Origin of the sequence: Streptomyces sp. NPDC007971, from assembly GCF_042958635.1 — a bacterium.
Taxonomy (GTDB): domain Bacteria; phylum Actinomycetota; class Actinomycetes; order Streptomycetales; family Streptomycetaceae; genus Streptomyces.
Genome location: NZ_JBIBJK010000003.1, coordinates 240,088 through 295,732, shown reverse-complemented (window position 1 = coordinate 295,732; position 55,645 = coordinate 240,088). Strand labels below are relative to the sequence as shown.

General features: G+C 71.8%; 51 protein-coding genes and 5 pseudogenes. 20 read left to right on the top strand and 36 right to left on the bottom strand.

From position 1 onward, the window contains the following. The first annotated feature begins 38 nt into the window (after positions 1-38). The 3 genes from ACFZCP_RS08125 (at position 39) to ACFZCP_RS08115 (ending at position 3,153) form a co-directional block, all read left to right on the top strand. On the top strand, positions 39-1,007 hold the full coding sequence (locus tag ACFZCP_RS08125; RefSeq protein ID WP_391425154.1) for an acetylxylan esterase: 969 nt from the start codon (positions 39-41) through the stop codon (positions 1,005-1,007). Positions 1,008-1,112: 105 nt separating this feature from the next. Then, positions 1,113-2,279 (top strand): serine hydrolase, encoded by a 1,167-nt coding sequence (locus ACFZCP_RS08120; protein ID WP_391425153.1) that lies wholly within the window; start codon positions 1,113-1,115, stop codon positions 2,277-2,279. A 130-nt stretch (positions 2,280-2,409) separates the two neighbouring features. Next, entirely contained in the window at positions 2,410-3,153 is a 744-nt protein-coding gene (locus ACFZCP_RS08115) for a GntR family transcriptional regulator (RefSeq protein WP_391425151.1), read from the top strand. On the opposite strand, the gene ACFZCP_RS08110 is transcribed toward ACFZCP_RS08115, so the two are convergent. Together ACFZCP_RS08110 and ACFZCP_RS08105 are read right to left on the bottom strand one after the other, a co-directional pair. Then, positions 3,131-4,003, bottom strand: a complete 873-nt coding sequence (locus ACFZCP_RS08110; protein ID WP_391425149.1) for a methyltransferase domain-containing protein — start codon at positions 4,001-4,003, stop codon at positions 3,131-3,133. The two genes, ACFZCP_RS08115 and ACFZCP_RS08110, sit on opposite strands and share 23 nt — an antisense overlap. Positions 4,004-4,007: 4 nt before the next feature. Further along, complete coding sequence (locus ACFZCP_RS08105; RefSeq protein WP_391425147.1) at positions 4,008-4,571, bottom strand: helix-turn-helix transcriptional regulator; 564 nt, start codon at positions 4,569-4,571, stop codon at positions 4,008-4,010. A 72-nt stretch (positions 4,572-4,643) separates the two neighbouring features. On the opposite strand from ACFZCP_RS08105, the gene ACFZCP_RS08100 reads away from it, so the two are divergent. Next, positions 4,644-5,060 carry a nuclear transport factor 2 family protein gene (locus ACFZCP_RS08100; protein ID WP_391425145.1) on the top strand — a complete coding sequence of 139 codons (417 nt, stop codon included), beginning with the start codon at positions 4,644-4,646 and terminating at the stop codon, positions 5,058-5,060. Here the strand turns inward: ACFZCP_RS08100 and ACFZCP_RS08095 are convergent. Both ACFZCP_RS08095 and ACFZCP_RS08090 read right to left on the bottom strand, forming a co-directional pair. Next, positions 5,050-5,958 (bottom strand): hypothetical protein, encoded by a 909-nt coding sequence (locus ACFZCP_RS08095; protein ID WP_391425144.1) that lies wholly within the window; start codon positions 5,956-5,958, stop codon positions 5,050-5,052. The two genes, ACFZCP_RS08100 and ACFZCP_RS08095, sit on opposite strands and share 11 nt — an antisense overlap. Before the next feature lie 72 nt (positions 5,959-6,030). Continuing rightward, positions 6,031-7,299: a cytochrome P450 gene (locus ACFZCP_RS08090; protein ID WP_391425142.1), complete on the bottom strand. Its 1,269-nt coding sequence runs from the start codon at positions 7,297-7,299 to the stop codon at positions 6,031-6,033. A 575-nt stretch (positions 7,300-7,874) separates the two neighbouring features. On the opposite strand from ACFZCP_RS08090, the gene rho reads away from it, so the two are divergent. Both rho and ACFZCP_RS08080 read left to right on the top strand, forming a co-directional pair. Further along, positions 7,875-9,023, top strand: coding sequence for a transcription termination factor Rho (rho, locus tag ACFZCP_RS08085; protein WP_391425140.1), 1,149 nt, complete (start codon positions 7,875-7,877; stop codon positions 9,021-9,023). A gap of 101 nt (positions 9,024-9,124) precedes the next feature. Beyond that, positions 9,125-9,955: pseudogene (locus ACFZCP_RS08080) on the top strand (D-alanyl-D-alanine carboxypeptidase family protein); the annotation flags it as partial. A gap of 83 nt (positions 9,956-10,038) precedes the next feature. Here the strand turns inward: ACFZCP_RS08080 and ACFZCP_RS08075 are convergent. The 3 genes from ACFZCP_RS08075 to ACFZCP_RS08065 form a co-directional block, all read right to left on the bottom strand. Beyond that, a complete protein-coding gene (locus ACFZCP_RS08075; protein WP_391425138.1) occupies positions 10,039-11,406 on the bottom strand; it encodes a glycosyltransferase 87 family protein in 1,368 nt (455 codons plus the stop codon). Beyond that, a complete protein-coding gene (gene mptB / locus ACFZCP_RS08070; protein ID WP_362683501.1) occupies positions 11,403-12,797 on the bottom strand; it encodes a polyprenol phosphomannose-dependent alpha 1,6 mannosyltransferase MptB in 1,395 nt (464 codons plus the stop codon). The genes ACFZCP_RS08075 and mptB overlap by 4 nt, the downstream gene beginning before the upstream one ends. A 211-nt stretch (positions 12,798-13,008) precedes the next feature. Then, positions 13,009-13,935 (bottom strand): glutaminase, encoded by a 927-nt coding sequence (locus tag ACFZCP_RS08065; RefSeq protein ID WP_362683504.1) that lies wholly within the window; start codon positions 13,933-13,935, stop codon positions 13,009-13,011. Between the two features lie 342 nt (positions 13,936-14,277). Between ACFZCP_RS08065 and ACFZCP_RS08060 the strand changes: the two genes are divergently transcribed. Further along, a complete protein-coding gene (locus tag ACFZCP_RS08060) occupies positions 14,278-15,939 on the top strand; it encodes a right-handed parallel beta-helix repeat-containing protein (RefSeq protein ID WP_391425136.1) in 1,662 nt (553 codons plus the stop codon). On the opposite strand, the gene ACFZCP_RS08055 is transcribed toward ACFZCP_RS08060, so the two are convergent. The 14 genes from ACFZCP_RS08055 to ACFZCP_RS07990 all read right to left on the bottom strand — a co-directional run bounded on the left by ACFZCP_RS08055 (position 15,873) and on the right by ACFZCP_RS07990 (position 30,920). Further along, complete coding sequence (locus ACFZCP_RS08055) at positions 15,873-17,300, bottom strand: nucleotide sugar dehydrogenase (RefSeq protein ID WP_391425134.1); 1,428 nt, start codon at positions 17,298-17,300, stop codon at positions 15,873-15,875. The two genes, ACFZCP_RS08060 and ACFZCP_RS08055, sit on opposite strands and share 67 nt — an antisense overlap. Then, on the bottom strand, positions 17,291-18,361 hold the full coding sequence (gene galE, locus ACFZCP_RS08050) for a UDP-glucose 4-epimerase GalE (RefSeq protein WP_391425132.1): 1,071 nt from the start codon (positions 18,359-18,361) through the stop codon (positions 17,291-17,293). Before galE ends, ACFZCP_RS08055 begins: the two co-directional genes overlap by 10 nt. Positions 18,362-18,394: 33 nt before the next feature. Next, entirely contained in the window at positions 18,395-20,239 is a 1,845-nt protein-coding gene (locus ACFZCP_RS08045) for a glycosyltransferase (protein WP_391425505.1), read from the bottom strand. 65 nt (positions 20,240-20,304) lie between these two features. Continuing rightward, positions 20,305-21,333: an NAD-dependent epimerase/dehydratase family protein gene (locus tag ACFZCP_RS08040; protein ID WP_391425130.1), complete on the bottom strand. Its 1,029-nt coding sequence runs from the start codon at positions 21,331-21,333 to the stop codon at positions 20,305-20,307. 324 nt (positions 21,334-21,657) lie between these two features. Next, positions 21,658-23,070: an aspartate ammonia-lyase gene (gene aspA / locus ACFZCP_RS08035; protein WP_391425129.1), complete on the bottom strand. Its 1,413-nt coding sequence runs from the start codon at positions 23,068-23,070 to the stop codon at positions 21,658-21,660. A gap of 117 nt (positions 23,071-23,187) precedes the next feature. Beyond that, on the bottom strand, positions 23,188-24,204 hold the full coding sequence (locus ACFZCP_RS08030; RefSeq protein ID WP_362684317.1) for an asparaginase: 1,017 nt from the start codon (positions 24,202-24,204) through the stop codon (positions 23,188-23,190). A gap of 32 nt (positions 24,205-24,236) precedes the next feature. Further along, complete coding sequence (locus tag ACFZCP_RS08025) at positions 24,237-25,679, bottom strand: amino acid permease (RefSeq protein WP_391425127.1); 1,443 nt, start codon at positions 25,677-25,679, stop codon at positions 24,237-24,239. After that, the gene (locus tag ACFZCP_RS08020; RefSeq protein WP_362684320.1) at positions 25,676-26,353 is read right to left on the bottom strand and encodes a FadR/GntR family transcriptional regulator; all 678 of its coding nucleotides are present in this window, start codon (positions 26,351-26,353) and stop codon (positions 25,676-25,678) included. The genes ACFZCP_RS08025 and ACFZCP_RS08020 overlap by 4 nt, the downstream gene beginning before the upstream one ends. A gap of 171 nt (positions 26,354-26,524) precedes the next feature. Next, positions 26,525-27,361 (bottom strand): undecaprenyl-diphosphate phosphatase, encoded by an 837-nt coding sequence (locus ACFZCP_RS08015; protein WP_362683525.1) that lies wholly within the window; start codon positions 27,359-27,361, stop codon positions 26,525-26,527. Between the two features lie 75 nt (positions 27,362-27,436). Then, a complete protein-coding gene (gene crcB / locus ACFZCP_RS08010; RefSeq protein WP_391425124.1) occupies positions 27,437-27,811 on the bottom strand; it encodes a fluoride efflux transporter CrcB in 375 nt (124 codons plus the stop codon). Continuing rightward, on the bottom strand, positions 27,808-28,188 hold the full coding sequence (locus tag ACFZCP_RS08005) for a DUF190 domain-containing protein (RefSeq protein ID WP_391425122.1): 381 nt from the start codon (positions 28,186-28,188) through the stop codon (positions 27,808-27,810). The genes crcB (ACFZCP_RS08010) and ACFZCP_RS08005 overlap by 4 nt, the downstream gene beginning before the upstream one ends. Next, on the bottom strand, positions 28,185-28,646 hold the full coding sequence (gene crcB, locus ACFZCP_RS08000; protein WP_391425120.1) for a fluoride efflux transporter CrcB: 462 nt from the start codon (positions 28,644-28,646) through the stop codon (positions 28,185-28,187). Before crcB (ACFZCP_RS08000) ends, ACFZCP_RS08005 begins: the two co-directional genes overlap by 4 nt. Positions 28,647-28,882: 236 nt before the next feature. Continuing rightward, positions 28,883-29,173, bottom strand: a complete 291-nt coding sequence (locus ACFZCP_RS07995) for an ArsR family transcriptional regulator (RefSeq protein ID WP_391425118.1) — start codon at positions 29,171-29,173, stop codon at positions 28,883-28,885. A 181-nt stretch (positions 29,174-29,354) separates the two neighbouring features. Further along, positions 29,355-30,920 carry a glycosyl hydrolase 53 family protein gene (locus ACFZCP_RS07990; RefSeq protein ID WP_391425116.1) on the bottom strand — a complete coding sequence of 522 codons (1,566 nt, stop codon included), beginning with the start codon at positions 30,918-30,920 and terminating at the stop codon, positions 29,355-29,357. A 610-nt stretch (positions 30,921-31,530) separates the two neighbouring features. Here ACFZCP_RS07990 and ACFZCP_RS07985 point away from each other — a divergent pair. Further along, the gene (locus ACFZCP_RS07985; RefSeq protein WP_362683544.1) at positions 31,531-31,881 is read left to right on the top strand and encodes a VOC family protein; all 351 of its coding nucleotides are present in this window, start codon (positions 31,531-31,533) and stop codon (positions 31,879-31,881) included. 73 nt (positions 31,882-31,954) lie between these two features. After that, positions 31,955-32,353 carry a MarR family transcriptional regulator gene (locus ACFZCP_RS07980; RefSeq protein WP_391425114.1) on the top strand — a complete coding sequence of 133 codons (399 nt, stop codon included), beginning with the start codon at positions 31,955-31,957 and terminating at the stop codon, positions 32,351-32,353. On the opposite strand, the gene pqqB is transcribed toward ACFZCP_RS07980, so the two are convergent. From pqqB to ACFZCP_RS07955, 5 genes are all read right to left on the bottom strand, one after another. After that, entirely contained in the window at positions 32,350-33,246 is an 897-nt protein-coding gene (pqqB, locus tag ACFZCP_RS07975; RefSeq protein ID WP_391425112.1) for a pyrroloquinoline quinone biosynthesis protein PqqB, read from the bottom strand. The two genes, ACFZCP_RS07980 and pqqB, sit on opposite strands and share 4 nt — an antisense overlap. A 59-nt stretch (positions 33,247-33,305) precedes the next feature. Next, positions 33,306-34,418 (bottom strand): hypothetical protein, encoded by a 1,113-nt coding sequence (locus ACFZCP_RS07970; protein WP_391425110.1) that lies wholly within the window; start codon positions 34,416-34,418, stop codon positions 33,306-33,308. Between the two features lie 107 nt (positions 34,419-34,525). After that, positions 34,526-34,921, bottom strand: a complete 396-nt coding sequence (locus tag ACFZCP_RS07965; RefSeq protein WP_362683556.1) for an SseB family protein — start codon at positions 34,919-34,921, stop codon at positions 34,526-34,528. 355 nt (positions 34,922-35,276) lie between these two features. After that, positions 35,277-35,702, bottom strand: coding sequence for a tautomerase family protein (locus ACFZCP_RS07960; RefSeq protein WP_391425108.1), 426 nt, complete (start codon positions 35,700-35,702; stop codon positions 35,277-35,279). A gap of 42 nt (positions 35,703-35,744) precedes the next feature. After that, positions 35,745-36,446, bottom strand: coding sequence for an SDR family oxidoreductase (locus tag ACFZCP_RS07955; RefSeq protein ID WP_391425107.1), 702 nt, complete (start codon positions 36,444-36,446; stop codon positions 35,745-35,747). Between the two features lie 86 nt (positions 36,447-36,532). Here ACFZCP_RS07955 and ACFZCP_RS07950 point away from each other — a divergent pair, with 86 nt between their 5' ends. Then, entirely contained in the window at positions 36,533-37,105 is a 573-nt protein-coding gene (locus ACFZCP_RS07950) for a winged helix-turn-helix transcriptional regulator (RefSeq protein ID WP_391425105.1), read from the top strand. A gap of 216 nt (positions 37,106-37,321) precedes the next feature. On the opposite strand, the gene ACFZCP_RS07945 is transcribed toward ACFZCP_RS07950, so the two are convergent. After that, the gene (locus ACFZCP_RS07945) at positions 37,322-38,290 is read right to left on the bottom strand and encodes a threo-3-hydroxy-L-aspartate ammonia-lyase (protein WP_391425103.1); all 969 of its coding nucleotides are present in this window, start codon (positions 38,288-38,290) and stop codon (positions 37,322-37,324) included. 340 nt (positions 38,291-38,630) lie between these two features. Here ACFZCP_RS07945 and ACFZCP_RS07940 point away from each other — a divergent pair, with 340 nt between their 5' ends. Further along, on the top strand, positions 38,631-39,263 hold the full coding sequence (locus tag ACFZCP_RS07940; protein ID WP_391425102.1) for a PAS domain-containing protein: 633 nt from the start codon (positions 38,631-38,633) through the stop codon (positions 39,261-39,263). Positions 39,264-39,335: 72 nt separating this feature from the next. On the opposite strand, the gene ACFZCP_RS07935 is transcribed toward ACFZCP_RS07940, so the two are convergent. Both ACFZCP_RS07935 and ACFZCP_RS07930 read right to left on the bottom strand, forming a co-directional pair. Continuing rightward, positions 39,336-39,953, bottom strand: coding sequence for an AAA family ATPase (locus ACFZCP_RS07935; protein ID WP_391425502.1), 618 nt, complete (start codon positions 39,951-39,953; stop codon positions 39,336-39,338). Positions 39,954-40,196: 243 nt separating this feature from the next. Further along, positions 40,197-41,076 (bottom strand): annotated as a pseudogene (locus ACFZCP_RS07930) (MFS transporter); the annotation flags it as partial. A gap of 54 nt (positions 41,077-41,130) precedes the next feature. Between ACFZCP_RS07930 and ACFZCP_RS07925 the strand changes: the two are divergent. Together ACFZCP_RS07925 and ACFZCP_RS07920 are read left to right on the top strand one after the other, a co-directional pair. After that, a pseudogene (locus tag ACFZCP_RS07925) lies at positions 41,131-41,535 on the top strand (AraC family transcriptional regulator); the annotation flags it as partial. 92 nt (positions 41,536-41,627) lie between these two features. Continuing rightward, entirely contained in the window at positions 41,628-42,392 is a 765-nt protein-coding gene (locus tag ACFZCP_RS07920; protein WP_391425100.1) for an NPP1 family protein, read from the top strand. A 116-nt stretch (positions 42,393-42,508) separates the two neighbouring features. On the opposite strand, the gene ACFZCP_RS07915 is transcribed toward ACFZCP_RS07920, so the two are convergent. Beyond that, positions 42,509-43,324, bottom strand: a complete 816-nt coding sequence (locus ACFZCP_RS07915; RefSeq protein WP_362683583.1) for a nucleotidyltransferase domain-containing protein — start codon at positions 43,322-43,324, stop codon at positions 42,509-42,511. Between the two features lie 414 nt (positions 43,325-43,738). Here ACFZCP_RS07915 and ACFZCP_RS07910 point away from each other — a divergent pair, with 414 nt between their 5' ends. From ACFZCP_RS07910 to ACFZCP_RS07895, 4 genes are all read left to right on the top strand, one after another. Beyond that, complete coding sequence (locus ACFZCP_RS07910) at positions 43,739-44,239, top strand: helix-turn-helix domain-containing protein (protein ID WP_362683586.1); 501 nt, start codon at positions 43,739-43,741, stop codon at positions 44,237-44,239. 95 nt (positions 44,240-44,334) lie between these two features. After that, the gene (locus ACFZCP_RS07905) at positions 44,335-44,841 is read left to right on the top strand and encodes an SRPBCC family protein (RefSeq protein ID WP_391425096.1); all 507 of its coding nucleotides are present in this window, start codon (positions 44,335-44,337) and stop codon (positions 44,839-44,841) included. Next, entirely contained in the window at positions 44,841-45,899 is a 1,059-nt protein-coding gene (locus ACFZCP_RS07900) for an LLM class flavin-dependent oxidoreductase (RefSeq protein WP_391425499.1), read from the top strand. Before ACFZCP_RS07905 ends, ACFZCP_RS07900 begins: the two co-directional genes overlap by 1 nt. A 338-nt stretch (positions 45,900-46,237) precedes the next feature. Next, positions 46,238-47,128, top strand: a complete 891-nt coding sequence (locus ACFZCP_RS07895; protein WP_391425095.1) for a glycoside hydrolase family 19 protein — start codon at positions 46,238-46,240, stop codon at positions 47,126-47,128. Here the strand turns inward: ACFZCP_RS07895 and ACFZCP_RS07890 are convergent. Together ACFZCP_RS07890 and ACFZCP_RS07885 are read right to left on the bottom strand one after the other, a co-directional pair. Continuing rightward, positions 47,119-47,361, bottom strand: a complete 243-nt coding sequence (locus ACFZCP_RS07890) for a hypothetical protein (RefSeq protein WP_391425093.1) — start codon at positions 47,359-47,361, stop codon at positions 47,119-47,121. The two genes, ACFZCP_RS07895 and ACFZCP_RS07890, sit on opposite strands and share 10 nt — an antisense overlap. A 32-nt stretch (positions 47,362-47,393) precedes the next feature. Next, the gene (locus ACFZCP_RS07885) at positions 47,394-48,377 is read right to left on the bottom strand and encodes an aldo/keto reductase (protein ID WP_391425090.1); all 984 of its coding nucleotides are present in this window, start codon (positions 48,375-48,377) and stop codon (positions 47,394-47,396) included. A 100-nt stretch (positions 48,378-48,477) separates the two neighbouring features. Between ACFZCP_RS07885 and ACFZCP_RS07880 the strand changes: the two genes are divergently transcribed. Continuing rightward, positions 48,478-49,065, top strand: coding sequence for a TetR family transcriptional regulator (locus ACFZCP_RS07880; protein WP_391425088.1), 588 nt, complete (start codon positions 48,478-48,480; stop codon positions 49,063-49,065). A 259-nt stretch (positions 49,066-49,324) separates the two neighbouring features. Here the strand turns inward: ACFZCP_RS07880 and ACFZCP_RS07875 are convergent, their stop codons facing one another. The 4 genes and pseudogenes from ACFZCP_RS07875 to ACFZCP_RS07860 form a co-directional block, all read right to left on the bottom strand. Continuing rightward, on the bottom strand, positions 49,325-49,516 hold the full coding sequence (locus ACFZCP_RS07875) for a hypothetical protein (protein ID WP_391425497.1): 192 nt from the start codon (positions 49,514-49,516) through the stop codon (positions 49,325-49,327). A gap of 91 nt (positions 49,517-49,607) precedes the next feature. Then, positions 49,608-50,030 (bottom strand): annotated as a pseudogene (locus ACFZCP_RS07870) (cytochrome P450); the annotation flags it as partial. A 129-nt stretch (positions 50,031-50,159) separates the two neighbouring features. After that, positions 50,160-51,878: a GAF domain-containing protein gene (locus tag ACFZCP_RS07865; protein WP_391425495.1), complete on the bottom strand. Its 1,719-nt coding sequence runs from the start codon at positions 51,876-51,878 to the stop codon at positions 50,160-50,162. Positions 51,879-52,121: 243 nt separating this feature from the next. After that, complete coding sequence (locus ACFZCP_RS07860; RefSeq protein WP_391425086.1) at positions 52,122-53,192, bottom strand: alcohol dehydrogenase catalytic domain-containing protein; 1,071 nt, start codon at positions 53,190-53,192, stop codon at positions 52,122-52,124. A gap of 269 nt (positions 53,193-53,461) precedes the next feature. Here ACFZCP_RS07860 and ACFZCP_RS07855 point away from each other — a divergent pair, with 269 nt between their 5' ends. Further along, on the top strand, positions 53,462-53,803 hold the full coding sequence (locus tag ACFZCP_RS07855) for an STAS domain-containing protein (RefSeq protein WP_362683622.1): 342 nt from the start codon (positions 53,462-53,464) through the stop codon (positions 53,801-53,803). Positions 53,804-53,848: 45 nt separating this feature from the next. Further along, a pseudogene (locus ACFZCP_RS07850) lies at positions 53,849-54,678 on the top strand (IS5 family transposase). Positions 54,679-55,645 lie beyond the last annotated feature (967 nt).

Here is a 55,645-nt window from a genome sequence, read left to right as displayed (position 1 = left end):
GTGAGATCACCCAGCCCCCTCGCTCAAGGCGGTTGCCGATGGCCCTGTTCGACCTCCCGCTCGACGAACTCCGCGAGTACCGCAGCACGTCCACCGCGCCGGACGACTTCGACGTCTTCTGGGCCAGGACCCTGCGGGAGGCGCGCGAGCACGATCTGGACGCCCGCTTCGAGCCGGTGGACACGGGGCTGTCCACGGTGCGGGTGTACGACGTGACGTTCGCCGGGTTCGGTGGTCACCCGGTCAGGGGCTGGCTGCGCCTGCCGGCCGACGCCACGGAGCCGCTCCCGCTGGTCGTGGAGTTCATCGGCTACGGCGGCGGACGCGGCCTTGCGCACGAGAAGCTGCTGTGGGCGTCGACGGGCCGGGCACACTTCGTGATGGACACCCGGGGGCAGGGCAGCACCTGGGGCGGCGGGGGCGGAACCGCGGACCCCGTGGGCGCCGCGCCCGCCTATCCGGGGTTCATGACGCGGGGCATCGACGCGCCCGAAAACTACTACTACCGCCGCGTGTTCACGGACGCGGTGCGCGCCGTGGAGGCGGCCCGTGCGCACCCGCTCACGGACGCGGCGCGGACCGTGGTGATCGGCGAGAGCCAGGGCGGCGGCATCACCGTCGCCGTCGGCGGGCTGGTCCCCGATCTGGTCGCGATCGCCCCGGACGTGCCGTTCCTCTGCGACTACCCGCGCGCGACCACCGTGACGGACCGTCATCCATACCGTGAGATAGGCCTGTTCCTCAAGACGCATCGCGGCCGCGCCGCCGATGTGCTCCACACCCTCTCCTACTTCGACGGCGTGCACTTCGCGGCCCGCGGCCGGGCCCCGGCACTCTTCTCCGCGGCCCTGGAGGACCAGACCTGCCCCCCGTCGACCGTCTTCGCGGCGTTCAACGCCTGGGCGCACGAGGACAAGAACATCGAGGTGTACGACTTCAACGACCACGAGGGCGGCGGGCCGTTCCAGGAGGCACACAAGCTGCGCTGGCTGCGGTCCTACGCCTGAGGCTCCCCCGCCCGCCCCTTCCCGTCAGTCCGACCAGTCGGTACGTTCGGTGCATCCGGGTCGCGGCGTCGCGGCCCGGGCTTTCCGGTCACGACGGAGGTCAGATTGTCCGCGCACGAGGCACAGGTTCACGGCCACTGCGACGCACGGTTCACCGCGGTGCGGGAGGCGTTCGAGGAGAACTTCCGGGAGCGGGACGAACTGGGCGCCGCGGTGGCGGTGACCGTCGACGGGGTGACGGTGGTGGATCTGTGGGGCGGATGGGCGGACGCGGCCGGTATCCGGCCGTGGGAGCGGGACACCCTGGTCAACGTGTGGTCGACCACCAAGGGCCCGGTGGCGCTGTGCGCGCACCTCCTCGCCGACCGCGGACTGCTCGACCTCGACCACCCGGTGGCCGCCTACTGGCCGGAATTCGCTGCAGCGGGCAAGGAGGACGTACTCGTCCGGCATCTGCTGTCGCACCGCGCGGGACTGTCCGGCCTGCGGGAGCCGCACACCCTCGCACAGCTCTACGACTGGGACCTGACGACCGCCCGCCTGGCGGCGACCGAGCCGTGGTGGGAGCCGGGTACGCGCTCCGGATACCACGCGCTGACCTACGGCTTCCTGGTCGGCGAGGTCGTACGGCGCGTCTCGGGACTGCGGCCGGGAGCGTTTCTGCAGCGGGAGGTGACCGGGCCGCTCGGGATCGACTTCACCATCGGCCTGCCGGAGAAGGAATCCGGCCGCGCGGCCGAGTTGGTGCATGCACGAGCCGAGGACTCCGCCGAACAGACCTCGTTTTCCCGCCAGTTGTCGCCCGCCGCGCTCGCCGCTCTGGCGAATCCGCCGGTGGGCGCGGGCGCGGCGAACTCGCCCGAATGGCGTGCGGCGGAGATCCCGGCGGCCAACGGGCACGGAACCGCGCGGGCGGTGGCCGCGCTGTACGGGATCTTCGCCGGGCGCGGCTCCTTCGGCGGCCGGCGGATCCTGTCGCCGCGGGCGGCGGAACGGGTGCGCGAGGGGCAGGGCGCCGACCGGGATCTGGTGCTGGGTGCGGGTTTCGGGAGCGAGACGGAGTGCGGGCTCGGCCTGTGGCTCAGCGGCCCGGGCGGCTCCTACGGCCCCAATCCGCGGGCTTTCGGACACGACGGGTTCGGCGGTTCCTGCGGGCTCGCCGACCCCGAGGCGGGGATCTCGCTCGGCTACGCCATGAACCGGATGGGGTCGCGCATCGCGCATGATCCACGGAAGGCGGCGCTGGTGGACGCCGTCTACGGCGCCCTGTGACAGCCCGGTCGTGCGGATGGGTTTCGGCCGAACCGGCAGGCCGCTCTTCCCTCGTGGTTTAGACCAATGCTAGATGTGGTCGCGCAATGAGCCCGCACGGCTACGTCTTGTCACCAACAGGAGGCGCGGCATGGCCCGCACCACCCCGCACGACCCCCCGCAGACCGACGGCCGGCCCCGGTACTGGCAGGTCGCCTCGCTGCTCCTCGACGAACTGCGCGACGGTACCGTTCCGCCCGGTGAACGGCTGCCGGGCGAGCGGCATCTGGCCCGCCACTTCGGGGTCAGCCGGGAGACCGTCCGGCAGGCACTGGGAGTGCTGCGCCGCAGCGGTCTGGTTGCCACCGACCGGCGGGGCAGCCACGCCACGCTGGGCGGCCGCCCGGTCGAGGACCCGGTCTCCCTCACCTTCCCGGTCGGCGCCCGGCCGGCCGACCCGTGCGCGGTGGACCGGGCGACGGTGACCTGGGAGGCACCGTCGCCGGAGCACGCCGAGGCGTTGGGCCTGGCCCCGTACCGGCCGACCCTGGTGCACCGCTACCGGTCGGCCGCACCCGACGGGCGGGCGCTGCGTACGGCGGTGACGTCGTTCTCGGCCGTGGCGCTGGCCGAGGTCGCGGAACTGGCCCGCTACCGCGACCGGGCCGACGGGGCCACACCCGCGCAGCTGCGCCGGGCCTACGACTGGATGCGCAAGGCCGGTCTGACCCTGCACCACCGGGACGCCATCACCCAGGTCGGCGACGCCGCCTCGGTCCGGGTGACCCGGCGGGTCCACGACCAGTACGCCCGCCCGCTGGAGATCACCGATCTCCTGGTGAACGCGGAACGGGACGCGCTGGTCTACGAGTTCACGCTGCCTGCGGCGGGATAGCGCCCTCCGGCCTGCGTGCCACGACCAGCCGGGCGCGGGGACTCGCGTCGCCGCGCCACCCGAACTCGGGCAGGGCCTGCAGGTCGACGACGAACCCGGCACGCGTCAGCTCCTCCACCACCGCTCCGAGCCGGAAGGCCCGGTAGTACATGACGAACGGAGGCCGCCACACGGCATTGCGCACCCGCATCGCCGCGTCGAAGCCGAGCAGCATCCAGAACCCGGGGCTCGTCGGAGGGGGCGGGGCGAGAACCGGGAAAGCGAACCGGCCGCCCGGCCGCAGCACCGAGTGGACCTGGCCGAACAGTCCGGGCAGTTCCCGCGGCAGGAAGTGACCGAACGCGCCGAAGCTGACCACCAGGTCGAAGGCGGCGGTGAACGGCAGGGCCCGGGCGTCGCCCCGCACCCACGCGACGCTCGGCCCCCCTGCCGCCGCTTGCCGCCCTCCCCGGCCTTCAGCCGCCGCCGCTTGCCGCCGGCCCGGACCGTCAGCCGTCATCGCTTCCCGGCCGCCCTGACCGTCAGCCGTCATCGGATGCCGCCCGCCCGGACCCGTCGCCCCGCGGCGGGCGACATCGAGCATGCCTGCGCTGAAGTCGACGCCGGTCACGCTGCGGTGGCACAGCCCGGCCAGGACGTCCGTCCCGGCACCGGTGCCGCAGCACAGGTCGAGTCCGTCCTCGAACGGGCCCAGTGGGCCGAGTGCCTTCGCCACGGACTCCAGCACCGCGTCCGGCGTCCGGAAGGGCGTGTGGTCGAACTTGGGGGCCAGCAGGTCGTATCCGCGCTCGACGGAGGACAGTGCCTGCACGGCGAGTTCGCGCAGCGTGGGGCCTTCGGGGCTGAACATCCCGTCAGCCTAGAGGGATCCGCTGCTTCAGGATCCCGAGAACGCGCTCGCACCAGCGCAGGTTCTCCTCCTCGAAGGCGATCCCGGCCATGAGGGTGAGATACGGGCCGATCCGGTCGGCCGTGCGCAGGTACTCCTCCTCGCTCCGGCCGCCGAGGAGGCGTTCGCGCACCCGCTCGTAGCGGCCGAGTTTGCCGCGCGCCCAGCCCCTGCGCTCCTCGATCAGCGCCCGGGTGACCTCCGGGTCGCCGCCGTCCATGGCCTGGATCTTGATGAGGAGTTCGTCGCGGACGGCGGTGGGCCGTCCCGGCGGCTGGGCGGCAAAGGCGGCCAGCCGGGTCCGGCCGGCCTCGGTGAGCGTGAACATCCGCTTGGTGGGCCGGCGCTCCTGCGGCACCGTCCGGGCCTCGACCAGCCCGTCCTGCGCGAGGCGCTCCAGCTCGCGGTAGAGCTGCTGGGGCGTGGCGGGCCAGAAGTTCGCGAGCGAGACGTCGAACAGCTTCGACAGCTCATAGCCCGAGGCCTCGCCCTCCAGCAGGGCGGCCAGGACGGCGTACTTGAGCGACATGTGGACACGCTAACAGCAGGTGACTACTCTCATCCGCACCTATTCAATTAATTGACTATGCGAGGTGATCGGATGCAAGCGTTCCGTAAGGCGGTGGAGGCGGGCGACATGGACGCCGTCGAGGCGTTGCTGGCCGAGGACGTCGTGTTCACCAGCCCGGTCGTCTTCAAGCCCTACCCGGGCAAGGCCATCACCGCGGCGATCCTGCGCGCGGTCTCCCAGGTCTTCGAGGACTTCCGCTACGAGCGCGAGCTGACCGGCTCCGACGGCCGCGACCACGCGCTGCTCTTCCGCGCGCGCGTGGGCGACCGGGAGCTGACCGGCTGCGACTTCCTGCGCGTGAACGAGGAGGGCCTGATCGACGAGTTCACGGTGATGGTGCGGCCGCTCTCGGGCGCCCAGGCCCTGGCCGAGGCGATGGGCGCCCGGTTCGACCGCATCGTCGAGGACGCACGGGCCCGGTCGGCGCAGCCGGATGTCAGCCCCTGAGCCGCTCCAGCGTGGACTTGGTGTCGGTCTTCAGCCAGTCGGAGACGTCGCTGAGCCCGGGCGGGTTCTTGTCCTGGTCGTAGGAGGTGAGGTAGGCGCTGTAGCTCATCGTGTACGTCACCCAGCCGTCGCGCACGGCGAGAGTGGCGTACCGGGAACCGCTCGATGAGCCGGTGGAGCTGCTGGTGGTGTCCAGGCTGACCAGGTAGGCCTCGTCACCGATGCCCCTGACCGGCTTGACGTCGTAGCCGGTGTGGCTGTCGCCGTAGTTCTTCCAGGTGGCGGTGAACTCCGGCCCCGGGTCACTCTTCCGGTGCAGGTCCACCTGCATGGTCAGGTAGGCGTCGGAGTACGTCGACCCCGTCTTCTTCAGACTCGCACTGCAGTAACTCTCGTCCAGTGCCTTGTCCTTGAGGGAGTTGTGCGTCGGCGACGAGTCGCTCGCGGGGTACTCGTCCTTGAACGACGAGTAGTCCGCGTCCGAGCACATGTTGGAGGGCGCCGCGTAGCCGCGCAGGTCCGCGCTGTCACCCTTGCCACCGATCAGGAACACCCCCGCCGCCCACGCCCCGGAGGCGAGGACCGCGCCGACGACGGCCCACAGCACCGCCCGCCCGGCAGCGCCGCCACCACCGGAGGACGGGACCGGCACGGGGCCGTACGGCATCGGCATCGGCTGCGGCTGCGCATAGGGGTTGGCCGGGTGAGCCTGGCCGGGTTGCCCCGGCTGTCCGGGCAGGGGCTGGGCGGGCAGGCTCACCTGGGTGGGCTGCGCGTAGAAGTTCCCCGGCGGGGGCGACTGCGGGTTCGGGTAGGGGTAGGCCGTCGGCTGCGGCGGGACCGCGGGCTGCTGCGGGGGCTGGTCGGCCGGCTGCTGAGGCTGTGGTGGCGTGGACATGTCGTGACGATAGTGCACGGTTGGCGGTCAAGTCCCCTGACGTCCAGGATCGTTATGGTATGGGGACGGTTGCTACGACATCATGACGCCCGCTCGGTCACCCAGGCGCACGGGAAGCGCCCGGACGCTGTTGCCGACGAAACTGGCGTGGCGGGACAGCTCGTCCTCGCGCACCGCGAGGCCCAGTCGCGGGAAGCGGGTGAACAGCCGCTCCAGCGCGACCGTGGCCTCCAGCCGGGCCAGCGGGGCGCCCAGGCAGTAGTGGGCACCGTGCCCCAGGGAGAGGTGGCGCACGGCGTCGGTCCGGGCGGACCGGGTGACGTCGAAACGGTCGGCGTCGGGCCCGTGCGCCGCCGCATCGCGGCCCGCGGCGGAGTACCCGGCGAGGACGGCGGTGCCCGCGGGTATGAGCGTGCCGTCCAGGGTCAGGTCCCGGACGGGATAGCGGAACGGGAAGTAGCTGACCGGGGCGTCCCAGCGCAGGGTCTCCTCGACCACGTCGGCCCAGCTCGCCTTCCCCGCCCGCACCAGCTCCAGCTGGTCGCGATGGCCGCACAGGGCGCGTACGGCGTTGGTGATGAGGTTCAGCGTGGTCTCGTGGCCGGCGATGATCATCAGGACGAGGGTGCCGATCAGCTCCTGCGGGCCGAGCCGGTCGCCGTCCTCGTCGCGGGCGGCGATCAGGGCGCTGGTGAGGTCGTCGCCGGGACGCTCGGCCCTGGCCTCGGCGACTGCGGTGAGAACGGCGACCAGCTCCCGGTTGGCGGCGACCGCCGCCTCCGGTTCGATGTCGGTGGCCACGACCTGGTTGGACAGACGGTGCAGCCGGTCACGGAACTCCGCGTCGACGCCCAGCAGTTCACCTATGACCCCCATGGGCAGGGGCAGCGCGAAGTGCTCCCGCAGATCGGCGATTCCGTCGCCCGCCCGCGCGGCCCGCGCCAGACCGTCGAGCAGCGAGGCCGTCAACTCCTCGACGCGGGGGCGGAGTTCCTCGACCCGCCGGGGCGTGAACGCGCGGCTCACCAGCGACCGCAGCCTGCGGTGATCGTCCCCGTCGGCGGTGGTCATGCCCCGCACCGTCGCGAAGGTCAGCAGCGGCCAGCCCGCCCCGATCCGGCCCTCCCGCAACGCCCTGAAGTGCTGTGCGTCCTTGGCCACATCGGAGTGCTGGAGGAACTCCCTGAGCGCCTCGTGCCCGAGCACGGCCATCCCCTCGATCCCACCGGGCAGCACGACCGGCGCGACGGCACCGCGGGCCAGCAGCAGGGCGTTGTCCGCGTGCGGGCAGCCGCCGGAGGGATCCAGGCGGTGCGGTGCACGGGCGGGAGTGGGCTCCACGGGTACTCCTGACGGCCGTAGGACGGGATCGAGCCCGATCGTAGGCGCCGACGAGCGCCCAGCGGAGCGGTCTGTCACGTCACTTCACGTCCAAGGCCGCCGTCTCGCATGTCACTTCACGTTCGGGGCCACCGTCTCTCGCGTCTCTGCACGGGGCCGGACTACCTCCTCTCGACTCACTGCGCGGGCCCAGGCCCCCGTCTCTCGCGTCATTTTCCGTCCGGGGCCGCCGTTCCCCCCTCCACGACCTGTCCGGCGGCCTCTCCCGGGGTGCCAGGAGGCTTCTTCCCACGGCGGGAACAAGTCGGCCACCCGATGTGTTGGGGAAATCGGAGCGGTATCGCGCCATCGGATGGTACGGTGCTGACAGCACGCGAGTACGCCCCTTGTGGGCGCCGGTGCCAGTTTCTCCTCTCCGCGCTGATCCGTCCGCCGTCGTCCGGCGAAGGCGCGTCAGCTTCACAGCACACCTCAGGTCCGAGGTGCCGTTTCCGCCGCCCCGGAGGCACGTAAGCCCTCCCGTTCCGCGGCTTCTCCCCCCTTCCTCATGTCCTCCGTCCGTGAAAGGACCACCCATGACCACCACACTCGAACCCCCTCATGTGGAGCAGCAGGCCGCTGCCGCCCCGACCGTCACCGGTGTCCTCGACATCGACGCGCACGGGAAGGGACACCTGCGCGCTCCCAGCTGCCTGCCGTCCCCCGCCGACCCCCAGGTCCCCGCGGCGCTGATCCGCCGTCACGGGCTGCGCAAGGGCGACCTCGTCGAGGGCGTCCGCGGGGCACAGCGCGCCCTGACCGAGATCGCCCGCGTCAACGGACGCGCCCCGGGCGAACTCCGGGGCCGCCGCCACTTCCGTGACCTCACCCCGCTCCACCCGCACCGGCGCATCCGCCTCGAACACCCGGCCTCCGGCCTGGCCGGACGTGTCACCGACCTGTTCGCACCGGTCGGCAAGGGCCAGCGCGGACTGATCGTGGCCCCGCCGAAGAGCGGCAAGACCGTGCTGCTCCAGCAGTTCGCCGCGGCCGTGGCCGGAAACCACCCCGAGTGCCGCCTGATGGTCCTCCTGCTGGACGAGCGCCCCGAGGAGGTCACCGAGATGCGCCGCTCGGTGCGCGGCGAGGTGTACGCCTCCACCTTCGACCGGTCGCCCAAGGAACACATCGCCCTGGCCGACCTGGTCGTGGAGCGTGCCAAGCGGCTCGTCGAGGACGGCGAGGACGTCGTCGTCCTGCTGGACTCCCTGACCCGGCTGTGCCGGGCTCACAACAACGCCTCGGCGGCCGGCGGGCGCACGCTGAGCGGCGGCGTCGACGCGGGCGCGCTGCTCGGCCCCAAGCGGTTCTTCGGCGCGGCCCGCCAGGCCGAGGAGGGCGGCTCGCTCACCGTCCTCGCCACCGTCCTGGTGGACACCGGCTCACGCGCCGACGGCTACTTCTTCGAGGAGCTGAAGAGCACCGGCAACATGGAGCTGCGGCTGGACCGGGAACTCGCCGCCCGCCGTGTCTTCCCGGCCGTGGACATCGACCCCACCGGCACCCGCCGCGAGGAACTGCTGCTCACGCCCGCCGAGTTGACGGCCACCCGGGGCCTGCGCCGGGCCCTGCGCACGCGTGAGGGCGGACCTGGCGCCCTGGAGACGGTGCTGGAGCGGATGCGGGACACCCCCGACAACGCCGCCTTCCTGCGCCGTGTGCAGCCGACCCTGCCCACGGGCTGAGGGGCACCGGACCGTCGCGGAGTGCGGCATTCGGGTTGCTCCTGTAGGCCGTCCGGCCCGGGCAGCGCGCCGAACACCCCAACCCTTCCTACGTTGATCATATGATCACCGGATTCTCTCGTCGGGCGGCCGTAACGGCCTGCTCCCTGTGTGTGGCGAGTGCGCTGGCGCTCGCACCGGCCGCTGCGGCCGGACACCGTGCGGGGGATCCCGCACCGCCCGCACCGCGGGCGGCGGTGCCGCAGCCGTCCCTGCTCTACGACTCCGGCACGCAGGTGCGGCCGCGTGCCGGTGCGCCGGAGGTGCCGGCCGTCTCCGCGCTGTCCTGGCTGGTCGCCGACGCCGACAGCGGCGAGGTGCTGGCCGCGGGCGACGCACATCGCAGGCTCCCGCCCGCCAGCACCCTGAAGACGCTGTTCGCCCTCACCGTGATGCCGTCCCTGCCCTCGGAAAAGCAGCACACGGTACGGAACGAGGAGCTGGCCGACGTCGGCGAGGGCAGCAGCCTGGTCGGCGTCGAGGAGGGCCACACCTACCGGGTCTCGGACCTGTGGCGCGGGGTCTTCCTCAGCTCCGGCAACGACGCCGTGCACGTCCTCGCCTCCCTGGGCGGGGGCTGGCACGCCACGGCCGCGCGGATGCAGGTCAAGGCCCGCGCGCTCGGCGCCCTGGACACCCACGTGGTCTCCCCCGACGGCTACGACACCCCCGGCCAGGTGTCCTCGGCGTACGACCTGGCGGTGTTCGGGCGGGCCGGGCTGCACAACCCGGACTTCGCCCGGTACTGCTCCACGGCAACGGCGCAGTTCCCGGGCGAAGGCTCGACGTACGCGATCGAGAACACCAACCGGCTGCTGACCGGCGAGGACGGTGTGCTCCCGTATCCGGGGCTGATCGGCATCAAGAACGGCTACACCAGCAATGCGGGAAACACCCTGGTCGCCGCGGCACGCCGCGGCGACCGCACCCTCGTGGTGACGGTGATGAACCCTCAGGAGGGCGGTGGGCTGGCCGTCTACGAGGAGGCACGCGAGCTGCTCGACTGGGGGTTCGGTGCCGCCGGGCTGGTGGATCCGGTGGGCTCCCTGGACGGGCTGCGGGCCGGCTCGAAGTCCGCGCCGTCCGCCGCCCCCGTCGCGGCGGCCGCCTCCCCGGCCACGGACGACGACGCGGACTGGTCGCAGACCGCCGCGGTCACGGGTCTCGCCGTACTCGGCGCCGGGGCCGTATCGGTGGTGCTGCGCGCCAGGGGCGGCCGGGCCGCGGGCGACTGACCGGCCGGCAGGCCGAGCAGCAGGCCCAGCGTGATCCAGGTGTAGAGGTTGCTTCCGAGGAAGCCGTCCACACCGGAGGCGTCCTCGAACCAGAGCCACACCACACTGGTGCACAGCACCGCGTACAGGGCGCTCGCGATCCGCGGGTACCCGGCACGCGCCAGCACCACGAAGGACGGCAGCAGCCACACCAGGTGGTGCACCCAGGTGATCGGGCTGACCAGGCAGGCCGTCGCCCCGGTGAGGGCGAAGGCCGCCGTCCACTCGCCGGCCGCCACGGCGCGGCGGGTCCGCACCACCCAGACGAGCAGCACCAGCAGGACCCCGAGGGCCCACAGCGCGCGGTCCGGCTCGCCCAGCCGGGCCAGGATGCCCTGCAGCGACTGGTTCGAGACGTAGTCGAGCCGGCCGACCCGGCTGGTGTCCCACAGCGCCCGGGTCCAGTAGAAGCGCGACGCGTCCGGATCCGCGCAGGCGGCCAGTCCGGTCGCCGCGAGGGCCACGACGGTCGCCGTCCCGGCCGCCCGCCGGCGCCCGGCGAGCAGCAGCAGGCCGATGAAGAGGGCGGGCGTGAGCTTCACCGCGGCGGCGAGTCCGATGCCGACGCCCGCCCAGCGGGTCCTGCCGGTGGCCAGCAACCGGCAGTCGGCGAGAACCAGCGCGAGCAGCACCAGATTGACCTGGCCGAAGCTGAAGGTGTCCCGCAGCGGCTCGAACAGGGCGAGCACACACAGAGCCAGCGACCAGCGGAACCAGCCGTGGCGGCGCCATTCCGCCCCGGCCAGGATGCGCATGACCACCGCGAGCGCGGTCAGGTTCACCAGCAGGGAGGCCGCCACGGCCGTGGTCCGTCCCATGGCCGCCAGCGGCAGCATGGCGAGCGCGGCGAACGGCGGATACGTGAAGCCGTACTCCGTCCCCGGCACCCGGTAGTCGTAGATCCGGCCGTCGTGGTGCACCCAGGTGTGCACCGCGCCGTAGTAGACGCGCAGGTCGAAGAAGTCGCGCAGCAGCGGCACGGTCGCCGTGAACGCGGTCACCGCGGCGGCCAGCGCCAGGACGAGCAGTGCACGGCCGCGCTCGGTGCGCGGCAGCGAGAGGGTGCTCATGCCGTACGTCCCGTCGCCGGGGCCTGGGCCGCCAGGTGCGCCTGCCACAGGACGACCACGCCGAGCACCCCGCCGGAGACCGCGAGGACCAGCTGGCCGACGTCCGCCGGACCCCCGCTGGGCAGTACGGCGAGGGCCAGCACGCCGGCCAGGGCGGCCACCCGGTGCCGCACCGAGGTGCTGGGCGCGGCCGCCGCGATGAGGAACAGGCCCCAGAGCACGTACCAGGGGCGGATCGCCGGGCCGAAGACGGCCACCACCAGCAGGCTCAGACCGAGGGCGTACACCGGTCGCGGGCGCAGCCGGAGCCATATCACCAGTACGGCTATGGCGGTGACCGCGAGGCCGAGCAGGTGCCAGGCCGGTACGGCCAGCGGGGCCAGGCCGCTGCCGAGGTGGTCGAGCAGGGCACCGGTGGCGCGGCCCAGCAGGCTGGTCAGGGCCCAGTTGTGCGAGGAGACGGGCGTGTCCAGGGCGCGGATCCAGCCGTATCCCGTTCCGGCCACGGCGGTCGCGGCGACCGTCGTGGCGGCGGCGGCCACCGCCGTCGTCACGGTGGCCCGCAGCGGCGGGCGGCCGGAGCGGACCTGCAGGGCCACGACGGCGAGCAGGCCCAGCACGGCGGGTGCCTTGACCAGGGCGGCCAGCGTGACGAGCACCGCCCCGAGCGCGGGCCAGCGGCCGCGCGCGGCGACCAGCCCGAGCCCGAGGAGGCCGAGCATGATCGCGTCGTTGTGGGCGCCCGCGACCAGGTGGAGCAGGACGAGCGGGTTGAGCGCGCCGAGCCAGAGGGCGGCGGCCGGGTCGGCGCCGCTGTGCCGGGCCAGGCGGGGCAGCGCCGCCGCCATGAGAGCCACGCCGAGCAGGGCGACCAGTCGCATGCCGAGGAGACCGGCGGGCAGCTGACCGCGGGTCAGGCCCGACAACAGGGAGGCCACGGCCAGGAAGGCGGGGCCGTAGGGGGCGGCCGTGTGCTGCCACACCGGGGCCACCTCGTCGGCCAGCGGGCCGCCGAGCTGGGCGGGGCCGTCGGTGTACACGTCCATGTGGGCGTCGACCATGGCGCCCTGGGCGAGGTAGCTGTAGACGTCCCGGCTGAACAGCGGGGGCGCCAGCAGCAGCGGGGTCGCCCAGAGGGCCAGGACCAGCAAGAGGGCGCGCGGGGTCGGCGGGTGCGGTCCGCGCACCAGACGGCCGAGAAGCACCCAGGCCGCTATCAGCAGCACCACGCCGCAGTAGACCCCGACCAGGCCGAGGGCGGCCTGCACGGAGGCAGGGGCGAGGAGATCCTGCACGGGCAGGGCACCGGCGGTCTCACCGCCCAGCGCGAGAAAGGCGGTACCGGCCAGCCCCAGTACCTGGCAGCGGCGGAGATCGACGGGGAAAGCCATGGCCAACACTGGGTCAGCGTGTCAACGCCGGGTGGCCGGAAGGCGACGCTCCCTTCACCTGCGGGAGGCCCGTACATGACCGGAACGTGTGCAGCGACGACTTCTCCGCTCGCGCGGGGTCACTCCTGCACCACCGGAAACAGGACAGACGGGACGGACGGGGCGGGCGTGATCGCCGTGGAGCTGTCCCTTCTGCGCCAGGACCGGCCGCTCAGAACACCGACAGGCCGGTCAGCGTCGTGAACCGGTCCAGGGCCGCCACGCCCGCGACCGAGTTGCCCCGCTCGTCCAGTCCGGGGCTCCACACGCACAGCGTGCACCGTCCCGGGACGACCGCGATGATGCCGCCGCCGACGCCGCTCTTGCCGGGCAGGCCGACGCGGTAGGCGAAGTCGCCGGCCGCGTCGTACGTGCCGCAGGTCAGCATCACCGCGTTGACCTGCTTGGCCTGGCTGCGGGTGAGCAGCCGGGTGCCGTCGGCGCGGATGCCGTGCCGGGCCAGGAAGGAGGCGGCAAGGGCCAGGTCGGCGCAGGAGGCCGCGATGGAGCACTGCCGGAAGTACTGGTCGAGCAGGACCGGCACGGAGTTGTCGATGTTGCCGTAGGAGGCCATGAAATGGGCGAGGGCGGCGTTGCGGTCGCCGTGCGCGGTCTCGGAGGCGGCGACCTCCTCGTCGAATTCCAGGGACGGGTTGCCGCTCTCGGTGCGGAGGAAGTCGAGCAACTCCCCGGACGCGTCCCCGCTACGGGTGTGGAAGCGGTCGGTGACCACGAGCGCGCCCGCGTTGATGAAAGGATTCCGCGGGAGGCCGTTCTCGTACTCCAGCTGCACCAGGGAGTTGAACGGGTTGCCCGAGGGCTCGCGGCCCACGTGCTCCCAGAGTTCGTCGCCCTCGCGGGCCAGGTCCAGGGCGAGGGTGAAGACCTTGGTGATCGACTGAGTGGAAAAGGGCTGCTGCCAGTCCCCCACCCCGTAGACCGTGCCGTCCAGCTCGGCCACGGCCATGCCGAAACTGCGCGGATCGCGGGCTGCCAGCGCCGGGATGTAGTCGGCGGACCGGCCGCGTCCCGGGGTGCGGTCGATCTCCGCCATGATCCGGTCGAGGACCGGTTGGAACTGCGAGGACATGATCGTCATGATGCCGCACTCCTGTCGGCGGGGCGCCCCGGGGTCGCCGTCCGGTCCTCGTGCGGTCCTCGTCCGGTCCTGATGCTGGTCCTGGTTCGGTCCTGGTGCGGCTCTCGTCCGGTGCTGGTGCGCGCAGTCGTGCGGTCCTCGTACTGCTCTCGTCCGGTCCTGGTGCTGAGCCTCGTGCGGCCCTCGTGCGGTCGTCGTGCGGTCCTCGTGCGGGCAGCGGCACGACGCCAATCAGGCATGTTGTGAACCGGACTCCGCGTGCTGGTCCGCGGATCGCGGCTCCGCGCGCCAGGGTGACATGGGGACCGGAGCCTGTCCGGTCGTCGAGAGACGGGAGCCGTGGTGCGCCGGCGGAGCATCTACCGGGTGGGCCTGTGCGCGCTGGCGCTGCTGGCCGGATGCGGCGTGCACGTCCCGCACGTCCCCGTGCTGGAGAACCCTCGGGCAGGACGGACGTTCTACCTCAGCCCGGACGGCGACGACGGCGACGACGGCCGGGCCCCGCGGACCGCCTGGCGCACCCTGCGGCGCGCGGACGCCGTGCGGCTGCAGCCGGGCGACCGTCTGCTGCTGAAGGGCGGGACGCGCTTTCCCGGCACCCTGAGCATCGGACCGGGCGACGCCGGCAACGCCCGCAGGCCCGTCGTGATCGGTTCCTACGGGACGGGCCGTGCGGTGATCGCGGCCGCCGGCACCCGCGGCATCGGGGTCTACGACACGAGCGGGGTCGTCGTCCGCGACCTGATCGTGGCGGGCGACGCCACGTCCTACCGGTCGCAGGACGGCGTCGGGTTCGTCAGCGACCTGCCCGGAAAGCTGCCGTACCTGCGGGTCACGGGCGTCGACGTGTCGGGCTTCCGCAACGGCATCCGGCTGCACGGCGGCCGCGAGGGGTCCGGCTTCCGGGACGTGGTGGTCGACGACTGCGCGGTGCACGGCAACAGGGACGCCGGGCTCGTGTCGGACGGTCCCGCCTTCGACGCGCACGCGCCCGGGTACGCGCACGAGCGGGTGACGGTCTCGAAGGTGGTGGCGTACCGCAACGACGGGGACCCCGGGGCGGCCGGCCACAACACCGGCAGCGGCATCGTCCTCGGCAGCGTCCGCCAGGGTGTGGTGGAGGGATCGGACGCCCACGACAACGGGGCGTCGTCCTCGCCCCGGGCCGTGGAGGGCCCGGAGGGCATCTGGACGTACGACTCGACGCGGATCGTGCTGCAGCGCAACGTCGCCCACGACAACCACTCCGGGTCCCGGGTGGACGGCGGCGGGTTCGATCTGGACAACAACGTGTCCCACTCGCTGATGCAGTACAACCTGTCCTACGGCAACGACGGCGCGGGATTCCTGGCGTTCACGGCCGTCCCGGACAAGGCCCACACGGACAACACGATCCGCTACAACATCGGCCGGGACAACGCCCGCAAGCTCGCCGACTACGGCGGCATCGTGGTGGTCGGATCCCGGATCGGCAGCCTTGCGATCTACCAGAACACCGTGGTGGCGAGGGCGAACGGCTCCGTCCGCGCCCCCGCGCTGCGGCTGCGGCCCCGCCTCGGCGCGGTCTCGGTGCGCAACAACGTGTTCGTCGCCGACGGCTCCCCCGTGGTCGCGGGCCAGGGCGACTTCGGCACCTCGGAGGTGGTGATGCAGGGCAACGACTACCACAGCCCCGAGGGGCCGGGCGTGCAGTGGGGAGAGCGCCGGTACTCGGATCTGGCCGCCTGGCGGAAGGAGACGGGCCAGGAGACGCAGGGGCGGCGGGCCACCGGGACCGGGGCCGACCCGTGTCTGGCCGAGGTCCGGGTGCCGGCGGCCGGACGCGACCCGCGCGGCACCGGCCCGACCCTTGGCGCACCAACCTCCCGGTGCGCCCGGGCGCTGGCCGGGGCCGCGGTGGACCTGCGCGCCGTCGGCATCGACGCCGGTCCGGTGGACTACTTCGGGACGCCGCTGACCGGGACCCCGGGCCTGGGTGCGGTGCCGGTCGCGCCGAAGGCCTGAGACATCGTCACCCGGAAGGCGTCGCCCTGCCCCGGCTGCGGCACATGGGCGGGGCGCCCGAGGGCCCGGACGTGCCAGCCGGCCGCATGCCAGGCCGCCCGGTCGAGGGCGTTGCGCGCGTCGAGCACACGGGGCGTCCGGACCACCGTCGCCAGCTCCGCCGGGTCGAGCGCGCGGTACTGGCGCCACTCGGTCAGGTGCAGCACCAGCTCCGCGTCCCGGCACGCCGCCATGACGTCGGCGCGGTAGGCCGGGCCGGGCAGCGCCGTCCGGGCGTTGTCGATGCCCTGCGGGTCGTGCACCTGGACGTCGGCGCCCTCGGCGAGGATCTCCGCGGTGACCGCCAGCGCGGGTGAGTCCCGCACGTCGTCGCTGTCCGGCTTGAAGGTGGCCCCCAGCACGGCGACCCGCCGTCCGGCGAAGGTGCCGCCCACGAGGTGGCGGGCGAGGTCGACGGTCCGGCGGCGCTGCCGGTCGTTGATCCGGTCCATCTGGCGCAGGAAGGACACCGCCTCCCCGACCCGCAGTTCCTCGGCCCGGGCGAGGAAGGCCCGGATGTCCTTGGGCAGGCAGCCGCCGCCGAACCCGAGCCCGGCGGACAGGAAACGGCGTCCGATGCGCGCGTCGTGGCCGAGGGCGTCGGCGAGCGTCACCACATCGGCACCCGAGGCGTCGCACACCTCGGCCATGGCGTTGATGAACGAGATCTTCGTCGCCAGGAAGGAGTTGGCGGCGACCTTCACCAGTTCCGCGGTGGCGGGATCGGTGCTGATGTAGGGGACACCGGCGCGCAGCATCGGCTCGTACACGCTGCGCAGCAGCCGGTCGGCGTGGGGCGCGACGACCCCCACCACCACCCGGTCGGGACGCAGCGTGTCCTGGACGGCGAAGCCCTCGCGCAGGAACTCCGGGTTCCAGGCGACCTGGGCCTCGATGCCGGGCGGGACCTGCGCGGCCGCCCTGCGGCTGAGCGAGCGGGTGGTGCCGACCGGCACGGTCGACTTGCCGACGATCAGGCTGTCGCGGGTCAGCAGCGGAGCCAGGTGGTCGACGACCGCCTCGACATGGCCCAGGTCGGCGGCGGGGGAGTCCGGGCGCTGAGGTGTGCCGACGCAGACGAAGTGCAGGTCCGCGAAGTCGGCGGCCTCCCGCAGGGAGGTGGTGAACCGCAGCCAGCCGGATGCGGTGTTCCTGGCGAGGATCTCCTCAAGGCCCGGTTCGAAGAACGGTGCCCGGCCCGCCGCCAGGACTTCGGCCTTGCGGGCGTCGGTGTCGACGCCGAGGACCTCGTGTCCGATGTCCGCCATGCAGGCGGCGTGCACGGCCCCGAGGTATCCGGTGCCGATGACGTTCAGGCGCATGGGGATTCTCCCGTCGTGGGGCCGCCGGCGCGAGGAGGCCGGCAGGAGTACCCGTCGGGATGCAGCTCCTGGAACCGCCAGGCGTCACGGCACATGGCGGTCAGGTCGCGTGTGGTGGTCCAGTCCCAGGCCGCGGCCACCGCGCTCGGGTCGGCGACCAGCTCGGCGACGTCGCCCGCCCTGCGGCCGACGACCCGGTAGGGCACCGGACGGCCGCTGACCTCGCCGAAAGCCGCGACGAGTTGCAGCACCGAGGTGCCGGTGCCCGTCCCGAGGTTGAACACCCGCATGCCGGTGCGGTCGTCGAGGTGTCCGACGGCCACGCGGTGTCCCTCGGCCACGTCCATGACGTGGATGTAGTCCCGCACTCCGGTGCCGTCGGGCGTGGGGTAGTCGTCGCCGAAGACGCTCAGCTGCGCGCGGCGTCCCACGGCGACCTGTGCGACGTACGGCATGAGGTTGCCGGGGACGCCGCGCGGGTCCTCGCCGAGCAGGCCGCTCGGGTGGGCTCCGACCGGGTTGAAGTAGCGCAGGGCGAGCACCTTCAGCTGCGGGAGGTGGTCGCACACGTCCTCCAGGATCCGCTCGCACATCAGCTTGGTGCGGGCGTACGGGTTCGTGGGCGCCACCGGGCTGCGCTCGGTCAGCGGCACCGTGCCTGCGGCGCCGTAGACGGAGCAGGACGAGGAGAACACCAGGCGGTGCACCCGCTGCTCGTGCATGACCGCCAGCAGGGCGCAGGTGCCGGCGACGTTCGTGTCGTAGTACTCGACCGGCCGGGCCGCCGACTCCCCGACCGCCTTGTGCGCCGCGAAGTGGATGACCGCGTCGACCGGATGGGAGGAGAACACCTCACGCAGAGCCTTCCGGTCGCGCACATCGGCCCGGTAGGCGCCGGCCAGGGGCCGTCCGGCGATCTTGGCGATGCGGTCCAGCGCCTCGGAAGAGCTGTTGACGTGGTTGTCGACGACCACGACGTCATGGCCGTGGCCGAGCAGTTCGACGCAGGTGTGGCTGCCGATGAAGCCTGCGCCGCCGGTCACCAGGACCGTTTCGGGCATGGGGATACCTCGTTCCGTCAGGGGGGGCGGGCGTCAGCCCGCGATGAATCCGCGTACGTAGGTGGGGAACAGCAGCAGCGCCCAGACCAGCGGAAGGAGCGCGGCGAACCCGGTGGCCAGCGGCAGGAAGGCGGTGCGCAGGGCCCGGTGGACGCCGACGCCCGCGGACCGGGCGGTCTCGCGGATGTGCAGGGCACCCACCGCGAGCGTCACCAGCCCGTAGGACAGGGACCCCAGGAGGCAGAGGAACACATAGCCGACCGCGGGCCCGGTCAGCTCCCCGACAACGGCCGCTCCGGACAGGACGACGGTGATCAGGAGGTACGGGGCCATCAGGCGCAGCGGCAACGGCTCCATGCCGTCACGTGTCTTGGGCGTCACCTTGAAGACGACCTTCCTCGGCCGCAGGCGCTGCACGAGCGCGGCCGTGACGCCCCAGGCCACGTACGGCCAGCGGGTCAGTCCGAACAGCCACCCCTCCCAGCTCAACACCGGCGCGTCGACGGGCCGCAGCAGTCCGCGGCGCCGCAGCAGCAGCGTGAGCAGGAGCAGGAAGAACGACATGGACCAGAAGTGCAGGAGGAACGAGACGTAGTCGACGTTGATCCACGGGATGCCCGTGACCGCGGCGACCGGGGGCAGCAGCAGTCCGGCGGTCGTGGTCAGCGCCAGCATCGGGTAGTACGCGAGGGCGAAGGCGAAGCGCATTCTCAGCCGGCCGGGCATCCTGCGCAGGTGCTGCGGGAGCATGCCCAGCAGCATCGCCATCAGGCTCCGCGACCACTGGAACTCCTGGGTCACCATGGCGGCGAAGGTGAGCGGGCCGTCGCCGTGCGCCTCCGCGTCGATGGCGAACGCGCCGTGCCAGCCTGCCGAGTTCAGCAGGAAGGTGGTCGAGAAGTCCTCGGCCAGCTCGGGTCCGAGCCCGCCGATGTCGCGCAGGGCACGGGTCCGCACGGCGTAGTGGGAGCCGATGCACAGCGGTGCCAGGCCGTCCGAGTGGCCGAGCTGCATCGGCCCGTGGAAGGTGGCCTCGCGGTGCAGCCGTCCGCGGGCCGACCACGAGGTGCGGGCGTTGGCGTCGCACACACTGGGCGCTGCCACATAGCCGACCGCCGGATCGGCGAACGGCCGGACCATTTCCCTCAGATAGCCGGGCCGGGGCACATGGTCGACATCGAGCTGGGCCACCACGTCGTAGTCCCGGTATCCCCAGTGGTCGTAGAAGTGGGCGAGGTTGCCCTCCTTGCACCGGGTGCGGCGGGGCCAGGCGTCGCGGTGGTAGGCGGCGGCATCGCGCCGGCAGGACACGCGCACGCCGCGGGCCGCGCACCAGTCCAGGATCTCCCGGCCGGGGTCCTCGTCGCACAGCCAGACGTCGTACGGGTGGGGGAAGTCCTGGCGCAGCATGGCGCTCAGGGTGGCGCGCGCGACCTCCGGGGGCTCGGAGGGGGCCCGGGTCACCACGAACGCGGTGCGCAGCCGGGGCACGTCGACGGCGGGGTCGAAGACGCGCAGGCGCAGCACCACGACGACGAAGTACATCGGCAGCAGGGACAGATACAGCAGCAGCGCGCTGTTGACGGCGAAACCCGTCCAGCCGACGCGGTGCTCCGGACGCGCCCACCACTCCCAGAACCCGACGAGGGCGGCCAGCCAGCCCGTCGCGAGCAGCACCGCCAGGACCCGGTCCGCCGGGCGCAGCCGGGGAATCCAGGCCCCGGGCGCCGGTGCGAGAGATCTGCGTGCAAGGCCGAAGACGGGGCCGTCGGCCGGCGCGTCGATGACATTGCCCGACGACAGGACCCGCAGGTGGGTCCTCAGCTCCGCGTCGGTGTCCGGCGACCGAACCACGCCGGTGTCGGGCGGCGGAGCCACGCCGGTGTCAGGCGGCGGAACCGTGTCGTGGGTGGTGGCTGCCGTGAGGCGGTGATCCGTCCGGGTCACGAGGCCACGGGGGTCGCACCGTGCAGGCGGGGCCGCGCGGCGGACACGCCGTCCTGCTGCCCGCCCCGGATCGCCGCGAGGGCGGCGGCGACGTCGCCGGGCCGGCCCGCGAACCAGCGCACCGTGCGCCGCAGTCCGTCCTCGATGTCCACCTCGGGGACCCAGCCGAGACGCTCCCGGGCCCGGGCGATCACCGGCCGCCGCCGGGCGGGGTCGTCGGCCGGCAGCGGATGGAACTCGACCTCGGCCCGGGAACCCGTCAGGCCGAGCACGAGGCCGGCCAGCTGGAGCACGGTCAGCTCGACGGGATTCCCGAGATTCACGGGCCCTGGTTCGTCACCGTCCAGCATGGCGATGATTCCGCGCACCAGGTCGTCGACATAGCAGAAACTGCGGGTCTGCTTTCCGTCGCCGTAGACGGTCAGTGGCTCACCGGCGAGGGCCTGGACCACGAAACTGGAGACGACCCGTCCGTCGTGCGGACGCATGCGCGGACCATAGGTGTTGAAGATCCGGACGATTCCGGTGTTCGTTCCGCGATGGGTCCGGTGGGCCTGTGTCAGTGCCTCGGCGAATCTTTTCGCCTCGTCGTAGACGCTGCGCGGGCCGATCGGATTCACATGCCCCCAGTACGTCTCGTCCTGCGGATGGACTTCGGGGTCTCCGTACACCTCGCTCGTGGAGGCGAGTACGAAGCGCGCGTCGTGCCGGGCTGCGAGCCGGAGCGCGTTCTCGGTGCCGCGGCTGCCCACGGCGAGCGTCTCCAGCGGACGTCGCAGGTAGTCGGGGGGCGACGCGGGGCTGGCCAGGTGGGCCACCGCGTCCAGCGTCCCCCGCGCGTCGACCGACCGGCTGACGTCCCCGCGGACGAGTTCGAAGGCCGGATTCCCAAGAAAAGGGGCGATGTTCGCGGGGTCGCCGGTGGAGAAGTCGTCCAGACACACGACCTCGTCACCGCGTCGAAGGAGGGCCTCGCATAGGTGCGAGCCGAGAAATCCGCCGCCACCTGTCACGGCCACACGCATGAATTCTCCTGGATTCACGAAGGATTCCGTCGCTCCGCCCGGCACCGGGCGGGGACGGCCGTTTGCCAGGACTGGAGACGGCCTTTGCCGCGGCCGCGAATTCACCTTATGTGCGTAAGCAGAACCTTCCGGAGAACGACAAGTCGGGCTGCGCCGATCAGCCGGTACCGCCCGGCGGGGGAAAACGCGTGGTGCGGTCCCGCCATCTCCGGGATGCGGCGGGTGCGGGCGCCTGCGCGGGGGTTCATCCCTGGGTATGACGGCACCCGCGTGTCGGCCCGGTCCGCAGCACCGGACCGGGCGGCACACGGGTGCGGTCCCCCGTCAGAGCGTGGGCGTCGCCCCGCTGCCCGCGAGGACCTCCGGCCGGAGCAGCTCCGCAAGCCGTCCGGCGGGCAACAGGCCCTTCTCCAGCACGAGTTCGGCCACGCCCCGGCCGGTGACGAGGGCTTCCTTGGCGATGTCGGTGGCGGCCGTGTACCCGATGTGCGGGTTCAGGGCCGTGACCAGGCCGATGGAGTTCTCGACGGTGGCGCGCAGCCGCTCGGTGTTGGCGGTGATGCCGACCACGCACCGCTCGGCGAGCGTGAGGCAGGCCCTCTGCAGGTGGGTGATGCTCTCCGACAGGGAGTGCAGGATGATCGGCTCGAAGGCGTTGAGCTGGAGCTGTCCGGCCTCGGCCGCCATGGTGATGGCGACGTCGTTGCCGATCACCTCGAAGGCGACTTGGTTGACGACCTCGGGGATCACCGGGTTGACCTTGCCGGGCATGATCGACGAACCGGCCTGCACCGGGGGCAGGTTGATCTCGCCGAGGCCGGCGCGCGGCCCGGAGGAGAGCAGCCGCAGGTCGTTGCAGCTCTTGGAGAGCTTGACGGCGATCCGCTTGAGCACGCCGGACATCTGGACGAAGGCACCGCAGTCCTGGGTGGCCTCGACGAGGTTGGCCGCGGTGACCAGGGGCAGCCCGGTGAGGGCGGCGAGGTGCCGGCGGGCGGCCTCGGCGTAGCCGGCCGGGGCGTTGAGGCCGGTGCCGATGGCCGTGGCGCCCAGGTTGATCTCGTGGATCAGCTCGACCGCCTCGGCGAGGCGGCTGCGGTCCTCGTCCAGCATGACGGCGAACGCCGAGAACTCCTGGCCGAGGGTCATGGGCACCGCGTCCTGGAGCTGGGTGCGGCCCATCTTCAGCACGTCGCGGAACTCGACGGCCTTGCCGGCGAAGGCGTCCTGGAGGACGGCCATCGCCTTGAGCAGGCCGCGCACCGCGAACACCGTCGCGATCTTGACGGCGGTCGGGTAGACGTCGTTGGTGGACTGGCCGAGGTTGACGTCCTCGTTGGGGTGCAGATGTGCGTACTGCCCCTTGGCGTGCCCGAGCAGTTCCAGCGCGCGGTTGGCGACGACCTCGTTGGCGTTCATGTTGGTGGACGTGCCGGCGCCGCCCTGGATGACGTCGACGACGAACTGGTCGTGCAGCCGGCCGGCGCGGATCTCCCGGCAGGCGGCGACGATCGCGTCCGCCTTCTCGGGCGCCAGCAGGCCGAGTTCGGCGTTGGCGAGGGCGGCGGCCTCCTTGACGGCGGCCAGGGCGTCGATCAGGTGCGGGTAGGCGGAGATCGGGGTGCCGGTGATGGGGAAGTTCTCCGTCGCGCGCAGGGTATGGACTCCCCAGTACGCGTCGGCGGGGACGTCGCGATCGCCGAGCAGGTCGTGTTCACTGCGGGTGGCGGCGGTCATGAGAGTACGGGTCCTCTTTCTGAGGTACGGAGGTGACAGCGCCCCTGAAAGGGGCGCGGGGAACTGCGCGACCAGCCACGACGGGCCCGCAGTTCCAGAACGGCTCGCCCGGCGGAGCTACGCGCAGACGGTGAGCGGAACCGGATCCAGCGCACGCACCGGCCGTACGCAGCCCACCGGCTCCCCTCCCCCGAGCAGCGGTTCGCCCGCGAACGCGGTGAGCAGCTCCGGGTCGACGCCCGCGCGAGCGAGCGCGGCCGCGGCGACCGGGACCCGCGCGCGGTTCGCGCCGTCGGCGATCTTGACGGCGATGGCGCGGCCGTCGGGCAGCGCGGCCACCTGGACGCCTTCGAAGCCGTCCTTGGCGAGCAGCCCGGGGACGGCGCGCATCAGCGCCGAGACGTCGCGTCCCGAGCCGGAGGCCATCTCGGCGTGCTCGCGCATGGCGTCGGCCACCCGGGCCTCGGGCGTGCCCGGTGCGGCCGTGGTGATGCGGGCGGCGGCACGGGCGAGGCCGTGCAGGGAGATGGAGAACAGCGGCGCGCCGCAGCCGTCGACGGTGACCCGGGCGATCCGCTGCCCCGTCAGGTCCTCGACGATCTCGGCGACGGCCTGCTGGAGCGGGTGCGCCGGGTCCAGATAGTCCGCCAGGGACCAGTTGTTGAGCCGGGCGGTCCACAGCATCGCCGCGTGCTTGCCCGAGCAGTTCTGGGCGAGGCGGGAGGGGAGCCGGCCCTCGCGGACCCAGGTGTCCCGTACGACGGGGTCGTACGGCATGTCGGGGACGTTGCGCAGGTCGTCCTCGCCGAGCCCGGCCAGTTCGAGGATCCGCCGGGTGCCGGCGAGGTGGCGCTCCTCGCCGGAGTGGCTCGCGGCGGCCAGCGAGAGCAGCTCGCCGTCGAGCGGCAGCCCGGCCCGCAGCATGGCCACGGCCTGGACGGGCTTGAGGGCCGAGCGCGGGTAGAACGCGGCCTCGATGTCGCCGAGCTGGAACTGGACCTGGCCGTCGGCGCCGAGGACGACGACGGAGCCGTAATGGATGCCCTCGACCACTCCCCCGCGGACGAGGTGGGCGACGGGGGCGTGGAGGGGTTCACGGACGACGGGTGCGGCCGCGGGGGAACTGCTGTACATGGCTGCCTGCGGGTCGGGGAGCGCTGCGCGGGTCACGCGTCGGCTCCGGTGGTGGAGGAGCGCGCTATTCGGCCGCGGATGGCGTACCAGCCCGCGACCAGCGCACCGACGATCAGCGGCAGGCACAGCACGGTGGTGCGTCCGGCGCCGCCGTCGGCGTACATGAGGACCAGGACGGAGGCGAGGAACGCCAGCGTCACCACTTCGGTCCAGGGGGAGCCCGGCAACCGGTAGGAGGGCCGGGCCAGTTCGCCCTTCTGGGTCTTCTGCCAGAAGAACAGGTGACAGATCATGATCATGCCCCAGGTGGCGAGGATGCCGATCGCCGCGAAGTTCAGGACGATCTCGAAGGCGTCCGCCGGGACGACGTAGTTCAGGCCGACGCCGAGGACACACATACCGCTGGTGAGCAGGATCCCGCCGTACGGGACCTGGCTGCGGCTCATCCTCGCGGTGAACTTCGGGGCCGAGCCGCTGACCGCCATGGAGCGCAGGATGCGGCCGGTGGAGTACAGGCCGGAGTTGAGCGAGGACATGGCCGCGGTGAGCACGACCAGGTTCATCACGTCGCCTGCTGCGGGGACGCCGACGTGGGACAGGACCGTCACGAAGGGGCTCTCGCCGGCCTTGTACACGTTCCAGGGCAGGAGCATCGAGAGCAGGACGACCGAGCCGACGTAGAACAGGCCCACGCGCCACATGATCGAGTTGATCGCCTTCGGCATGATCTTCTCGGGGTTCTCGGTCTCCCCCGCCGCGACGCCGACCAGTTCGACGGAGGCGTAGGCGAAGACGACGCCCTGGATGATCAGCAGCATGGGCAGCAGGCCGTTCGGGAAGACGCCGCCGTTGTCGGTGATCAGGGACGGGCCCGGGTGGTGGCCGTCGACGGGGTGCTGAGTGGCCAGCAGGTAGATGCCGATGCACATGAAGATCACCAGTGCGCTGACCTTGACGATCGCGAACCAGAACTCCAGTTCGCCGAAGATCTTCACCGAGATCAGGTTCACGGTGAGGACGACGGCCAGGGCTATCAGGGCGATCACCCACTGCGGGATGTCGGAGAACATGCCCCAGTAGTGGGTGTAGGTGGCCACGGCCGTGATGTCGGCGATGCCGGTGGTCGCCCAGTTCAGGAAGTACATCCAGCCCGCGGTGTAGGCGCCCTTCTCGCCGAGGAACTCCCGGGCGTAGGACACGAAGGCACCGGAGGAGGGGCGGTAGAGGACGAGCTCGCCGAGGGCGCGCACGACGAGGAAGGCGAAGACGCCGCAGACGGCGTACGCCACGAACAGGGACGGTCCGGCGTCGGCGAGCCTGCCGCCCGCGCCGAGGAAGAGGCCGGTGCCGATGGCACCGCCGATGGCGATCATGTTGACGTGCCGGTGCTTCAGCGACTTGCTGTACCCGGCGTCTCCGGCGTCGACATGGCCGGACGAGGTGCGCGTCTCGTCTTTGAGGTGCTGCTCGCTCACGCCTCGGGTCCGCCTTCCGTGGGGAGGTCCGTGCGCGCGGGGCGCACGATGTCGGTGAGGGTCGTCTCGACGCGGTCGAGGTGGTGGCTCATGGCCTCGACGGCGTCGTGCTCGGAACCGTCGACCAGCGCTTCGACGATCGCCCGGTGCTCGCGGTTGGACTGCTCTCGGCGCCCGCCCAGCTCGTTGAGGAAGGCCGACTGACGCGCCAGTGCGTCGCGGATCTCCTCGATGACCCGGCGGAAGACCGGGTTCTGGGCGGCTTCGGCCACGGCGAGGTGGAAGAGGGTGTCCATCGCGACCCACGCGGTGGTGTCCGTCTCCCGCTCCATGCGGTCCAGGAGGTGGGCCAGGTGGTCCAGGTTCTCCGGGGTGCGGCGCACGGCCGCGTAGCCGGCCACCGGGATCTCGATGTGACGGCGCACTTCGAGCAGGTCGCTGGCCGCGTAGTCGCCGAAGGTGGGGTCCTCGACGGCACTGGCCACGACGAAGGTGCCCTTGCCGGTACGGGAGACCGTCAGGCCCATCGTCTGCAGCGCGCGCAGCGCCTCGCGCAGGACGGGCCGGGACACCTCGAGGGTGCGGCACAGCTCGGCCTCGGAGGGGAGCTTGTCGCCTATGGCGTACTCGCCGCGTTCGATGGCGCCGCGGAGGTGGCCGAGGACCGCTTCCATGGCGCTGACGCGCCGCGGTGCGAGGCCACCTGTCTGGCTGTCTGACAGGTTCACGGGAGCGATCCTGCGGGTTGCATCAAGGAACTGTCAAGGCATCGCGCATGGAAACATGCACGGGGTGCGGTGCCTGAATACAGGCATCCGCACCCCGCGGGTGAGCAGAGGCTTCGCTCAGCCGTTGAGCGTGCCCGAGGCGAGCAGGCCGATCAGGCCCACGCCGATCACGATCCGGTAGATCACGAAGGCGTTGAAGGAGTGCTTGGCGACGAACTTCAGCAGCCAGGCGATGGAGGCGTAGGCGACCACGAAGGACACGATGGTGCCGACGGCCAGCGGGGCGGCACCGACGCCCGCACCGAGGGCGTCCTTCAGCTCGTAGATGCCCGCGCCGGTCAGGGCCGGGATGCCGAGGAAGAAGGACAGGCGGGTGGCGGCGACGCGGTCGAGGTCCAGGATCAGCGCGGTGGACATGGTGGCGCCGGAGCGGGAGAAGCCGGGGAAGAGCAGGGCGAGGATCTGCGAGCAGCCGACCAGCATCGCGTCCTTGAACGAGGTGTCGTCCTCACCGCGCTTGTGCCGGCCCATCTGGTCCGCCGCCCACATCACACCGGAGCCGACGATCAGGGAGCCGGCGACCACCCAGAGCGAGGCGAGCGGCCCGTCGATCAGCGGCTTGGCGGCCAGGCCCACCACGACGATCGGAATGGTCGCGTAGATCACCCACCAGGCGAACTTGTAGTCGTGGTGGTAGCGCTCCTCACGGTTGGTCACGCCGCGGAACCAGGCGGACATGATCCGCTTGATGTCCTTGAAGAAGTACACGAGTACGGCGGCGATGGCGCCGACCTGGATGACGGCGGAGAACCCGACGACGGACTTGTCGTCGACGGGGATGTTCATGAGCCCCTCGGCGATCTTGAGGTGGCCGGTGGAGGACACGGGGAGGAACTCGGTCACCCCCTCGACCACTCCGAGGACGACCGCTTGACCGACGGTGATGGCGCTCATGGGATCCAGTTCTGAGGAAAGTTGGTCGACAGTGTTGTAGACAGTACTTGCTGCGGGCGACCCTGCGCCACGCCCCTACGCCCAGAGGACTCCGGCCAGAAAAACCCCGGCGAATGCCGCTCCGAGCCCCGCCACCACGCTCGCGACGACGTTGGCGGCAGCGTAGAGGCCCGAACCGGCCTCGGTCAGCCGCAGAGTCTCGTAGGAGAAGGTCGAGTACGTCGTCAGGGCGCCGCACAGCCCGGTGCCGAGCAGCAACTGCAGGTGTGGGCCCGCGACTCCGGCCGAGACGGCACCGGTCAGCAGACCCAGAATCAGACAGCCCGTGACATTCACCACGAAGGTGCCCCAGGGGAAGACGGAGTCGTGGCGGGCCTGGACCGCCCGGTCGGTGAGATAGCGCAGGGGTGCGCCGACCACGGCCCCCGCGACGACCAGCAGCCAGTTCACAATGACTTCTTACCCTTCGGGTCCGCTTCGTCCGGGCCTGCCCCACGGCCCACGTACCGCACGACCTCGCACTCCTCCAGGGTCACGAGGCCTTCGCCGACGAGTTCGTCCAGCTGCGGCAGGAACGCCCGGATCCGCTCCTCGGTGTCCACGACGACGATCGCCACCGGCAGGTCCTCGCTCAGGGACAGCAGCCGCGCGGTGTGGATGCGGGAGGAGGCGCCGAAACCCTCGATGCCGTGGAAGACGCTGGCCCCGGCGAGACCGGCGGAGTGCGCGCGGTGCACGATCTCGGTGTAGAGGGGCCTGTGGTGCCAGGTGTCGTCCTCGCCGATGTAGACGGTCAGCCGCAGGGCCCGGCCGGTGAGTGCCGTCACCGCTGCCTCCGGGTGAAGACCAGGCGGGCGGCGGCCGAGGCCAGCCACACCGCCGCGAGGGCCGCGACGAGGGTCGCGGCGAGGTAGGCCAGCCCGGTGCGGGGACGGCCGGCGTCGACCAGCTTGCGGATGTCGACGGCGTAGGTGGAGAACGTGGTGAAGCCGCCGAGCACGCCGGTACCGAAGAAGGGACGGACGAGGCGGTGGGCGGCCCACACGTCGGTGATCAGCACCATGAACACGCCGATCACGGCGCAGCCGACGACGTTGGTCCAGAAGGTCGCCCAGGGGAAGCCGCCCGCCGGGGTGGGCCATGCCAGGGTGAGCGCGTAGCGCGCCGCCGCGCCGAGGGCGCCACCCACGGCGACCATCGCGACGACGGGGGCCTGCGTGCGCCACTCCGACCGCCGTGGCGGCTCGGGGTGCACGCGGACGCTCTCGGCTTCCGGGGCTGTCATGCTCGCACGTCTCCTGTTCGGGCCTGCCCCGATGGGTGATCACGGCCGGGCACCAGGGTACCGCCGTGTCACCCGCCGGTGCCCACGCGCCGGGTCGGCGCCCGGCTGCCGCGACGGAAGCCGTCAGGGGCGGCAAGCCCGCGAGGGACGGGTCGGCACTGGCTGGGGGCGGAGTCCGGCGCGGGGCGGAAACCAGTAGGGGGCGGAGTCCGGCGCGGGGATGGGCGGGGCGCCGCTCACCAGCCCTTCTCGAACATGCGGGCCACTTCGGCGATGCGGATCTCGTCGCGCCGGTAGTGGGTGCGGTAGCGGATCCGGCGGGCCTGCAGCAGGCCGAGGCGGCTGAGGAAGTCGAGGTGGGCCGCGGCCGTCCTGCGGGACACACCCAGCTTGGCCGCCACCACCCGCGCGGTCACGCCCGTCTCGGCGGGATCGCCGTGGCAGCGCACCGCCGGGAAGTGGACCGCCGGGTCCTTGAGCCAGTCCAGGATGGTCTGCCGCGTGCGGCCCGAGGGAGTCCTCATCATCCGTCCCGCCTCCGTCTGTGGCCTCCTCGTCGCTGCTCCCACTTTCGCGCAGCCGATGCCGTCGCGTACCGCACTCCATCGCGCTTGTCCGGTACCGAACGCATGCTCCGGCCGGACCCTCTCGCGCCGGGCGGCAACGGGCCCGCCCGTCCCCTTGCGGCCCGGTTCCGTCAGCGGTGGTTCAGCGGTGGCGGAACCACGTCATGGAGGAGAGCGCCCTGTCGTCGTAGCCGAACAGGGCCTGGTTCTCCCAGCCGTTGCCGGAGGAGGCGTCGGCCGGATCCCAGCCATTGCCGGCGACGGCGGTCCAGGTCGGCTCCCAGTAGAAGACGCCGAGGCCACGGTCCTTGGGGACGGCCTCCACGATGCTCGCCACGTCGTTCATCCACCTGGTCTGCCCGGCCACGGTCGCGGGGTAGCCGAAGGCCAGTTCGCCGGTGGTGTCGATCTGGTCGGTGAGCGAGTCCTCGCTGTCCAGGCGGAAGGGGTAGGCCGTCTCGGCGACGAACACGGGTTTGCCGTAGCGGGCGGCCACGTCGTCCAGGGTGGCCTGGAAGTCGGCGAGCGGGTGGCCGTCCCAGTAGCCGTAGTACGACAGGCCGATCGCGTCGAACCTGACGCCGTTGGCCCGCGCGTTGTCGAACCACCACCTGGTGCCGGCCTTGTCCCCGCCCTTGGCCAGGTGCAGCGCCACGACCGTGGACGGGTCGACCGCCTTGACGGCGTCGTAGCCGGAGTTGAGCAGTGCGGCGAGCTGTGTCCAGTTGCCGGTGGATCCGTCGGACCACAGCATGCCGCCGCTGATCTCATTGCCCACCTGGACCATGTCGGCGGTGGTGCCCTGTGCCTTCAACGCGTGCAGCACGTCGTACGTGTGGGTGTACACGTCCGACTTCAGCCGACCGTACGAGTGTCCCGCCCAGGCGGCCGGCTTGGCCTGGGCGCCCGGGTCGGCCCAGGTGTCCGAGTAGTGGAAGTCGACCAGCAGCTTCATGCCGGCCGCCTTGATGCGCCTGGCCAGGGCCAGGACGTGCGCCTTGTCGTTGAAGCCGTCGGCCGGGTGCACCCAGACCTTCAGGCGCGCGTAGTTCATGCCGGCGTTCTTCAGGATGGTGACGGCATCGCCCCTGGTACCGGAATGCGTCCGGTAGACACCGCCCTTGGCCTCGCTCTTGGCGAGGGAGGAGATGTCGGCTCCATGGATGGATGTGCCGGTCGTGCCGGATGCGAAGGTCAGGTCGTCAACATTGATCCAGTTGCCGGCGTTCGCGTCACTGTTGATGCTGATGGTGCATTGATTGACGGTCACCTTGATCGAGGTGACGATACGGATCCACCCACTGGACGAGACCGGCAGAGCCGTGCGCTGCTCCGCGCTGCCGCAGTTCTTCAGCGCGAGGTGGGCCGCGTTCTGTCCACCGCCGGAGCGGACCCACGCGGTCAGCGTGTAAGGGCCGTTGGCCAGCCCCGACAGGCGCTGGGAGGTCTCCACCCGGTAGGCGGACGGCGCGTAGTGGGTGAGACGGTAACCGCCGCGGTGGCCACCGGCCTCGGTGTACGAGGCGCCGGTGTCGCCGTGCTCGGACCAGCCGGTGGGCCTGGCCGCGCCGGAGCCGCCGGACTCGAAGCCGCCGTTGACCAGGGCGCTCGCAGCCACGGCACGCTGGACGGGCAGGGCGGAGAGGGCCAGCCCGGCCGCGAGCGGCAGCAGCAGGACCCTGATGGCGCGTCCGGGATGGAACTTCATCGTCCGTCTTCCCTCCGACGTGTCCGGGTGGGGGGTGCTCCCCGGTGTTCGGGTGGGGGCCGGAGGACGGAGCCCTTCCGCCCGCGGCGCCCGCGGCGCGCGACCAGACGCCCTTCGGCCACCCCACGGGGTTGCAGACCCCACCGAAGGCGAGCCCGTGAGGCCCCTGGGGGTGGTCTCCGGAGTGGACCTCTCCTGATGAATCACTCATTAAGGGAAATTTGCACACATCAGCCGCGACGCTTGCTCAACATAAGCGCACAGCAGCAAAACTGCGGACAAGCGGCCACCTGTCACGTCGACCGGGTGTCGCCGGTCTCCGGGCGATCGGCCCGGATCCGGCGGCAGACGTCTGCGGCTCCGCTGTCGGCCGGTCGCGCAGTTCCCCGCGCCCCTCTGCGGCGCACCACCGCTCCCCGGATCCCACCAGCCCCGTCTCACCAGCGAGGACCACCGTTCGCGCGCGAGGGCACCGGCACCCGGGGGCCCCGTAAGCGGTGGAGCCCCGTAAGCGGTCAGGATCGAAGAAGCCACCGCGGGCTCCTGGGCCCTAGCGTGAAAGCACCGACGACATCCCGTCGGGACACGCAGCTCAGAAGGAGTGAGTCCCATGACCGCCGGCCTGCAGACGATCATCTACCCCGTCAAGGACGCGGAGCGGGCCAAGGCCCTGTTCACCGCCCTGCTGGGCGTCGAGCCGTACGCCGACGAGCCCTACTACATCGGCTTCAAGGCCGCCGGGCAGGACGTCGGCCTCGACCCGAACGGGCATGCCCAGGGCCTGACCGGGCCGGTGCCGTTCTGGCACGTCACCGATCTGCGGGAGCGGCTCGCGGCCCTGCTGGCCGCGGGTGCGGAACTGCTCCAGGACGTGCGGGACGTCGGCAACGGCAGGCTGGTCGCCTCGGTGAAGGACGCCGACGGCAACCTGGTGGGGCTCCTCCAGGACCCCGTCGCCTGAGCCCCCGGACCCTTGATGCAACCAAACTAGTTGCATACTCAACGACTGGCTGGATCGGTGCTACGGTGCCGGTATGGCAGTCACGACGGCCGACAGCCGGCTCGAAGAACGCTGGCGGGACATCCTTTCGGTGCACGCGCACACGATGTGCGAGATCGACCGCGTCCTGCACCCGCACGGACTGGGCGCCAGCGACTTCGAGGTGCTGGATCTCCTGGCCACCGAGTCGCCCGCGCAGGGCGACCACTGCCGGGTGCAGAACCTGGTCGGACGGGTTCATCTCAGCCAGAGCGCGCTGTCCCGGCTGATCGGCCGGCTGGAGAAGGAAGGCCTGGTCGAGCGCTCGGTGTGCGCGGAGGACCGGCGCGGTGTGTGGGTCGCTCTCACCCAGAGGGGCCGGGATCTGCACGCCGAGGTACTGCCGCTGCAGCGGGCGGTGCTGGAGCGCATGCTGCCTGCGCAGGCAGGTTAGAGCACCAGCTCCGCCCCGTCCGGAAGGACTTCCACGCCCTGTTCGGCCACCCGCGCGCGGGCCGGTGAGGCCGGGTCGAGCAGCGGGTTGGTGTTGTTGAGGTGGGTGTAGATCCGGCGCGGTCCGGGGTGGCGGGCGAGCGCCTCCAATGAGCCGCGGGGGCCCGTGACCGGCAGGTGGCCCATCGCCGCCTGCCCGGCACCGCCGCGTACCGCCGTGCCCATCTCGTCGGCGGCGAAGAAGGTGCCGTCCAGGAGCACGCAGTCGGCCGACGCACACAGGTCGTCCAGAGCGGGACTCCAGACGCCTACGCAGGGTGCGTACACCAGCACTCCCCCGCTGGCCAGGTCCTCGACGCGGTACGCCGTCACCCACGGGGCCTCGGGCGGCGGTGTCGGCGCCCGGACGTACTTCGGGATCTTGGTGCCCACGGGATGGGCCGTGACGACGAGTCCGCCGGCCAGCACGAAGCCGCCGCTGGCCAGACTGTCGGCCCACCCCCAGGAGGCGTAGCGGTCCAGTGCGGCGCGGACGGGCGCGAGCACGGCACTCACGGGCGGGGCCGCGTAGACCTTCAGGTCCGCCGCTCCGCGCAGCTCGGTGAGGCCGGTGACATGGTCGGCCTCCGCGTCGGTGAGCAGCACACCGCGCAGCGGGGTGTCCCGGGGGCCGGGGCCGGGCCAGAGGGCCGGGGTGGCGGTGAGCTGGGTGCGCAGGTCGGGCGAGGCGTTGAGCAGCCACCAGTCGCGCCCGTTGCCGGTGACGGCGGCGCATTCCTGGGTGCGGGCCGGCAGTTTGCCGTCCCGGGCGCCTGCACACAGCGCACAGGCGCAGTTCCACTGCGGGAAGCCGCCTCCGGCGGCGGTGCCCAGCAGGACGACCCTCACGATCATCGGCTCCTTCGCACGCACCGGACCTCTCGCTGGGATCTTCCCGCCGGAAGGCAGGGTGACTACTCGGGGACGGGGGGCAGTTCCGGCCGTCCTGCGCCGGGCTGCCGGTCCACCGGGCGGGCCGGTGCGATGGGTCCGCCGGGGAAGTCACGGGGCCCGGTCCACAGGCCGGGCACCGCGTCGCAGCGGCGGCACAGCTCGTAGGCGACCGCCTCGTAGTTGACCCGCCAGCCCTGGAAGTGCGGCCAGGCCTCCTTCGGGGTCACCTCCGCCCGGAAGCCGGCCGCCCCCAGCATGGCCACCGCGTCGTCGAACTCGGCGAAGGCCAGCTCGATCGGACTGCCGGGCGACGGGTCCGCGTCGAAGGGGATGCGCAGCGCGCGGGCGATGTCCCGCAGGGCGGTGAATCCGGCGCGCAGCACCAGCCGGGCCTCCGGCGGCGCGAGCCGGGGGGCGAGCGCGAGTTGCAGGGCGGCGGCGTCCATGACCGCGATGAGCCCGACCAGCCAGCTGCGGTGCGGGCGGGGCGAGCGGAAGGTCAGCAGGATGGGATACGTGGAATGGCTCTCGCCCATGTCCGAGGCGAGGCGTTCCCAGGCGCGGTAGAGCTCGGGCAGCGCGGTCTCGGTGTCGACCAGCCACTGCCGGGCGAGGATCTCCGGTCCCCAGGCGGGCTCGCCCGCCCGGGCCTGGAGCATGGTGACCTCCAGCTCGCGGCGGTTGTAGGCGCCGTAGAGGGTGGGCAGATAGGCGATCTGCAGGGCGATCAGGACGGGGCCGGTGGCCGCGGCGAGGAAGTCCAGCACCGACAGGTTCAGCCGGGCGCCGCTGGCGAATCCGAGCGTGAACAGGCTGGAGCCCGCCTCGCGGAAGGCGGTGGCCCAGGACAGCGGGGACGCCGCGTACAGCAGCAGTCCGAAGCCGAGCAGGGCACCGCCGAGCCAGCTGGCGAGCATGCCGATCAGCATCAGCGGGGCGAGCCAGGTCTGGGCGCGGTCGATGGCCTTGTAGCCGCCGCCCAGGGTGGTGAGCCTGAGGAGTCTGCGCAGCAGCCACCACAGGCGGAACACCAGCGCGGAGTAGAGGCCTCGGGGTACCACGAGGGTGCGGAGGATGCTGCTCAGGACCAGCACCAGTACCAGTCCGCCTGCCACGCCGGAGATCCATTGCATGGGGGTATTTTGACGCCGGAGGGGCGGGGCCCGGGATTCGTGGACGGCTGTCGGTGCGCTGTGGCTCGCCGTGGGCTGTGCCTCGCGTGCGCCGGTCCGCCCTCGGCTCACCTGGCCAGCAGCGTGCGCACGCCCTGCGAGGTCAGTGTCAGACCGTGGGACGAGTTGCCGTCTATCGCCAGGGAAAGGCCCTCGTCCTCGGGCCACTGCGAGGCGAGGGCACCGAGCGGTATCAGGCGGTAGCGGGAGACGAACGGGAGCAGCTCGGCCATCGTCCCCTCCGAGGTGAAGACGGGGACGACCGGTTCGCCGCCGGCCTGTTCGAGGACCGGCAGGGCGACCGTCGAGGAGTCGGCGCCGTCCACGGCGTCGTCCGGCACCGGGACGAGTACGTCGCTGTGGGCGAGGGTGTCCAGGGCCGCCTGGTCCTCGGTGTTCACGGCCAGCGCGTCGAGCGCTTGCTGGGCGGGCGTCGGAAGGTCGTCGTAAGCGGGTGTCTCCATGGCAGATCCCCAGGTAGCGGCGGTCGTACGGCCGGGCGGGCGCCCGGCGTGCTCCCGCCTCGCGTACCCCTCGGGGCCCCGGGCATGCGTGTTCGGCCGAACCCGGCGCAGGGCGGTTCGGGGGGGAGCCGGCCCGCAGTCGGAGGATGGTGCGGCCCGCCCGTACGCGGTCGTCGCTCTCGCGCACGGTGAGGTCCGCACGGACGGATTCACGGACGGATTCACGGAAGCGCGGACGATGTCGGTTCCGGCCGCGCGGCCGGCGGCATCGTCCGTCGGCTCCGGCGGCGCCTCGGGTCCTCCGCGGTGTGCCGCCCTCGCCGACCTGCACGGGAACGCGGTACCGGCGGCGCGACTAATAGGGGGAGGTCGCGTTGTTCTCGGCCCAGAGCTTCTCGGTGTCGGAGCCTCCCGGCGGCGGTACGAGCCCGTTGATCATCCAGAGGTCCTCGCTGGTCTCGTCGACACTGAACTCCCAGTGCAGCCCGGCGTTCCCTTCGAGGTGGGGCTTCAGAATGGCCTTGACCCACTGGGCCGTCCGGCGCCGGCTCTCCTGGTCGGGGTTGTGGCGGGCGATGTGGTCGATGGTGATGCGGACCCCGGCCGGGGTGGGCTCCCCACCGACGTACATGTCCTCGGGCCGGGTCTCGTGAAACAGCGTGACCACGTAGAACCGGGGCAGCCCGATCTTCTCGTAGTGGTCGGTGATGCGGGAGGCGAGCCGGCGCTTTTCCTCGTCGCTGAAGATTCCGGGCGTGTGGTGAATGGTCCACAGGGGCATGACGGCGGTACTCCTTGGTCTGGCCGGGCGTCGGACGGGATGTCAGTGGGCGGTCGGGAAGGTCAGGCCCTCCACGGGGCCGGACAGCGCCGCCTTGGTGGCGACGGTGACGTCGTCGGTGAGCACCTCCGTGACCCCGGCCTCCAGGCCGTCCACGATCCGCGCGGCCACCTCGCCCGGCGTCGCCTTCGGCAGATCCAGGGCGGAGACCATCTCGGTGTCGATGAACCCTGCGTGTACGCCGACGACCTGGGTCTTCTGACTTGCCAGTTCGACCCGGAGCGAGTTGGTGACGGACCACGCGGCCGCCTTGGACGCCCCGTAGGCGCCGCTGCCGGCCAGCCAGGACAGCACGGAGTGCATGTTCACCAGCGCGCCCCCGCCGTTCGCGGCCAGGATCGGCGCGAACGCCCGTGCCACCCGCAGCAGCCCGAAGACGTTGACGTCGAACGTCGTGGTGGCGTCCTCGAAGTCGCCCGTCAGCAGCGGAGCCGGGAGCAGGATCCCGGCGTTGTTGAACACGATGTCGACGTCGCCGGCGGCCTCCGCGAGGGCGGCGACCGATTCCGTCGAGCGGACCTCCAGCTCGGCGGTGACCACCTGCGGCCGGCCGTCGGTGTACGCCCCGCGTGCGGTCGAGTACACCTTTCGCGCCCCGCGTGCCAGCAGCTCGTCCACCAGCGCCGCGCCGAGTCCCCGCCGGCCCCCGGTCACCATGACCACCTTGCCTGCCACCGCAACCATGGCTTCCTCCCATCTGGATAACGTGCTCGTTAGTTAGATGGAATCACGCCGCCCTGGATAACGCAAGCGTTAGTTACACTGGTGGGATGGCGATGAACTTCGAGGAACGGCTGCGCGACCGGGACCCCTGGCCGATCGGCGACGAATGCTCGGCGGGGCGGGTGCTGGACCTGCTCAGCACCAAGACGGCCTTCCTGGTGATCCGCGAGTGCTTCTACGGCACGACCCGGTTCGACGACTTCGTGGCACGGATCGGGGCCTCGGCACCCGCGGTGTCGCGGGCACTCGCCCAGCTGAAGGCCGCGCAGATCGTCGCGCCCGTTCCCTACCAGAAGCCCGGGAGCCGGGCCCGGGACGAGTACCGGCTGACCAAGGCCGGCGAGGAGCTGCTGCCGGTGCTCCTGTCACTGATGCAGTGGGGCGATGCCCATCTGCAGGAAGGCCGCCCGCCCCTGTCGTTCGTCGAGGCGGACACCGGGCGTCCGATACGGGTCCGGGTGAGCGCCGACCCGGCGCCGCAGACGCCGTCCGACGACATCGAGATCCGGCTGCACCCCGCCTGCCGGGCACCGCTGGCGGCTGCGGTCGGCGGCACCCGGGAACGCCATGATTCCGAGAGCCGCCGCTCCCCCGAGCATGCCGAGCGCGGGTCCGAGTGAGGCTCGTCGTTCGCCGCCCCCGCCAGGCTGCCTGCCCGCGTCGAGCAGATCACGGCCCAGTGGGTCAGGGCGGTACGGGCGGTACGGGCAGTACGTAAGGGGCGACGAGGAACTCCGGGCGCCCGGGTGGGCGGGGACGGGCGCAGGGCAGGCCCCTCCCCCGCCGTGCGCCTTCCCCTCACCCCCTGCGCCCCGCACCCCCTGCGCCCCGGAGCTTCAGCCCCTGAGCAGCTCCGCGAACCGCTCGGCGCTCACGTTGCCGCCGGACAGGATGACGCCGACCCGGCGCGGGAGCTGATCGACCCGGTGGGCCAGGAGGGCGGCCAGCGCGCTGGCGCCGCTCGGTTCCACCACCGTCTTCAGACGCTCGAAGGCGAACCGCATCGCGTCCCGGATCTGCTCGTCGCTGACCAGTGAAATGCCGTCCAGCAGATGCCTGTTGAGGGAGAAGGTGAGTTCGCCGGGGATGTCGGCGGCCTGCCCGTCGGCGATGGTGCGCGGCACCGGGACGGCGACCCGGTGGCCCGACTCCAGGGACCGCTTGGTGTCGTCGCCGGCCTCCGGTTCGACTCCGATGACCCGGATGTCCGGCAGCAGCCCCTTGGCGGCCACCGCGCTGCCGGCGATCAGCCCGCCGCCGCCGACAGGTACCACCAGGGCGTCCAACTCACCCGTCTCCTCGATGAGTTCCAGGGCGGCCGTGCCCTGCCCCGCGATGATGTGCGGGTGCTCGTACGGGGGCACGAGGGCAAGGCCCCGGTCGGCGGCGAGCGCTTCGCCGATCGCCTCCCGGTCGCCCGTGTAGCGGTCGTAGGTGACGATCTCTGCGCCGTACCCGGCGGTGGCCTCCAGCTTGGACCGCGGGGTGTCCTCCGGCATCACGATCACGGCGGTGGTGCCCAGTTCACGGGCGGCGAGGGCGACGGCCTGCGCGTGGTTGCCCGAGGAGTAGGCGGCGATCCCCTTGGCCAGCTGCTCGGCGGACAGCCGGGAGACGGCGTTGTAGGCGCCGCGGAACTTGAACGCGCCTACGCGCTGGAGGTTCTCGCACTTGATGTGGACCTCGGCGCCGACGAGGTCGTCGAGCGTGCGTGAACGCAGGACGGGAGTGCGGTGAGCGACTCCCCCGATGCGCTGTGCGGCCTCCCGGACGTCCTGGAGCGTGACGGGCTGGCTGTGGGGCATGTACGTCCTCCGTTCTGGGCACGGTCGGCCACCTGCGCGGACCTGCCTGTGGGTCTGCCAGTCGCGGGACCACCGGGAACCGCTTCTGGAATCCGGTCACTCGTCTAGAATCATTGTCTAACATCTGGACAGGAAGTCCATACCCCCTGGTTGGAGCGGAGACGAGCGGATGACGGGCGCACGGGCAGGGGCGGGCACGGGGGCGGACACAGGGACAGACTCGGACGCGCGGCCAGCGGCCGACACGGGGGAAGGGCCGGACAGGCGGGCAGGGTCGGACGCACGGGCAGCGGTGCATGCGCGGCGCCGGATCGGCGGGGCTGCCGAGGAACAGGACGCGGTGATCGCCGCTCTCACGCCGGTGATCGACGGGATCGCCGCCACCTTCGGGGCCTGCTGCGAGGTGGTGATCCACGATTTCCGCCGCCCGGAGCACTCCGTCGTGGCCCTCGCGGGATCGGTCACCGGACGTGGAGTCGGCGGATCCATGAGCGAGATCGGTATGAAACTCCTGGCGCTCGGGGACGAGGCGCGCGACGAACTCAACTACCTCACGCGCACCCAGGACGGAAAGCTGGTGAAGTCCTCCACGATGCCGCTGCGTGATTCGACCGGCGCGGTGTTCGGCGCCCTGTGCGTCAATCTCGACGTCACGGCGATCAGACAAGTGCACGCCCTGGTCGGGGAATTGGCAGGAATCGGCGGAGCCCCGGCGGGCCTGCCGACCACCACCTTCGGCGACGACGTCGGTGCGGTCGTCGACTCCATCGTGGACGCCCGCCGGCTGAGCAGCACCAAGGCGTGGACGCATCTCGGCCGCGCCGAGCGGCTGGACCTGTTCCGCGATCTGGACCGGCGTGGCGTGTTCGCCGTACGCGGTGCGGTCCAGCAGGTCGCCGCCCGCCTCGGCATCTCACGGGCCTCGGCCTACAACTACCTGGCGGCAGCCCGGACCACGGGCGCAGCCGGCTGACCGGGCGCAGGCCCTCACACCCGCGACGCGCAGCCCGTCCCGACGCCCGACCAGATGTCGGGCCGGGGCGGGTCAGTCCTGGTTCCCGACCGTGCGCCGAAGCCTCGCGAAGGCGGTGGGCCGCGGCCGGTCCGGCAGGAAGTCCCGGATGCGGAGGGCGCTTTCCTGCGGCGACAGCAGACTGGTGTCCAGGTCGAGGTCGTGCGGCCCGTGGGCGTGCACCTGGCCGTACTGCAGGGCGGCCAGCCCCGGCTGCCGGTCGCCCCGCTCGCGCTCCCGGCGTTCCAGTTCGGGCAGCGGGCAGCGGACGGCGACCAGGACCGTGTCGTCGGGCACGAGCAGATCGAGGAGGTCCAGCAGCCGCCAGCGGCGGCTGAGCGGATGGTCCACGACGAGGTTGTTGCCGGCGGCGGCCATGCCGGCGACCGCGCGGTGGAACCCCTTGGCGGTACGGTCGATCTCGGCCTGGAGGTCCTCGTCGGCGATGGGGTGGTCGCAGCGCATGGCGTGAAAGGCGTCGACGGGCATGTGGAACCAGGTGCCGTCGAGCACTTCGAGGAGCGCCTGGGCCATGCTCGACTTGCCCGAACTGGACGTGCCGTTCAGCAGGATGACCGTGCCGCCGGCGGCGGTGTCGGGGATCCGTGCGTCATCCGGGTCGGCGGTTGGTGTGGTCATTTCGGTCGCCATTGCGTGATCCTTTCGCCCGCAGGGGTCCTGGGCGGCCTGTGCAGGTTCCGCGATCGTCGCACGGCGGGGCCCTGCCGAACTCTTGGCCCTGCTTGGGCAGTTGTGAGGCTGGACGCCGGTGGCCGCGCGGCTGAGCGCCGGACATCCGCACGCCCGAACTCCGGCCCCTGGACACGGCCCGACCGAGCGGCTCCGAGCGTCCGCCGTCGGGCCGACCCGGATGCAGAAGCCCAGCACGCTGATCGCTGCGGCCAACGGCGCCGCGACCTCGCCGTCCGTAGCCGGTTCGGGCAGGGTGCGGAACAGCAACCAGCTCAGCACGGGCATCAGGATCAGCGGCGCCAGCGCGGTCCGCAGGGAGGTCGCGTCGGCGACGTGGCCGAGGAGAGGGCTCACCAGGCCGCCGACGCTGACGGCGGGACCGAAGGGTGATGCCGCCGGCCGTGCCGAACCGCGAGTGGAGGTAGTCCTGGCCGAGCGTGACCTGGAGGGAGAACGGCACGTACAGGCCGGCCGAGGTCAGCGCCGCGCACACGTACAGGGCCGGCCCCGGTACGAACACCACGCCGGGGCGCCGCCCGGAGCGCGCGCAGGACCGGCAGGCACAGTGCGCGCTCGGGCGAGCGCCGGCAGCACGAGCAGCGGCGTCAGCCGCAGTCCGCCGCCGGCCCTCACGGCGGCCACCAGCGGCGGGGCCAGCGCGAAGCCGACGTTGCCGCCCAGCGAGAACCAGCTCATGGCGATGTGGCTGCCCCGCCCGGCGAGGCGGGCGACGCGTGCGGACTCGGGATGGTAGGCGGCCACGCCGACCCCCGACACCGCCACGAACAGCAGAGTTGATCCCGTAGGAGCCGCTCAGCCCGCTCAGGGCGATGCCCGCGCCGCTCAGCAGCGTGCTGACCGGGAGCTGCCAGGGCATCGGCCAGCGGTCGGTGAGGGCACCGAACAGCGGTTGAGCCACGGATGAGAGCAGAGAGGCGGCCAGGACGATCCCCGAGGCGACAGCGTAGCCGTAGGCGCGCTCGGCGACGAAGGACGGGACGAGGGAGGCCACCGCGCCCTGGTAGACGTCGACGCAGGCATGTCCGACGGACAGCAGAGTGATCGATGCATTTGTTCGCACCTCGTCATGGTCGGGAGCCGTGGCCGTGTCACGCTTCCGATGAAGTGCCAACTGATGCCGCATATCCGCCATCAGGCGATCGCCCCGACCCACATCCGCCGGCTGCCGCCGGGCGCCGCTATCGACGCCCATCGCCATGACGACCACCAGATCGTCCACGCCGGCCGGGGGGTGCTGACCGTCACGACCGACGCGGGTTCCTGGGTCGCCCCGGGCGACCGTGCCATCCGGGTGCCCGCCGGCACCGTGTACGCCCACCAGGCCCATGGCCGGCTCGAACTCCATCTGGGGGGACTGCCCGCGACCGAGAACCCGCTCGGCCTGGACACACCGACCGTGCTCGCTGTGGGCCCTTTGCTGCGCGAACTGATCGCCGCCCACACCGCCACCCCCGACAACGGCAGCCCCGAGCGGGCGCGCCTGCGTGCGGTACTGCTCGACCAGCTCCGAAACGGGCCGGGAGCCGGTAACTCACCTCTCCGGCACCTTACTTCATTAGTTGACGAAAGTGTGCCCGGGCCTCTAGGTTCCCCCCGGAGAGAGGAGCCGACATGCGCAACCCGTTGTCCACCACCAAGCTGGCGGCCGTCCTGGGCGCACTGGCCCTCGTCGTGGCGCTCCCGGCCCACGCCGACGCCGCCGTCCTGCAGTTGCTGCCGCAGAACGCCGACGGCCTGGAACAGACCTTCTCCCCCGCCTACGACTACGACGGTGACGGCTGCTACGCCACGGCGGCCATCGGGGCCGACGGCACCCTCAACCCCGGCCTGAAACTCGGCGGCGACGTCAACGGCCACTGCCACGACTACGCCCAGTTGGCCAACGCCAACACCTACTCACGGGAGAAGTGCAACAACGGCTGGTGCGCCGTGATGTACGCCAGCTACTTCGAGAAGGACCAGGCGACACTCGGCCCCGCGGCCATCGGCCACACCCATGACTGGGAGCACGTCGTGGTGTGGATCGACACCAACGAGGTCCAGTACGTCTCGGTGTCCCAGCACACCGGCTACCAGGTGGCCGCCCGCTCCTCGGTCCGCTTCGACGGCACCCACCCGAAGATCGTCTACCACAAGGACGGAGTCTCCACCCACGACTTCCGGTTCGCCAACACCAACGACGAGCCTGCGGAGAATGTGACCGGCGGCTGGTTCTACCCCCGCCTGGTGGGCTGGAACGGCTATCCCGCCGGCTACCGCGACAAGCTCGTGAACGCCGACTTCGGCGCCGCCACCATCAAGATCAAGGACGGCGATTTCGCGTACGCACTCACGCACTCGATGCCCTCCGGGATCCCCTTCGACCCGAACGCCTGACGTCCCGCCGCGCGCCTCGACCACGCCAGGCGGCCACCCTGCCGGTTCGACCCGAACGCCTGACGTCCCGTCGCGCGCCTTCGCCGCGCCACGCGGCCTCCCTTCCGGTCCCGGTGTCAGGGGGCGCAGGCCCCGCAGACCTCGGCGACCAGACCGTCGGCGGCGTCGAGCGCGGCGGTGAGGCCGTCCGGGTCGGTCCCGGGGAGGGCGAACAACCCGTGTGCCCGTGCGGCGAAGTCCGCCGGAGCACCGGGCAGCGCGCCCGCCGCCCGGACGGCCCCCTTCTCGTTCACGACCCAGCAGCGGGCCCGGGCATGCAGGGCGTGCACCAGCAGCCCGACCGCCCGGAAGAGGCAGCCGGCGACGTAGAAGGCGTCCCCGCGCGCCGCTCCCTTGCGGGCGCAGGCCAGGATGAAGGGCGCCTCCCAGCGGGCCTGTGCGACCAGCGCTTCGCGGAGCGGCTCCGGATAGCGACGGGTCTCCTGCTGCAGGGCCCGCAGTTCGCCACCGGGATCGGCCAACACCCGTCCGAGAGCGACCTCACCCGCATAGGCGTGCGAGTACACGCCCAGCGGGTGGCCGGCCTGCATCCCGATCTCGAAGCGGCCCTCCCGGCACTGCCGCCAGGTCTCGTGCACCCGGTCGAGATCGCGGTAGATCCAGTCGACGTGGTCGCCGTCCACGGTCAGCCACGCCCCGCCGTCCACCCAGGGCCCCCAGCCGCCCGGCTCCGTCACCTCCACCACCTCGCCGGTCAGCTCGGCCGCCAGGGAGCGCAGTGCCGCGGTGTCCAGCGGCGGCCGGTAGTAGAGCCCCAGATCGACATCGGAGTCGGGACGCTGTGTTCCCCTCGCCCGGCTGCCGCCCAGACACACTCCGACGATGCCACCGACGTCGGTCAGCCGATCCGCGATCTCCTGCAAACGGTCCACACACCGAAGTCTGCAGAACCGCACCGCCCCCGGCGACCGGATTTGGCGCGGCCGGCCTCACCCGCTCGACGGCCGCGGGCGTATGTCGCGGCCCACCGCAGCGGCGCCTCCAACCGGTCGCACTCTCGGGTGAGTTGGACCGACTCGGAGTGGGGACGGCCCAGAGTGGCACCGCTCGGAGTTGGACCGACCCCCCGGCGCCCCGGCTGGACGGCCCTCCTGGCCGCCCAGCCGAGAAGGAGCCGGCCCGGGCCGGCGGGGGCCGCCCTACGCCAGCCACCGGGACGCCCCCCAGCCACTGGGACGGTCCTCGTGCGCCTCCCGCCGGGAAGCGGGTCCCGACGTCGTCATCCCGAAGCGTTGACATCTCTTCATCAGCTGAGTTTTCTTGCGAGACTAACTATCATCGAAGACATGAAACGCACCTCGTTCGCCAACTGGCCGTGCTCCATCGCGCGCGCCCTCGATCTGCTGGGCGACCACTGGACGCCTCTCGTCGTACGGGAGGCGTTCTACGGCATCCGCCGCTTCGACGAGTTCCAGCAGGAACTGGGCATCGCGCGCAACACCCTCACCGACCGACTGCGCCGCCTGGTCGACGAGGGGGTGCTGGACAAGCGGCTCTACGAGTCCGAACCGCCCCGCTACGACTACGTCCTCACGGAGAAGGGGCGCGATCTCTTCACCGTGCTGGCCGCGATGTCGCGGTGGGGCGACCGCTGGCTGGCGGGCGAGGAGGGCGTGCCGGTGGTGTTCCACCACGACGCCTGCGACCACGACACGACACCCGAGGTGGTGTGCTCCGCCTGCCGCAGACCCCTGGCGGTGCAGGAGACCTCGATGCGGATGGGGCCCGGCTATCCCGAGCGACTCAAGCGCAGGCCGGATGTGCAGCGCCGGTTCGGCACGAACTGACCGCACCCCTGACGCCCCCCTTGACAGCTAAGTCTCATGAAGCAACTCTGTTGGTCGCAGTGATCGCATCCCCTGAAGCGAGGAGGCCGGCGGACGTGGAGTGGACGGGCGCGCGGTACGCGGACAAACCCACGGTCGAGGGACGGACATGGATCGATGCCCCGCCCGAGCGGGTGTGGGCCGTGGTGAGCGACATCGCTCTGATGCCGGCCATGAGCAGGGAGCTCCAGTCGGTCGAATGGCTCGACGGTGCCGACGGGCCGTCCGTGGGTGCCCGATTCGTCGGCCACAGCCGGCACGAGGCGTTCGGAGAGTGGTCGACGACCTCGCATGTGATCGAGTGCGAGCCGGACGCCGTTCTCGCCTGGGCGGTGGAGGACCCCGCCGCTCCGGCGGCGATCTGGCGTTTCCGTCTTCGGTCCCGGGGCGGCGGCACGGAGTTGTCGGAGTGGATGCAGTTGGGTCCGGGCCGTTCCGGGCTGTCCGTCGCGATCGACACGATGCCGGACAAGGAGCAGAAGATCGTGTTCGTACGGCTGCGCGAGTTCGAGCGGGGCATCGCCTCGACCCTGGAGCAGATCAAGAAGCGGGCGGAGGCATGATGCGTACGGCCACCACGATCGAGGCGTCGGGCGACGGGAACTGGACGCAGCAGGCGGACTTCGTCGTCGAGGCGGAGAAACTGGGTCTGGACGTCTGCTGGGTCGCCGAGGCATGGGGCTCCGACGCCCCCTCCGCGCTGGGCTACTACGCCGCGCTCACGGACCGGATGCTGCTGGGATCCGGTGTCATGCAACTGGGCACGCGCACCCCGGCCGCCGTGGCGCAGACCGCCATCACCCTGTCCAACCTGTCCGGTGGGCGCTTCCTGCTCGGCCTGGGCGCCTCGGGCCCGCAGGTGATCGAGGGGCTGCACGGGGTCCCCTTCGCCCGGCCGCTGCGGCGTATGCGGGAAACCGTCGAGATCGTCCGGCAGCTGTTCGACGGCGGCAAACTCTCCTACTCCGGCGCGGAGTTCACCATCCCGCGGCCCGGGGGCGAGGCAGTTCCGATGCGGCTCTCCGCGCGGGCCGAGCACACCATTCCCCTCTACCTGGCCGCGCTGTCGCCGGCCATGCTCCGGCTGACCGGCGAGGCCGCCGACGGCTGGCTGGGCACCAGCTTCGTGCCCGAGGGGGCGGACGACGCGTACTTCGCCCACCTCGACGACGGACTGGCCCGCAGTGGCCGCACCCGCACCGCCCTCGACGTCTGCCAGGGCGCCGAGGTGGCCTTCGCCCCCGACGAGGACGCGCTCGCCGCGATGATCGCCGGACGCAAGAAGGAACTTGCCTTCAGCCTGGGCGGCATGGGGTCCTCGTCCACCAACTTCTACAACAACGCCTACAGCCGTCAGGGCTGGGCCGAGGTCGCCGCCGAGGTGCGCGAGCGGTGGCAGGCCGGCGACCGGGACGGCGCGACGGCTCTGGTGACCGACGAGATGGTGCTGGGTACGACGCTGATCGGGACGGAGACGATGGTGCGCGAGCGGCTCCGGGTGTGGCGCGCAGCGGGCGTCGACACCGTGCGCCTCTACCCGGCCGGGGAGAACCTGGAAGCCCGGCTCGCCACCCTGGCCCGGGCGATCGAGCTGGTGCGGGACACCGACGGCGCGCCCTGAGTCCGGGCCTCGCCGCCGTCGGCATCCATGATTCCCGGTCACCGCGAGGCCGCCGGGCGGCACTTCGGCACCTGACGCCCGGGGGCTCCGCGGCGCATCGCGCGCTGCGGGGCACCCGGGCTCGCTCCTTGCCCGCGGGGGTGTCGCCCCGGGGGGTCTGCCAACGTTGTCGGATCCGACTGGTCTACACCCTTGACTGGTACAGACCAAAGCGGTTGAGTGTGGCCCCACACCCCCACCGCAGCTGTCCCGGACGCCGCGACCGCCCCCGCCGGCACGTGCGCACAAGGCTCTGGCCTGCCTCCGGTGCAGCCCTCCTCCGCAAAGGAGTTGACTCCGTGTCGAAGCGCCGCCTCTCCGCATGCCTGGCCGCGATCGTGGTCGCAACCGCCGCACCGGTGCTGCTGCCGGCCACAGCGGCTTCCGCCGCCTCCTGCTCCGACTACCCGAGCTGGACGGCCGGCACGTCCTACGTCACCGGCGACATCGTCCGGCACACCGACGGCAAGGCCTACGTCGCAGAGCACGACAACCCGGGCTACGACCCCACCATCAGCACCTGGTACTGGGATCCCTACGCCTGTGACAGCGGCCCGACCGACCCCTCGGCCGCCTTCGTCGTGAGCGAGGCCCAGTTCAACCAGATGTTCCCTAACCGGAACCCCTTCTACACCTACGACGGCCTCGTGTCCGCACTGAGCGCCTACCCGGGCTTCGCCACCACCGGGAGCGACACCGTCAGGAAGCAGGAGGCCGCGGCCTTCCTCGCCAACGTCAGCCACGAGACCGGCGGGCTGGTCTACGTCGTGGAACAGAACACCGCCAACTACCCGCACTACTGCGACTGGAGCCAGCCCTACGGCTGCCCGGCCGGTCAGTCCGCCTACTACGGCCGCGGCCCCCTCCAGGTCAGCTGGAACTTCAACTACAAGGCGGCGGGCGACGCGCTCGGCATCGATCTGCTGGACAACCCCGACCTCGTCCAGAACGACGCCTCCGTCGCCTGGAAGACGGGGCTCTGGTACTGGAACACGCAGTCGGGGCCCGGCACGATGACGTCGCACGACGCCATGGTCAACAGCGCGGGATTCGGCCAGACCATCCGCAGCATCAACGGCTCCCTGGAGTGCGACGGCAAGAACCCCGCGCAGGTGCAGAGCCGTGTGGACGCCTACCAGCGGTTCGTGCAGATCCTGGGCACCCCGGCGGGCGACAGCCTCTACTGCTGATCGGCGACCGCGCCGGTCCGTCCGGTCACCGGTTCGGCCTGTGCGCAGTCCTCGAAGACGACGCCGGCGTTGCCGACCAGGATGTGCAACGGCCCCGTCCGGTCGGCGACGAATGTCCCGACGGCGGAGCGGTCGGCCAGATCGAGATGCGCCACCGTCAACGTGCCGGACTCCGGGGGAAGTTCCGCTTCCAGAGCGGCCGCAACACGGGCGCCCGCAGCGGCGTCCCGCACGGCCCGGATGACACGAAGGCGGCGGCGGCTTCTCAGCCGTTGAGCGTCTTCATCAGCTCGGGTGTGTAGCGGTCACCGGTGACCGCGCCGTGGGGAGCGACCGCCTCGATCGCGGCGATGTCCTCGGCGGTGAGGGTCACCCCGGTCGCGGCGACGTTCTCCTCCAGGTAGCGCCGGCGCTTGGTGCCGGGGATGGGGACCGCTCCCTGGTGCTGGACCCAGGCGAGCGCCAGCTGGGAGGGGGCGACCTTCTTGGCGGAGGCGATGCGGCGGACCTCGCGGACGACATCGAGGTTGCGGTCGAAGTTCTCGCCCTGGAAGCGTGGGTCGGTCCGGCGCCAGTCGTCCTCGGCGAAGTCCTCGGGGCTCGTGATGGCGCCGGACAGGAAGCCGCGCCCGAGCGGGGAGTACGCGACCAGGCCGATCCCCAGCTCCCGCAGGGTGTCGAGCACACCGTTGTGCTCGATGTCGCGCTCGAAGAGCGAGTACTCGGTCTGCACCGCGGTGAGCGGGTGCACGGCGTGGGCACGCCGGATCGTCTGCGCGGACGCCTCGCAGACACCGATGTGGCGCACCTTGCCCTCGGCGACCAGCCCGGCCAGCGCACCGACGGTCTCCTCGATCGGCACCTCGGGGTCGATGCGGTGCAGGTAGTACAGGTCGACGTGGTCGGTGCCCAGGTGCCGCAGAGAGCGTTCGAGCGCCCGGCGTACGTATGCGGGCGTGCCGTTGAGGCCGACCGGGCGGCCGTCGTCGGTGATCTCGACGCCCGTCTTGGTGGCGAGGACGGCGGCGTCCCGGCGTCCGGCGAGCGCCTTGGCGAGGAGCTGCTCGTTGACGAACGGGCCGTAGCTCTCGGCGGTGTCCAGCAGGGTGACGCCCAGCTCCAGCGCCCGGTCCACGGTGGCCAGGGACTCGGTTTCGTCGGTGGCGCCGTAGAAGGCGCTCATTCCCATGCAGCCGAGGCCCTGAGCTCCGACGATCAGGCCCTGACTGCCCAGTGTGCGGTGTTCCACGAGGTTGCTTCCTTCCATAACTAACTGGATAGGTACATGACCGTAGACCCGCGCTCGGCCGGTGTCAATAACTAGATAGTTACTTGCTAGGGTGGCGGACATGACACGGGACTCCAGCGCAACCAAGGCACGGCTGCTCGACGCCGCCTTCGCCGAATTCGCCGCCTACGGCATCGCCGGAGCCCGGGTGGACCGGATCGCCGAGACGGCGGGCGTGAACAAGCGGCTGATCTACGTCTACTTCGGCAACAAGGAGCAGCTGTTCGACGAGGTGCTGCACCGGGCGATGACGGCGGGCGCCGAGTCGGTGCCGTTCGACGTCGAGGACCTGCCCGGATACGCGGGTGCGATCTTCGACCATCTCGTCGCCCGGCCGGACCTCATGCGGCTGCGCCTGTGGAAGCTTCTGGAACGCCCCTCCGCCGCCGGACTCGAACCGGACGCCTACCGCCGCAAGACGGCCGAGGTGGCCGCCGCCCAGGAGCGCGGCGGGCTCGCCCCGGGGCTGGCGCCGGAGGACCTGCTGACCATGGTCCTCTCCGTGGCCCAGGCGTGGTTCTGGGCCGCCGAGGGTGCCGGCACGGAGGGTGCGTGGCAGTCCTGGCCGGCACAGCGGCTGGCCGTCCATCGCGCGGCCGTCGTCGAGGCTGCCCGCAGGATCAGCGAGCCGGGGGCCGCGGACGAGTAGCGGTGCAGCAGGCGCACGCCGCCCGGCCGGATGCGAAGGACTGCCGTCGGCCGGTGGAGCGGCTTCCGGCTCCCGGGGCTGTCCGGGCCCCTCGCCGAGACAGCGTGGAATCCCGATGAGGGGCACGCGAGACGCCGGCGGATGGCGTGGCGGCCGGGGCGGGGGGCGGCCACACGGCAGGAGCGGCCGCGGATGGCCGGAGATCCCTCTCTGAGGGGGCCGGCCCGCAGCCGGATACGCAAGCGGGCCGGGTCGCGGATCAGTTGACGATGGCCGGGCGAAGCGCAGGCCGGGCAGTGAAGGCTGTCCACGGCGCGCGCACGACGACCGGCCGGCGCAGCACGCGTACCTGGCGCGGGGCGTTCCAGCCCAGCACGCCGACCACCCTCCCGTGGTGGCCGTAGACGGCGGCGAAGTGGCCGTCCGACGGGGTTCCGCAGAGGATCCGCAGGTCCGCGCCGGGCGGGAAGATGCCGTACGCCTGGATCCTGGTTTCGTACTGGTCGGTCCCGATTGCCGATGTCGTTTGCGAGGACGATGCCGTCGCCGGCGCGGATGGTCGTGCCGCCGATCTCGATGTCCTCCAGGGCCACCCGGCGGCGCCCGCTGTGCACGATGCTGAGGTAGCGCAGGAGTTCCTCGACCGCCGAGGCGATCAGCCGTGGCTCGTCGCTCTCGCGCACCCGGGCCAGCTGGTCCGGATGCTGCAGCAGGGCCAGGATGCCCAGGGCGATCATGTTCGCGGTCGTCTCGTGCTCGGCGATCAGCAACAGCATGCCCATGTCGGCCGCCTCACGCCGGGAGATGTCACCGGCCCTGACCCGCTCGTTCAACGTGGAGAGGAGGTCGTCCGCCGGGTGGGCGAGTTCGACGCCGAGGCCGTCCGGACGATGTGCGCCGACGACCCCGCCTTCGGCCGGGACATCGCCGCGTGGGTCGGCCGCACGGTCGCCCAGCGGCTGCACGCCTCCCGCGACCGCTGCTCGACCTCTACGCCCCCTACGGCAGCGGCGGCCCCGCCTGACCACCCGGCGCCCGGCCTGCCAGGTCACCCCGTCGGCCGGTGCGCCAGGGGCGCTCCCGGCGCCGTACCCCTACTGCGCCGGCAACGGGACGCGCCACTCCAGCCGGGCGCCACCGCCGTCCGGGCCGCTCACGTCGAGTCGCCCGCCGAGCTGCTCCGCCCGCTCGGCCATGTTGCGCAGACCGCTGCGGCGGCCTTCGGGCGGGATGCCCACGCCGTTGTCCGAGACGGTCAGGGACACCTCGTGGCCGTCGGTCGTCAGCACCACCTGGGCGCGGTCGGCGTGGGCGTGCCGGGCGACGTTGGTGAGGGCCTCCGAGAGCACGGCCACGGCGTGGTCGGCGATGTCGCGCGGCACGTCGGTGTCGACCAGGCCCTCCATGCGCACGCTGGGCGCGAATCCCAGCAGCGGGGCCGTCTCGCCGGCCACCCGGACCACCCGCGCCCGCAGACCGCTCCCGGCGCCGCCCTCGTGGGCCCGCAGCGCGAAGATGGTCGACCTGATGATCTTGATGGTCTCGTCCAGGTCGTCGACGGCCCGCAACACCCGCTCCGAGGCCTCGGGATGCTCGATGAAGCGGCCCGCGCTCTGCAGGGTCATCCCGGTGGCGAACAGTCTCTGAATGGCCAGGTCGTGCAGGTCCCGGGCGATCCGGTCCCGGTCCTGGAGCACCGCGATCTGCTCGGCGTCCTGCCGGCGTTCGGCCAGCTCCATGGCGATCGCCGCCTGTGCCGCGAAGCCCCGCAGCATCTCGGTCTCCTTCTCCGAGAAGACCGGCCGGCCGACCTCGCGTGCCAGCAGCACCACGCCCCGGGGGCCGCCCTCCCCCGTGCCGATGGGAACGGCGACGGCAGGGCCGAGCCCGCCGAAGCGCGGGGGCTCCGGGCAGACCCGTGTGTCGTGGGTGATGTCGTCGCTCGCGACCGGGGCGACGCCGGAGTACGCCAGTCCCATCAGGCTTTCGTGCAGGGGCAGCACCAGCCCCCGGTGCGCCTCCGCGTCCACGCCGACGGCGATCTCCACGCAGAGCGACGCGGTGTCCGCCATGGGCATCGCCACCGCGGCGAGGGCCGAGCCCGCGATCTCCCGGGCTCGTTCGGCGATCAGGCCGAGGGCCTCGGAGCGCTCACTGCCGGACATCAGGCTGTGCGTGATCTCCGCGTTCGCCCGCAGCCAGCGCTCGCGCAGCCGCGAGTCCTCGTACAGGCGCGCGTTGTCGATCGCCACGCCGGCCGCCACGGCCAGCGTGGACAGCACCGACTCGTCCTCCTCGTCGAACTCGGCGCCGCCCCGCTTCTCGGTCAGGTAGAGATTGCCGAAGACCTGGTCGCGCACCCGGATCGGGACACCGAGGAAGCTCCTCATCGGCGGGTGGTTCGACGGGAAGCCGTACGAGGCAGGATGCTCGGAGATCTTGGCGAGCCGGAGCGGCTCCGGGTGGCGGATCAGCTCGCCGAGGATGCCATGGCCCTCCGGGTACGGGCCGATCCGGGAGATCTCCTCCTCGGTGACGCCCACCGTGTGGAACCCGGACAGCCGTCTGCCGTCCGGTCCGATGACGCCGAGTGCGGCGTACTCGGCGTCCACGAGGACCGCGGCCGCGTCCACGATGGCGTGCAGGGCCTGTTCCAGGTCCAGTTCCCGGCCGACGGCGAGCACCGCCTCCAGCAGACTGTGCACCCGGCCCTGGGTGGCCCTGGCCGCGTCGATGCGGGCCTGCAGCTCTTCAAGCAGTTCGTCGAGCTTGAGCCGCGGCAGTCGTAGGCGGGGCTCGTCGGGGTTCGTCAGGGCTCACCACCACGTTCCTCGGGGCCGCCCGGGGCGGACCCGGTCCGGTCGGATCCCTCCCACGGTATCCGCCTTCGACGTCGCCCCGTGCGAGAGGTCGGTGTATACGACATCCGACGGTCGGGAGCCGTACCGACCGGCCCCGCCTCGGGGCTGATGATCCGTCCGGTGGTGGCCCTCACCTCCGGGGCCGGTTGAACGAGCCGCGCCCGCGCCCGGCGCGGCCCGGCCGGGACGCTCCCCTCAGGCTGCGGGGACGGCGACTTCCGCGTGCGGCTCCTCGCCGAGGACCACCTTGAGGGCGCCGGTCTCGGCGGCCTTGGAGAAGACGTCGTAGGCCTCTTCCATCTGCGCCAGGGGGAAGGTGTGGGTGACCAGCTGCCCCGTCGGCAGCCGGCCCGCCGCGGCCATCCGCAGCAGCGTCGGGGTGGAGAAGGTGTCCACCAGCCCGGTCGTGATGGTCACGTCCCTGATCCACAGGTCCTCCAGATGCAGCGTGGCCGGCCCGCCGTGGACACCGATGTTGGCCACGTGGCCGCCCGGACGGACCATCCGGGTGCACAGCTCGAAACTGTCCGCCGCACCGACCGCCTCGATCACCACGTCCGCGCCCAGCCCGCCGGTCAGATCGTCCACCAGCTGGCAGGGCTCCTCCCGCACGTCCGCCACCGCGTCCGCTCCCAGCCGCCGGGCCGCCTGCAGCCGGGCAGGCACCAGATCCACCGCGATGATCCGCTCCGGCGAGAACAGACCCGCCGTGACGATCGCGGCAAGCCCGATCGGACCGGCACCCACGACGGCCACCGTGTCACCGGGACGCACATGCCCGTTCAGGACACCGACCTCGTAGGACGTCGGGAAGACGTCCGCGAGCAGCACGGCATCCGCGCCGCTGACGGTACCGGGAAGGGGATACACGGACAGGTCGGCGCAGGGCACCCGCACGTACTCGGCCTGGGAGCCGTCGATGAGATGGCCGAGGACCCAGCCCCCGCCGCCCCGGCACTGGCCGTAGCTGCCGTCACGGCACGAGCGGCACCGGCCGCAGGAAGTGATGCAGGAGAGCAGCACCCGGTCCCCCGGACGGACGCTGCGCACGTCGCTGCCGACCTCGACGACCTCGCCGACGGCCTCGTGCCCCAGCACCGTTCCCTGCGGCACCTCGGGCACGTCACCCGCGAGGATGTGCAGATCCGTCCCGCAGATGGTCACGACACCGACCTGCACGATCGCATCGGCCGGGTCCTTGATCGCCGGATCCGGGACGTCCTGCCAGGACGCCTGCCCGGGACCGTGGAAGACGAAGCCCTTCATGACGCTCCTCACCCTCTTCGGTCTGCCGCGGGACCCGGGTTCCGGCACGTACGGCGAAGGATGCGGGCCGGGCCCCGGCACGATGCCGGACTGCCCCGCACGGTCGGTCCGCACGGTGCGCATGGGCGTCCGCCCGGGCCGGTCGTCCCTCGCCCGACGACGGGAGCCCCGCACGTCGGGCACGGGCCCGCTCGGGCACGCCCCGGCCGTGTTCCTCCGGGGGCCGATCGGCCCTACCACGCGCACCCGGGCCCCGCTTTGATCGTGCCATGCCCGAGAACCGCTCGCGCGTGGATCTGTCCGCCACCGACGGTGCGGCCGGCGGACCGACGGTGGTGGCCCTGCAGGGCGACGTCGATCTGCTGGTCGCGCAGACGCTGATCGCCCGGCTCGACGCGCTCACCGCCCGGCCGCGGCACGACCTGGTGCTCGACCTGCGGCAGGTCGACTTCATCGACTGCACCGGACTGGGCGTCCTGTGCCGGGCACGGAACCGGACCCTCGCCCGGCAGGGCCGGCTGCGGCTGGTCACCGACAGCGCGGACCTGCTGCGGCTGCTGCGCGCCACCGGCCTCGCGGACGTCTTCGAGGTGCAGCCCCGGCTGCCCTAGGTTCTGTCGTCAAAGTGATCTTGGATTGTGGATCATGGAGTGGTGATACGCCGCCATGAACTGTCCGACGCTGAGTGGGAACTCGTGCAGCCGTTGCTGCCCCGGCCTGCGCTGGGGCGACCACGGCTGGACGACCGGACGGTCCTCAACGGGATCGTGTGGAAGTTCCGGACCGGGGTCGCGTGGCGGGACGTGCCCGAGCGATACGGGCCGTGGGCCAGCCTCCATACCCGTTTCCGCAGGTGGGCAGCGGACGGGACTTTTGACCGGATGCTCCGGGCCGCGCAGGCGCGGGCGGATGCCGCGGGAGACATTGAGTGGCTGGTGTCGGTCGACTCCACCGTCGTCCGCGCCCACCAGCACGCGGCCGGAGCCCGAAACGGGGGCTCCGCAACCCGGCGCTCGGCCGGTCCTGCGGCGGACTGACCAGCAAGATCCACTTGGCGTGCGACGGAGCCGGCCGCCCGCTGGCCTTCGTCCTGACGGGCGGGAACACCAACGACTGCACGCAGTTCACCGCCGTGATGGAGGCGATACGGGTGCCCCGGCTCGGTCGGGGCAGGCCCCGCGTGCGGCCCAGCCACGTCATCGGCGACAAGGGCTACAGCTCGAAGGCGATCCGCACCTGCCTGCGGCGCCGCGGCATCGCCCACACCATTCCCGAACGGGCCGACCAGATCGCCAACCGGGCCCGGCGGGGCAGTCTTGGAGGCCGCCCGCCGGCCTTCGACAAGCAGGTCTACAAGCGCCGCAACGTCGTGGAACGGTGCTTCAACCGCCTCAAGCAGTGGCGTGGCATCGCCACGAGGTACGACAAGTCCGCCCAGTCCTACCAAGCAGCCGTCACCCTTGCATCGCTCCTGATGTGGGCGTGACACTTTGACGAAAACTCCTAGGTCCAGGCCGGACAGGTCGGCGGTCGCCCTCTCTTTGAGGGGGGTTTCCGTCATGGCCACGAACTTGCGGGAGACCGCGGACCTGCTCGTCGCCGTGCGGTGACCACCTGGCCCACCGGCTCCAGACCCAGGCCGTAGCGGCGGGTCGACAGGCCGCCGAGCATGCGCTCCATCACCATCCGGGGCGAGGATCTCGGTGCGGTTGAATAGCTCATAGGCGGGCACCGCCAGCTCACCCGAGCCGTCGATGGCGCGCATCCGTGGCCGGTTGATGGCACCCGGCGCCCGCCCAACACCACCGGTCCGTGCCCGGTGCCATGGTTCGTCTCGACGTTCTTCTGGTACCGCTTGGTCACGGCGGTCCCCTGTCAACGGGTTGTCCGGGAAGACACCGAGGCGTACGCAGGGCAGGTTTCAGGTGGGGGACCACCACCTCAACTTCTACGAGTCCCAGGACCACCTCAAGACTGCCTCTATAGAGGTTTGATCACCTTGGGTGTGGCCGCTTCCCCTGTTGCTGCTGTGGCGTGGTGGACCGGCCTGCCTTTTACTTGTAGACATAGAGAGAGTGGCCAGCGCTAGGCCTGGGCACCAGAGGGCGCATCCGATAGGCCAACCCGAGCGCCCACTCACCCCACTGGTGTTCCGATCCCGCACCTCATCTATCAGATGCGTCAGCTCCGCGAGCACGTCGGCCCTTCCGGCTACTACCAGATGGCCCAGATCGCGCATTACCGCGGAAGGTGAGCCTATGCTGAAGCTTCGAACATGGGGCACGGCCGTGCTCGTGCTCTTGGCAGTCTCCCTAGCCCCCGTTTCAGACCGTACGCTGGCCGCCACTTCAGACGCTAACCTGTCCACGGCGGTCTATCTGTCCGATGGCTCTCGGTTCCCGGGGTGGTCGCAGTGGAGCGACCGGGATGGTGGCTGGATTGACGGAACCCCG

Excerpts from the sequence above, each read along its gene's own strand:
- ACFZCP_RS08125 (WP_391425154.1), top strand. The coding sequence starts at position 39 with ATGGCCCTGTTCGACCTCCCGCTCGACGAACTCCGCGAGTACCGCAGC.
- ACFZCP_RS08115 (WP_391425151.1), top strand. The coding sequence starts at position 2,410 with ATGGCCCGCACCACCCCGCACGACCCCCCGCAGACCGACGGCCGGCCC.
- ACFZCP_RS08110 (WP_391425149.1), bottom strand. The coding sequence starts at position 4,003 with ATGTTCAGCCCCGAAGGCCCCACGCTGCGCGAACTCGCCGTGCAGGCA.
- ACFZCP_RS08105 (WP_391425147.1), bottom strand. The coding sequence starts at position 4,571 with ATGTCGCTCAAGTACGCCGTCCTGGCCGCCCTGCTGGAGGGCGAGGCC.
- ACFZCP_RS08100 (WP_391425145.1), top strand. The coding sequence starts at position 4,644 with ATGCAAGCGTTCCGTAAGGCGGTGGAGGCGGGCGACATGGACGCCGTC.
- ACFZCP_RS08095 (WP_391425144.1), bottom strand. The coding sequence starts at position 5,958 with ATGTCCACGCCACCACAGCCTCAGCAGCCGGCCGACCAGCCCCCGCAG.
- rho (WP_391425140.1), top strand. The coding sequence starts at position 7,875 with ATGACCACCACACTCGAACCCCCTCATGTGGAGCAGCAGGCCGCTGCC.
- ACFZCP_RS08075 (WP_391425138.1), bottom strand. The coding sequence starts at position 11,406 with ATGAGCACCCTCTCGCTGCCGCGCACCGAGCGCGGCCGTGCACTGCTC.
- mptB (WP_362683501.1), bottom strand. The coding sequence starts at position 12,797 with ATGGCTTTCCCCGTCGATCTCCGCCGCTGCCAGGTACTGGGGCTGGCC.
- ACFZCP_RS08065 (WP_362683504.1), bottom strand. The coding sequence starts at position 13,935 with ATGACGATCATGTCCTCGCAGTTCCAACCGGTCCTCGACCGGATCATG.
- ACFZCP_RS08055 (WP_391425134.1), bottom strand. The coding sequence starts at position 17,300 with ATGCGCCTGAACGTCATCGGCACCGGATACCTCGGGGCCGTGCACGCC.
- galE (WP_391425132.1), bottom strand. The coding sequence starts at position 18,361 with ATGCCCGAAACGGTCCTGGTGACCGGCGGCGCAGGCTTCATCGGCAGC.
- ACFZCP_RS08040 (WP_391425130.1), bottom strand. The coding sequence starts at position 21,333 with ATGCGTGTGGCCGTGACAGGTGGCGGCGGATTTCTCGGCTCGCACCTA.
- aspA (WP_391425129.1), bottom strand. The coding sequence starts at position 23,070 with ATGACCGCCGCCACCCGCAGTGAACACGACCTGCTCGGCGATCGCGAC.
- ACFZCP_RS08030 (WP_362684317.1), bottom strand. The coding sequence starts at position 24,204 with ATGTACAGCAGTTCCCCCGCGGCCGCACCCGTCGTCCGTGAACCCCTC.
- ACFZCP_RS08020 (WP_362684320.1), bottom strand. The coding sequence starts at position 26,353 with ATGGAAGCGGTCCTCGGCCACCTCCGCGGCGCCATCGAACGCGGCGAG.
- ACFZCP_RS08015 (WP_362683525.1), bottom strand. The coding sequence starts at position 27,361 with ATGAGCGCCATCACCGTCGGTCAAGCGGTCGTCCTCGGAGTGGTCGAG.
- crcB (WP_391425120.1), bottom strand. The coding sequence starts at position 28,646 with ATGACAGCCCCGGAAGCCGAGAGCGTCCGCGTGCACCCCGAGCCGCCA.
- ACFZCP_RS07995 (WP_391425118.1), bottom strand. The coding sequence starts at position 29,173 with ATGATGAGGACTCCCTCGGGCCGCACGCGGCAGACCATCCTGGACTGG.
- ACFZCP_RS07990 (WP_391425116.1), bottom strand. The coding sequence starts at position 30,920 with ATGAAGTTCCATCCCGGACGCGCCATCAGGGTCCTGCTGCTGCCGCTC.
- ACFZCP_RS07985 (WP_362683544.1), top strand. The coding sequence starts at position 31,531 with ATGACCGCCGGCCTGCAGACGATCATCTACCCCGTCAAGGACGCGGAG.
- ACFZCP_RS07980 (WP_391425114.1), top strand. The coding sequence starts at position 31,955 with ATGGCAGTCACGACGGCCGACAGCCGGCTCGAAGAACGCTGGCGGGAC.
- pqqB (WP_391425112.1), bottom strand. The coding sequence starts at position 33,246 with ATGATCGTGAGGGTCGTCCTGCTGGGCACCGCCGCCGGAGGCGGCTTC.
- ACFZCP_RS07970 (WP_391425110.1), bottom strand. The coding sequence starts at position 34,418 with ATGCAATGGATCTCCGGCGTGGCAGGCGGACTGGTACTGGTGCTGGTC.
- ACFZCP_RS07965 (WP_362683556.1), bottom strand. The coding sequence starts at position 34,921 with ATGGAGACACCCGCTTACGACGACCTTCCGACGCCCGCCCAGCAAGCG.
- ACFZCP_RS07960 (WP_391425108.1), bottom strand. The coding sequence starts at position 35,702 with ATGCCCCTGTGGACCATTCACCACACGCCCGGAATCTTCAGCGACGAG.
- ACFZCP_RS07955 (WP_391425107.1), bottom strand. The coding sequence starts at position 36,446 with ATGGTTGCGGTGGCAGGCAAGGTGGTCATGGTGACCGGGGGCCGGCGG.
- ACFZCP_RS07950 (WP_391425105.1), top strand. The coding sequence starts at position 36,533 with ATGGCGATGAACTTCGAGGAACGGCTGCGCGACCGGGACCCCTGGCCG.
- ACFZCP_RS07945 (WP_391425103.1), bottom strand. The coding sequence starts at position 38,290 with ATGCCCCACAGCCAGCCCGTCACGCTCCAGGACGTCCGGGAGGCCGCA.
- ACFZCP_RS07935 (WP_391425502.1), bottom strand. The coding sequence starts at position 39,953 with ATGGCGACCGAAATGACCACACCAACCGCCGACCCGGATGACGCACGG.
- ACFZCP_RS07920 (WP_391425100.1), top strand. The coding sequence starts at position 41,628 with ATGCGCAACCCGTTGTCCACCACCAAGCTGGCGGCCGTCCTGGGCGCA.
- ACFZCP_RS07910 (WP_362683586.1), top strand. The coding sequence starts at position 43,739 with ATGAAACGCACCTCGTTCGCCAACTGGCCGTGCTCCATCGCGCGCGCC.
- ACFZCP_RS07900 (WP_391425499.1), top strand. The coding sequence starts at position 44,841 with ATGCGTACGGCCACCACGATCGAGGCGTCGGGCGACGGGAACTGGACG.
- ACFZCP_RS07880 (WP_391425088.1), top strand. The coding sequence starts at position 48,478 with ATGACACGGGACTCCAGCGCAACCAAGGCACGGCTGCTCGACGCCGCC.
- ACFZCP_RS07860 (WP_391425086.1), bottom strand. The coding sequence starts at position 53,192 with ATGAAGGGCTTCGTCTTCCACGGTCCCGGGCAGGCGTCCTGGCAGGAC.
- ACFZCP_RS07855 (WP_362683622.1), top strand. The coding sequence starts at position 53,462 with ATGCCCGAGAACCGCTCGCGCGTGGATCTGTCCGCCACCGACGGTGCG.